Source organism: Actinokineospora spheciospongiae (assembly GCF_003182415.1).
Classification (GTDB): Bacteria; Actinomycetota; Actinomycetes; order Mycobacteriales; family Pseudonocardiaceae; genus Actinokineospora; species Actinokineospora spheciospongiae.
Genome location: NZ_QHCP01000004.1, coordinates 55,832 through 113,502 on the forward strand (window position 1 = coordinate 55,832; position 57,671 = coordinate 113,502).

The 57,671-nt window shown below is 74.4% G+C and carries 41 protein-coding genes, 1 pseudogene and 1 CRISPR repeat array (2 of these 43 running past the window's edge); of the genes and pseudogenes, 17 read left to right on the top strand and 25 right to left on the bottom strand.

Going from position 1 to position 57,671, the window contains the following annotated elements; translation table 11 throughout:
* The 4 genes from DFQ13_RS11450 to DFQ13_RS11465 form a co-directional block, all read left to right on the top strand.
* A protein-coding gene (locus DFQ13_RS11450; RefSeq protein ID WP_084176448.1) for a diacylglycerol/lipid kinase family protein crosses the window boundary here: on the top strand, window positions 1-74 show its final stretch. Its footprint begins 808 nt before the window's first position; 74 of the gene's 882 nt are visible here — the last part of the coding sequence; its start codon lies off the left edge, out of view; it ends in the stop codon at window positions 72-74.
* Window positions 75-260: 186 nt separating this feature from the next.
* Window positions 261-2,963 carry a DEAD/DEAH box helicase gene (locus DFQ13_RS11455; RefSeq protein WP_233438366.1) on the top strand — a complete coding sequence of 901 codons (2,703 nt, stop codon included), beginning with the start codon at window positions 261-263 and terminating at the stop codon, window positions 2,961-2,963.
* A gap of 568 nt (window positions 2,964-3,531) precedes the next feature.
* Window positions 3,532-4,236, top strand: a complete 705-nt coding sequence (locus tag DFQ13_RS11460; RefSeq protein WP_035288211.1) for a DUF4333 domain-containing protein — start codon at window positions 3,532-3,534, stop codon at window positions 4,234-4,236.
* A gap of 76 nt (window positions 4,237-4,312) precedes the next feature.
* On the top strand, window positions 4,313-5,509 hold the full coding sequence (locus DFQ13_RS11465) for a GNAT family N-acetyltransferase (protein ID WP_110079784.1): 1,197 nt from the start codon (window positions 4,313-4,315) through the stop codon (window positions 5,507-5,509).
* Window positions 5,510-6,064: 555 nt separating this feature from the next.
* On the opposite strand, the gene DFQ13_RS11470 is transcribed toward DFQ13_RS11465, so the two are convergent.
* Window positions 6,065-6,994 carry a 5'-3' exonuclease gene (locus DFQ13_RS11470; protein WP_110079785.1) on the bottom strand — a complete coding sequence of 310 codons (930 nt, stop codon included), beginning with the start codon at window positions 6,992-6,994 and terminating at the stop codon, window positions 6,065-6,067.
* A gap of 832 nt (window positions 6,995-7,826) precedes the next feature.
* Between DFQ13_RS11470 and DFQ13_RS11475 the strand changes: the two genes are divergently transcribed.
* Window positions 7,827-8,939: a M24 family metallopeptidase gene (locus DFQ13_RS11475; RefSeq protein WP_110079786.1), complete on the top strand. Its 1,113-nt coding sequence runs from the start codon at window positions 7,827-7,829 to the stop codon at window positions 8,937-8,939.
* Complete coding sequence (locus DFQ13_RS11480) at window positions 8,939-9,388, top strand: Lrp/AsnC family transcriptional regulator (protein WP_035286519.1); 450 nt, start codon at window positions 8,939-8,941, stop codon at window positions 9,386-9,388. The genes DFQ13_RS11475 and DFQ13_RS11480 overlap by 1 nt, the downstream gene beginning before the upstream one ends.
* Here the strand turns inward: DFQ13_RS11480 and DFQ13_RS11485 are convergent.
* Window positions 9,374-9,835: a GNAT family N-acetyltransferase gene (locus DFQ13_RS11485; protein WP_110079787.1), complete on the bottom strand. Its 462-nt coding sequence runs from the start codon at window positions 9,833-9,835 to the stop codon at window positions 9,374-9,376. The genes DFQ13_RS11480 and DFQ13_RS11485 overlap by 15 nt on opposite strands.
* Window positions 9,836-9,859: 24 nt before the next feature.
* Between DFQ13_RS11485 and DFQ13_RS11490 the strand changes: the two genes are divergently transcribed.
* Window positions 9,860-10,492, top strand: coding sequence for an AAA family ATPase (locus DFQ13_RS11490; protein WP_110080136.1), 633 nt, complete (start codon window positions 9,860-9,862; stop codon window positions 10,490-10,492).
* Window positions 10,493-10,639: 147 nt separating this feature from the next.
* The gene (locus tag DFQ13_RS11495) at window positions 10,640-11,278 is read left to right on the top strand and encodes a maleylpyruvate isomerase family mycothiol-dependent enzyme (protein ID WP_110079788.1); all 639 of its coding nucleotides are present in this window, start codon (window positions 10,640-10,642) and stop codon (window positions 11,276-11,278) included.
* On the opposite strand, the gene DFQ13_RS11500 is transcribed toward DFQ13_RS11495, so the two are convergent.
* The 12 genes from DFQ13_RS11500 to DFQ13_RS11555 all read right to left on the bottom strand — a co-directional run bounded on the left by DFQ13_RS11500 (window position 11,244) and on the right by DFQ13_RS11555 (window position 23,602).
* On the bottom strand, window positions 11,244-11,513 hold the full coding sequence (locus DFQ13_RS11500; RefSeq protein ID WP_110079789.1) for a hypothetical protein: 270 nt from the start codon (window positions 11,511-11,513) through the stop codon (window positions 11,244-11,246). The two genes, DFQ13_RS11495 and DFQ13_RS11500, sit on opposite strands and share 35 nt — an antisense overlap.
* 12 nt (window positions 11,514-11,525) lie before the next feature.
* Window positions 11,526-12,725: an MFS transporter gene (locus DFQ13_RS11505; protein WP_035286512.1), complete on the bottom strand. Its 1,200-nt coding sequence runs from the start codon at window positions 12,723-12,725 to the stop codon at window positions 11,526-11,528.
* Between the two features lie 198 nt (window positions 12,726-12,923).
* Entirely contained in the window at window positions 12,924-13,658 is a 735-nt protein-coding gene (locus DFQ13_RS11510) for a class I SAM-dependent methyltransferase (protein ID WP_110079790.1), read from the bottom strand.
* Between the two features lie 25 nt (window positions 13,659-13,683).
* The gene (locus DFQ13_RS11515) at window positions 13,684-14,733 is read right to left on the bottom strand and encodes a GDSL-type esterase/lipase family protein (RefSeq protein WP_110079791.1); all 1,050 of its coding nucleotides are present in this window, start codon (window positions 14,731-14,733) and stop codon (window positions 13,684-13,686) included.
* A 25-nt stretch (window positions 14,734-14,758) separates the two neighbouring features.
* Window positions 14,759-15,409 (bottom strand): ABC transporter ATP-binding protein, encoded by a 651-nt coding sequence (locus DFQ13_RS11520; protein ID WP_110079792.1) that lies wholly within the window; start codon window positions 15,407-15,409, stop codon window positions 14,759-14,761.
* The gene (locus DFQ13_RS11525) at window positions 15,406-16,065 is read right to left on the bottom strand and encodes an ABC transporter ATP-binding protein (protein WP_233438367.1); all 660 of its coding nucleotides are present in this window, start codon (window positions 16,063-16,065) and stop codon (window positions 15,406-15,408) included. The genes DFQ13_RS11520 and DFQ13_RS11525 overlap by 4 nt, the downstream gene beginning before the upstream one ends.
* The gene (locus tag DFQ13_RS11530) at window positions 16,058-18,583 is read right to left on the bottom strand and encodes an ABC transporter permease (protein ID WP_146241196.1); all 2,526 of its coding nucleotides are present in this window, start codon (window positions 18,581-18,583) and stop codon (window positions 16,058-16,060) included. The genes DFQ13_RS11525 and DFQ13_RS11530 overlap by 8 nt, the downstream gene beginning before the upstream one ends.
* 135 nt (window positions 18,584-18,718) lie before the next feature.
* On the bottom strand, window positions 18,719-20,104 hold the full coding sequence (locus DFQ13_RS11535; protein ID WP_110079794.1) for a S28 family serine protease: 1,386 nt from the start codon (window positions 20,102-20,104) through the stop codon (window positions 18,719-18,721).
* A gap of 188 nt (window positions 20,105-20,292) precedes the next feature.
* Window positions 20,293-20,910, bottom strand: a complete 618-nt coding sequence (locus tag DFQ13_RS11540; protein ID WP_035286497.1) for a DUF998 domain-containing protein — start codon at window positions 20,908-20,910, stop codon at window positions 20,293-20,295.
* A 91-nt stretch (window positions 20,911-21,001) separates the two neighbouring features.
* A complete protein-coding gene (locus DFQ13_RS11545; RefSeq protein ID WP_146241197.1) occupies window positions 21,002-21,391 on the bottom strand; it encodes a hypothetical protein in 390 nt (129 codons plus the stop codon).
* 42 nt (window positions 21,392-21,433) lie between these two features.
* The gene (locus tag DFQ13_RS11550) at window positions 21,434-21,955 is read right to left on the bottom strand and encodes an AAA family ATPase (protein ID WP_233438368.1); all 522 of its coding nucleotides are present in this window, start codon (window positions 21,953-21,955) and stop codon (window positions 21,434-21,436) included.
* A 125-nt stretch (window positions 21,956-22,080) separates the two neighbouring features.
* A CRISPR array of direct repeats spans window positions 22,081-22,779; the repeat unit is 28 nt; unit sequence GGAACAGCCCCGCTCGCGCGGGGAGGAC.
* A gap of 439 nt (window positions 22,780-23,218) precedes the next feature.
* Window positions 23,219-23,602 carry an ankyrin repeat domain-containing protein gene (locus DFQ13_RS11555; RefSeq protein WP_035286493.1) on the bottom strand — a complete coding sequence of 128 codons (384 nt, stop codon included), beginning with the start codon at window positions 23,600-23,602 and terminating at the stop codon, window positions 23,219-23,221.
* 145 nt (window positions 23,603-23,747) lie between these two features.
* On the opposite strand from DFQ13_RS11555, the gene DFQ13_RS11560 reads away from it, so the two are divergent.
* A complete protein-coding gene (locus DFQ13_RS11560) occupies window positions 23,748-25,409 on the top strand; it encodes a catalase (RefSeq protein WP_035286491.1) in 1,662 nt (553 codons plus the stop codon).
* A 38-nt stretch (window positions 25,410-25,447) separates the two neighbouring features.
* Here DFQ13_RS11560 and DFQ13_RS11565 read toward each other — a convergent pair.
* Window positions 25,448-25,854, bottom strand: a pseudogene (locus DFQ13_RS11565) (RidA family protein).
* A 67-nt stretch (window positions 25,855-25,921) separates the two neighbouring features.
* Here DFQ13_RS11565 and DFQ13_RS11570 point away from each other — a divergent pair.
* Window positions 25,922-26,533 carry a TetR/AcrR family transcriptional regulator gene (locus DFQ13_RS11570; protein ID WP_110079796.1) on the top strand — a complete coding sequence of 204 codons (612 nt, stop codon included), beginning with the start codon at window positions 25,922-25,924 and terminating at the stop codon, window positions 26,531-26,533.
* A gap of 12 nt (window positions 26,534-26,545) precedes the next feature.
* Here the strand turns inward: DFQ13_RS11570 and DFQ13_RS11575 are convergent, their stop codons facing one another.
* Together DFQ13_RS11575 and DFQ13_RS11580 are read right to left on the bottom strand one after the other, a co-directional pair.
* Window positions 26,546-27,013: a DUF2269 family protein gene (locus tag DFQ13_RS11575; protein ID WP_110080138.1), complete on the bottom strand. Its 468-nt coding sequence runs from the start codon at window positions 27,011-27,013 to the stop codon at window positions 26,546-26,548.
* Window positions 27,010-27,702 (bottom strand): DJ-1/PfpI family protein, encoded by a 693-nt coding sequence (locus tag DFQ13_RS11580; RefSeq protein ID WP_110079797.1) that lies wholly within the window; start codon window positions 27,700-27,702, stop codon window positions 27,010-27,012. The genes DFQ13_RS11575 and DFQ13_RS11580 overlap by 4 nt, the downstream gene beginning before the upstream one ends.
* A 101-nt stretch (window positions 27,703-27,803) precedes the next feature.
* Here DFQ13_RS11580 and DFQ13_RS11585 point away from each other — a divergent pair, with 101 nt between their 5' ends.
* Both DFQ13_RS11585 and DFQ13_RS11590 read left to right on the top strand, forming a co-directional pair.
* Window positions 27,804-28,745, top strand: a complete 942-nt coding sequence (locus tag DFQ13_RS11585; RefSeq protein WP_110079798.1) for a GlxA family transcriptional regulator — start codon at window positions 27,804-27,806, stop codon at window positions 28,743-28,745.
* Between the two features lie 319 nt (window positions 28,746-29,064).
* Complete coding sequence (locus DFQ13_RS11590; protein ID WP_110079799.1) at window positions 29,065-31,839, top strand: AfsR/SARP family transcriptional regulator; 2,775 nt, start codon at window positions 29,065-29,067, stop codon at window positions 31,837-31,839.
* A 66-nt stretch (window positions 31,840-31,905) separates the two neighbouring features.
* Here the strand turns inward: DFQ13_RS11590 and lexA are convergent, their stop codons facing one another.
* The 3 genes from lexA to DFQ13_RS33755 form a co-directional block, all read right to left on the bottom strand.
* A complete protein-coding gene (gene lexA / locus DFQ13_RS11595) occupies window positions 31,906-32,562 on the bottom strand; it encodes a transcriptional repressor LexA (RefSeq protein WP_110079800.1) in 657 nt (218 codons plus the stop codon).
* 237 nt (window positions 32,563-32,799) lie between these two features.
* Window positions 32,800-34,449, bottom strand: coding sequence for a hypothetical protein (locus DFQ13_RS11600; protein WP_110079801.1), 1,650 nt, complete (start codon window positions 34,447-34,449; stop codon window positions 32,800-32,802).
* A 14-nt stretch (window positions 34,450-34,463) separates the two neighbouring features.
* Window positions 34,464-38,279 carry a hypothetical protein gene (locus tag DFQ13_RS33755; protein ID WP_407643157.1) on the bottom strand — a complete coding sequence of 1,272 codons (3,816 nt, stop codon included), beginning with the start codon at window positions 38,277-38,279 and terminating at the stop codon, window positions 34,464-34,466.
* A gap of 256 nt (window positions 38,280-38,535) precedes the next feature.
* Between DFQ13_RS33755 and DFQ13_RS35935 the strand changes: the two genes are divergently transcribed.
* On the top strand, window positions 38,536-38,877 hold the full coding sequence (locus DFQ13_RS35935; protein ID WP_407643158.1) for a hypothetical protein: 342 nt from the start codon (window positions 38,536-38,538) through the stop codon (window positions 38,875-38,877).
* A 264-nt stretch (window positions 38,878-39,141) separates the two neighbouring features.
* On the opposite strand, the gene DFQ13_RS11610 is transcribed toward DFQ13_RS35935, so the two are convergent.
* From DFQ13_RS11610 to DFQ13_RS11625, 4 genes are all read right to left on the bottom strand, one after another.
* Window positions 39,142-44,415, bottom strand: coding sequence for a hypothetical protein (locus DFQ13_RS11610; protein ID WP_110079802.1), 5,274 nt, complete (start codon window positions 44,413-44,415; stop codon window positions 39,142-39,144).
* Complete coding sequence (locus tag DFQ13_RS11615; protein ID WP_110079803.1) at window positions 44,412-48,119, bottom strand: DUF6603 domain-containing protein; 3,708 nt, start codon at window positions 48,117-48,119, stop codon at window positions 44,412-44,414. The genes DFQ13_RS11610 and DFQ13_RS11615 overlap by 4 nt, the downstream gene beginning before the upstream one ends.
* The gene (locus tag DFQ13_RS11620) at window positions 48,116-52,705 is read right to left on the bottom strand and encodes a peptidoglycan-binding domain-containing protein (protein ID WP_110079804.1); all 4,590 of its coding nucleotides are present in this window, start codon (window positions 52,703-52,705) and stop codon (window positions 48,116-48,118) included. The genes DFQ13_RS11615 and DFQ13_RS11620 overlap by 4 nt, the downstream gene beginning before the upstream one ends.
* 294 nt (window positions 52,706-52,999) lie before the next feature.
* Window positions 53,000-53,641: a TetR/AcrR family transcriptional regulator gene (locus DFQ13_RS11625; RefSeq protein WP_110079805.1), complete on the bottom strand. Its 642-nt coding sequence runs from the start codon at window positions 53,639-53,641 to the stop codon at window positions 53,000-53,002.
* A 109-nt stretch (window positions 53,642-53,750) separates the two neighbouring features.
* Between DFQ13_RS11625 and DFQ13_RS11630 the strand changes: the two genes are divergently transcribed.
* The 4 genes from DFQ13_RS11630 (at window position 53,751) to DFQ13_RS11645 (ending at window position 56,862) form a co-directional block, all read left to right on the top strand.
* The gene (locus DFQ13_RS11630) at window positions 53,751-54,788 is read left to right on the top strand and encodes a medium chain dehydrogenase/reductase family protein (protein WP_110079806.1); all 1,038 of its coding nucleotides are present in this window, start codon (window positions 53,751-53,753) and stop codon (window positions 54,786-54,788) included.
* Window positions 54,789-54,879: 91 nt separating this feature from the next.
* Window positions 54,880-55,485 (top strand): ABC transporter permease, encoded by a 606-nt coding sequence (locus DFQ13_RS11635; RefSeq protein ID WP_110079807.1) that lies wholly within the window; start codon window positions 54,880-54,882, stop codon window positions 55,483-55,485.
* Window positions 55,486-55,564: 79 nt separating this feature from the next.
* Complete coding sequence (locus DFQ13_RS11640; protein WP_219994377.1) at window positions 55,565-56,446, top strand: AraC family transcriptional regulator; 882 nt, start codon at window positions 55,565-55,567, stop codon at window positions 56,444-56,446.
* A complete protein-coding gene (locus tag DFQ13_RS11645; protein WP_035286462.1) occupies window positions 56,443-56,862 on the top strand; it encodes a VOC family protein in 420 nt (139 codons plus the stop codon). Before DFQ13_RS11640 ends, DFQ13_RS11645 begins: the two co-directional genes overlap by 4 nt.
* 10 nt (window positions 56,863-56,872) lie before the next feature.
* Here DFQ13_RS11645 and DFQ13_RS11650 read toward each other — a convergent pair whose 3' ends face one another.
* Window positions 56,873-57,671: the 3' portion of a YncE family protein gene (locus DFQ13_RS11650; protein WP_110079809.1), read on the bottom strand. Its footprint extends 254 nt past the window's final position; the window shows 799 of its 1,053 coding nt (coding positions 255-1,053); the start codon falls outside the window, past its right edge — the gene reads right to left on this strand; its stop codon occupies window positions 56,873-56,875.

The window sequence follows — 57,671 nt, forward strand, 5'->3', positions numbered from 1 at the left end:
CGGACGGGGAGCGGTTGGGGCCGTTGCCGGTGGTGGTGGAGTGCGTGCCGGGGGCCCTGGAACTGGTGGGCTGAGCGCTTTCCCGTCGACGCGGGTGGCGGTCGCGGTGGCGGGGTGCGGAAGTTCGGGCGACGAGTGTCGGTGTGGTGTGGAAGTCTGGTGGGGTGTCTGAGAGTCCTCTTCCCGATTCCTCCCCTGGTGGGTCTGCGTCCCCGGCCGAGCGCTACGCGGCGGCGCGGCGACGGGCGGCCAACCCGCGGTTGACGGAGTTCGCGGCCGAGTTGGCGTTCGAGATGGACCCCTTCCAGGTGCGCGGGTGCGAAGCGCTGGAGGAGGGGCACGGTGTGCTGGTGTGCGCGCCGACGGGCGCGGGCAAGACCGTGGTCGGTGAGTTCGCGGTGCACCTGGCACTGGCGGAGGGGCGCAAGTGCTTCTACACCACGCCCATCAAGGCGTTGTCGAACCAGAAGTTCGCCGACCTGACCGCCCGGTACGGGGCGAAGTCGGTGGGGTTGCTGACCGGGGACACGTCGATCAACGGCAGCGCGCCGGTCGTGGTGATGACCACCGAGGTGCTGCGGAACATGCTCTACGCGGAGTCCCCGGCCCTGGAAGGGCTGGGCTACGTGGTGATGGACGAGGTGCACTACCTGGCCGACCGGTTCCGCGGGGCGGTGTGGGAGGAGGTGATCCTGCACCTGCCGGAGTGGGTGAACCTGGTGAGCCTGTCGGCGACGGTGTCCAACGCCGAGGAGTTCGGCGAGTGGCTGGTGGCCGTGCGCGGGGACACCACGGTCGTCGTCGACGAGCACCGGCCGGTGCCGCTGTGGCAGCACATGCTGGTGGGGTCGCGGATGATGGACCTGTTCGCCGGGGACGACGGCGGCGGCGAGTTGAAGATCAACCCGACGCTGGTGCGGCGCACCGAGGAGGTTGGGCGCGTCCACGCCCCGTGGCACAACCCGAAGGCGAAGGGCGGCCGGGCGGCGGGGGCGCGGGGGCCGAGGTTCAAGCCGCCGTCGCGCACCGAGGTCGTGGAGCGCCTGGGTGCGGCGGACCTGCTGCCCGCGATCGTGTTCGTGTTCTCCCGGGCGGGCTGCGAGGCGGCGGTGGCGCAGCTCGCGCGGTCGGGGCTGCGGCTGAACTCCGAGGACGAGGTCGCCGAGGTGCGGCGGATCGTGGAGTCGAAGACGCGGGACCTGCCGGACGCCGACCTGACCGTGCTGGGGTACTGGGAGTGGCGGGAGGCGCTGGAGCGCGGGTTCGCCGGGCACCACGCTGGGATGCTGCCCGCGTTCAAGGAGACGGTGGAGGAGCTGTTCGTCCGCGGCCTGGTGAAGGCAGTGTTCGCCACCGAGACGTTGGCGCTGGGGATCAACATGCCCGCGCGGACGGTCGTGCTGGAGCGGTTGGTGAAGTACAACGGCGAGGCGCACGTCGAGCTGACGCCGGGGGAGTACACGCAGCTCACCGGCCGGGCCGGGCGGCGCGGGATCGACGTCGAGGGCCACGCCGTGGTGGTGTGGCAGCCCGGGGTGGACCCGAAGTCGGTGGCCGGGCTGGCCTCGACGCGGACCTACCCGCTGCGGTCGTCGTTCCGGCCGGGCTACAACATGGCGGTGAACCTGGTCGACCGGTTGGGGGCGCGGCAGGCGCGGGAGATCCTGGAGCAGTCGTTCGCGCAGTTCCAGGCCGACCGGTCGGTGGTGGGGCTGTCGCGCAAGGTCGACCGCAACCGCGACGCGCTGGCCGGGTACACCGAGTCGATGACCTGCCACCTGGGCGACTTCACCGAGTACGCGTCGCTGCGCAGGCAGATCTCCGACCGGGAGAAGGCGCTGTCGCGGCAGACGGGGGCGGTGCGGCGGGCGGAGGCGGCGCATTCGCTGGAGCAACTGCGCAAGGGCGACGTGATCTCGGTGCCGACCGGCAGGCGGTCGGGGCTGGCGATCGTGATCGACCCCGGGCTCGACGCCTCGGGTGAGCCGCGACCGTTGGTGGTGACCGAGGACCGGTGGGCCGGTCGGCTGTCGGTGGCGGACTTCCCGGGGCCGGTGTCGGCGCTGGGGCGGGTGCGGTTGCCCAGGCAGGTGGACATCCGCTCGCCCAAGTCGCGGCGCGACCTGGCCGCGACCCTGCGGGCCAGCGGGATCGAGGCCCCGACCCGGGTCCGGCGGCGCGGGTCGGGTGCCGCGGACGACGCGGACCTGGCGGCGTTGCGCCGGGCGCTGCGGGCGCACCCGTGCCACGGCTGCCAGGACCGGGAGGCGCACGCGCGGTGGGCGGAGCGCTACCAGCGGCTGCTGTCGGAGACAGAGCAGGTGGAGCGCAAGGTCGCGGCCACGACGCACTCGCTGGCGCGGGCGTTCGACCGCATCCGGGGCCTGCTGGCGGACCGGGGCTACCTGGCGCCGGGTGAGGGCGAACTGGCCGGGGAACAGGTGGTCACCGAGGACGGGCGGCGGCTGGCGCGGCTGTACTCGGAGTCCGACCTGCTGGCCGCGGAGTGCCTGCGCAACGGCGTGTGGGAGGGACTGCCCGCGCCGGAACTGGCGGCGGTGGTGTCGTGCCTGGTGTACGAGGCCCGCCGCGACGGACCCGTGGAAGCCCGACTGCCCGGCGGCGCGGTGGCCGACGCGGTCGCGGAGACGGCGCGGCTGTGGGCCGAACTGGAGTCCGACGAGCGCCACCACCGGCTGGACCGGACCCGGCAGCCCGACCCCGGGTTCGCCTGGACGGTGCTGCGCTGGGCGCGCGGGGAGTCGCTGGAGAAGGTGATCACGGCGGCGGAATCGGCGGGGTTGGAGCTGTCCGCCGGGGACTTCGTGCGCTGGTGCAGGCAGGTCATCGACCTGCTGGACCAGATCGGCACGGTGGTCGGCCGGGGCGATCCGGTGGGGAAGGCGGCGGACGAGGCTGTGCGCGCGATCCGTCGTGGGGTGGTCGCTCTGGCGGCGACCTGAGTTTCGGCCGTTGTGTGGTGCGCCCGGGTGGGTGCGCTCGGCTTTCGAGCCCGGTCTGTTTGTCGTGGGTGCCCGGGTGGGTGGATGTGTTTGGCCGGGGCCCCTATGGCGATCATGTGCTCCAGTGCGTCAGGTGGGGCTGAAAAGATGCCCCACCGCCCAGGCAGGCTGTCACATGATCGCCACCCCCGGCCAAACACATCCACCCACCCGGGCAGTTCGCTCGCCGGGCCGCCGGTTTTCGGGGTGGTCGGCCGGTCAAGCACCTCCACCCACCCGGGCGGGGCGTAGCCGGGCTGGGTGAGTGGAGTGGCCGGGTCTGCGGTTCGTGGGGCGGCTGGTTGCCGCTGCGCCGGTGGGGTTCGGGGAGTGTGATCTTGGCGGCACGATCCGGTGCGGGTGTGTGACCTCGGTGTGAGGTTGTGCCGTGGCGGGTTCGGCCGATCGGTGGCCGTGTCGGGTGCGGGTGGGTGCGCGGGCGCGGGCTGTGGTTTGATCGCGCCCAGGTGTCCGGTGGAGTCGGGGCGAGGACCCGGCCGCGTGACCTCAGATCTGGCGGAGGCGAACGATGAGCAGCCCCTACGGGCCGTCCGGTGGGCAGGACCCCCAGCAGCAGTGGGGGCAGCAGCCCTACGGGGGCGGCAACCCGCCGGGCACCCCGTCCGGCGGATTCCCCCAGCAGGGCGGCGGGTACCCGCAGCAGCCGGGGCAGTCGCCGTACCCGCCTGAGCAGGGGCAGTACGGCTACCAGCAGCAGCCGCAGCAGCCCTACCAGCCCACGCAGCAGCAGCCCCAGACCGGGCAGCAGCCGGGTCAGCAGTACCCGGGGGCGCAGCAGTCGGGGTACGGGCCGCCGACGGGGCAGCAGCCGCAGTTCGGCGGGTACAACCCGAACCAGCCCCAGGGTGGGATGCCCCCGGGGTACCCGGGCGCGCCCGCGGAGAAGAAGGGCGGCGGGGCCGGGATCTGGATCGCGGTGGTGGCCGTCGTGCTGGTGGCCGGTGTGGTGGCGGTGCTGGCGTTCGTCACCCCCGGGTTCGCCAACACCAAGGTGTTCGACCAGAACGCGGTGCAGGACGGGGTGAAGTCGATCCTGACCGGCAAGTACTCCGTGGAGAACGTCGAGTCGGTGTCGTGCCCGGCCGACCAGGAGGTCAAGAAGGACGCCCGGTTCACCTGCGACGTGACCATCGGCGGCGAGCAGAAGAAGGTCAACATCACCGTGCGCTCCGACGAGGGCGAATACGAGGTCGCCCCGCCGTCCGACGGCTGAGCGGTTCTCCCCGCCGAGGGCGCGCGACCGGAATTCCGGTCGCGCGCCCTCGGCGCGTCCGGGCAGGATCGGGGGTGTGACTGACGTGGAGATCCGCACCCTGGCCGACGACGAGCTGCGCACGGCGCAAACCCTGTTCATGCGGTCGCTGCACCGGCCGCCGGTGACCGACGAGCAGTGGGAGCTGGTGGGTCGGTCGTTCGAACCGGGGCGCACGTGGGGGGCGTTCGCGGGCGACGTGCTGGCCGGGACGGCGCTGTCGTGGGCCTCGAAGCTGCGGGTGCCCGGCGGGCAGGTGCGCGGGTTGGCCGCGGTGACCAGGGTCGGGGTGCGGGCGGACCACCGGCGGCGCGGGGTGCTGACCGGGTTGATGCGCGCGCAGCTCGCGGAGGTGGCCGCGCGGGGCGAGGTGTTCGCGGGCCTGCGCGCCACCGAGCCGGTGATCTACGGGCGGTTCGGGTACGGGGTGGCCACCCGGTTCCACACGGTGACCGTCGCCCGCGACCGGGCGGTGTTCCACCCGGGCCTGCCCGCGACCGGCGAGGTGCGGCTGCTCGACACCGACCGGGCGCTGGAGGTCCTGCCCGACCTCTACGAGCGGATCGTTCGAGCGCGGGTGGGATCGATGGCCCGCCCGGACGCGCTGTGGCGCACCAGCTTCGGGTGGCCCATCGGAACCGGGCACGACCCCCGGATCGCGGTCCACACCGGGCCGGACGGGGACGAGGGGTACGCGGTGTTCGCCGCCCGCCGCCCCGACGCGGGCAACGCCACCCTGGAGGTCGACGACCTGCAGGGGTCGAGCCCGGCGGCGGTGGCGGCCCTGTGGCGCTTCCTGCTCTCGATCGACCTGGTCGACGAGGTCAAGGTCCTGTCCCGCCCGGTGGACGAGCCGGTGGAGGCCATGTTCGTCGACCAGCGGGCGGTGAGCAAGGTCGTCCCCATGAACGACCTGTGGCTGCGCGTGGTCGACGTCCCGGAGGCCCTGGCCGCCCGCTCGTGGGGAGGCCCCCTGACCCTGGAAGTCCGCGACGCGCTCCTGCCCGGCAACACCGGGGTCTACCGGGTGTCGGAGTCCGGTGTGGACCGGGTGGACGCCGAACCGGAGTTGTCGGTGGACGTGGACGTGTTGGCGCAGCTCTACTTCGGCCGGTGGACCGTGTCCGCCCTGGCCGGTGTCAACCGCCTCCGAGTCGCCGACCCAGAGGCGGCGGCCCGCGCCGATGCCGCGTTCGCCCTGCCCGCGACGGCCTGGACCGGCACGTTCTTCTGAGGCGCGCCGGCCTCCCGGGAACCGGGAGGCCAGCACTGTCCGTGGCGTAGGCCGCCCCGATGGCGACGGCCCGCGCGTTGACGCCGAACGTCGCGGGTATCGACCGGATCGCGGTGGTCGAGACGTCCCACACGAAGGCGTGACCGTCCGCGGACATGGCGATGTGGGACGTCCACCCGGCCGCGACGGGCACGGTGACTTCGCTCCCCGTGTTGTTATCCCAGGCGATCATCCCGCCGTTCTCGAGCGCCAAACTGTGTCCGAAGCCTGCGGCTACCTTGGTTACCCCGGTGCACGACACCCGGTGCGAGCAGCGCGGAGGCCAGCACCGCGCCGGTCGCGGTCAGCACGGCGCGGCGGGTCAGTCGGGTGAAGCGGGTTCTGGGCAGGCCGAAGCCGCCCGCAGTTCTCGACATATGATGCCCCAGGGTGGATGCGCGCCCAATTCCCAGCGATGGGGGCTTGCCCGACCCGATCCAGCCATCCACCGAACCCGCGCACTCCACCGAACCGGTGAGCTTCGGGCGAAGCCGACCGGTCGCCGAAACCCGATGTCTACTGTGGAGTGATCGCTTTCAGCAGGCGGTCCACCGCGCTGCCCAGGCCCCAGCGCTCCTGCAACGCCCGGACCCGGTCCACGTCCGCCACCGCGTGCGGCAGGACCGGGTCGCCGGTGTGGGCGCACTCGGCGTCGGTGGCGACCGCGACCACCACGGGGGCCTTGGCCAGGTAGTCGGCGTCGTGTTCGAAGGCGGTGCGGACTCGGGGTGGCACGTCCTTCGAGCCTGCGGCGGCGGCGTCGACCAGGGCCTGGAGGCTGCCGAACCTGGTGATCAGCTTGGCGGCGGTCTTCTCGCCGATGCCGGTGATGCCGGGCAGGCCGTCGGACGGGTCGCCGCGCAGGACGGCCATGTCGGCGTAGGCGGGGCCGTGGGCGGGCAGGCCGTAGCGGGCGGCGAGTTCGGCCGGGCCGATGACCTCGGCCTTCGACCAGCCTCGGCCGACGTAGACCACCCGGACCGGGGTGGGGGTGTCGCGGACGCACTGGAACAGGTCGCGGTCGCCGGTGATGATCTCCACCGGGGCCTCGGCCTCGGCGTGGGCGAGGGTGCCGATGACGTCGTCGGCCTCGTACCCGGCGGCCTCGGCGGTGGCGATGCCCAGGGCGTCGAGCAGGTCCAGGATGATCGGGACCTGCGGGGTCAGCGTGTCGGGCACCTCTTCGGCGTTCACGGCCGGGTCGGCCACCCGCTGCGCCTTGTAGCTGGGGATCGCCGCCACCCGGAAGGCCGGGCGCCAGTCCGCGTCCAGGCACGCCACCAGCCGCGACGGTCGCCGCTCGGTCACGACCTGGGCGATCATCCCGGCGAAGCCGCGCACCGCGTTGACCGGCACACCGTCGGGGGAGGTCATCGACTCCGGCAGGGCGTAGAACGACCGGAAGTACAGGCTCGCCGAGTCCAGCAGCACAAGGGGTCCACTCACGCGGCGAGCCTCCCACATCGGACCGACAACCGGCGTGGGCGGATCTCGGGGCTGCTCGCGCGGTTCCGCGTTCGGCTTTGTTTCGAGAGCCGGGACTTGCTAGAGGGTGCTGTGGGGGATTCGCTTGCTGTTCTTTTCAAGCCCGGGGCTTTGGTGCGCCCGGCTGGGTGGATGTGTTTGGCCGGGGCCCCTATGGCGATCATGTGCTCCAGTGCGTCAGGTGGGGCTGAAAAGATGCCCCACCGCCCAGGCAGGCTGTCACATGATCGCCACCCCCGGCCAAACACATCCACCCACCCGGGCAGTTGCTTGGTCGGGCCGCCGGTTCTCGGGGTGGCCGGCCTGCGCTGAGGACATCCACCCACCCGGGCCTCTGCGTAGCCGGGGCGGCGGTTCTCGGGGTGGTCGGCTGGCCGAGCACATTCGCCCACCCGGGCATGTGGCTCGCCGGGCCGGCGGTTGCAGGGGTGGCTGGTTGTTGCTGCGCCGGGTGGGGTTCTGGGTGGCTGGTAGCCGGGCAGGTGGGTTTCGGGGTGGTCGGCTGGGCAAACACATCCACCCACCTGGCAGCCGTGTAGCCGGGCTGGCGGTTTGTTGGGTGGGTGGCTGGTTGTTGCTGCGCCGGGGGGCTTCCGGGTGGCTGGCCGCCAGCCGGTGGTTTGTGGGGTGGTCGGTGGCTGCGCCTGCGGTGTTCGGAGTACCTGGTGGTCGGGCTGGTGGGTTCCGGGTGGCTGGCGGTTGGGTGGTGGGCTGGGGGGGTGGGGGTGGGGTGTCAGCGCGGCGGGTTCGGGGTGGTGGGCCGGGGGCGTGGGTAAGCCCTAGGCTTGGTGGCATGTCGAGTGCCGAGCTGTTGCGGGGCCGCCTAGACCGGGCCCGGGTTGCTGCCGCCGAGGCCGGGGTGGGGGCGTTGGTGATCGCCCCGGGGTCGGACCTGCGGTACCTGCTCGGCGGGACCGTGGTGTCCCACGAGCGCTTCACCGGTCTGGTCCTGCCCGCCGAGGGGGAGCCGGTGCTGGTGGTGCCCAAGCTGGAGGCCGCCGGTTACGACCCCTACGACCTGCCCGGTCTCGGCGTCGACACCGCCACCTGGGTCGACGGGGAGGACCCGTACGGCCTCGTCGCCCGCTTGGTCGGGGGACCGGGTGTGGTGGCTGTGGGGGACATGTTGCCCGCTGTGCACGTGTTGGGGTTGCGTGGTGCCCTGCCCGGGGCCGAGCAGGCGTTGGCGGGGCCGGTGCTGCGCGGGCTGCGGATGCGCAAGGACGCGGCCGAGGTCGAGCAGTTGCGGTGGGCCGGGGCGGCCATCGACCGGGTGCACGCCCGGATGGGGGAGTGGCTGCGCGCCGGGCGCACCGAGGCCGAGGTGGCCGCCGACATCGGTGCGGCGATCGTCGCCGAGGGGCACGCGAGTGCGGAGTTCGTCATCGTCGGCTCCGGGCCCAACGGGGCCAGCCCGCACCACGAGGTGTCCGATCGGGTGATCACCGCTGGGGACGTGGTGGTCGTCGACATCGGTGGGCCGCTGCCCAGCGGTTACTGCTCCGACAGCACCCGCACCTACGCCGTCGGTGAGCCGCGTGATGCTGATGTGGTCGAGTCCTATGAGGTGCTGCGGCGGGCGCAGGCGGCTTCGGTGGCCTCGGTGCGGCCGGGGGTCAGTGCCGAGTCGGTCGACGCCGCCGGTCGTGGTGTGCTCGCCGATGCGGGGCTCGCGGAGTTCTTCATCCACCGCACGGGGCACGGCATCGGCCTCGACGTGCACGAGCACCCCTACATCGTGGCGGGCAACGAGTTGGTGCTGGAGCCGGGGATGGCGTTCAGCGTGGAGCCCGGGGTGTACCTGCCGGGGCGGTGGGGTGCGCGGATCGAGGACATCGTGGTCGTCACCGACACCGGCGTGGAACCGCTCAACACCCGTCCGCACGAGCTGGTGGTGCTGGGCTGATGGCCGAGCTGGAACCGCTGGACAAGGCGATCGCCCGCGAGTTGGCCGCCGACGGCCGGTGCAGCTTCACCGACCTCGCCGAGCGCGTGGGCCTGAGCGTGTCCGCGGTGCACCAGCGGGTCCGCAGGCTCGAGCAGCGCTCGGTCATCCGCGGCTACAGCGCCCGCCTGGACAGCCACGCCATCGGACTGCCGCTGACCGCCCTCATCTCCCTGACCCCGATCGACCCGGCCGCCCCCGACGACTACCCGCAGCGCCTGGAGCACATCCCGGAGATCGAGTCCTGCTACTCGGTGGCGGGCGACGAGTCCTACGTGCTGCTGGTGCGGGTGCCGACCCCGGCGGATCTGGAGGAGCTGCTCCGCAAGATCCGCGAATCGGCGAAGGTGTCGACCCGGACGACCGTCGTGCTGTCCACCCCGTACGAGGGGCGTTCACCCGCGCTGTAGGCGGAACGTGGCTATTGTCAGCCCCGCAACGGGTGACACGGTGCCCGTGTGGGTGAATCCTGCTCGTTCGTACAGGGTGATTGCCGGGGTGTTGGCTGCTCCGGTGGACACGACCACGTCGCCGGTGGTGCGTTCCAGCAGGGCGGTCAGCAGGGCGCGGGCCAACCCGCGGCGGAACCGGTCGGGGTCCACGCACAACCGGTCCACGTCGACCACGTCGTCGGTGGTGTAGGCCAGGAACGCCACCGGCTCCGGTGCCGCGACCCCCAGCCACCGCAGCGGCAGCGCCCGCATCCGCGCCATCGACTCACCCAGCGCCGGGATGCCGTCGAACCCGATCAGGTCCGCCTCCACCCGGTAGGCCCGCAACCCCACGGCGTGCACCCGCGCGGCGACCCGGTCGTCGCGCAGGTCCAGCTCGGTGACCTCCACACCGCTGTCCGCCATGCCGTTGTGTATACCGTGGACGGCGTGCTCGTGTGGATCAACGGCCCGTTCGGCGGCGGCAAGACCCAGACCGCGTACCACCTGCGCCGCCGCCTGCCCGGCGCGGTCGTGTGCGACCCGGAGGAGGTCGGCTTCGGCCTGCACCGGATGACCCCCCGCCGGTTGCGCGGCGACTTCCAGGACCACCCCGCCTGGCGCCAGGGCGTCGTCGAGGTCCTCGACCACGTCCTCACCCACCACGACGGCCCGGTCATCGCCCCCATGACCGTCGTCGACCGCGGCTACTTCGCCGAGACGGTCGGCCGCCTGCGCGCCCTCGGCCACCCGGTCCACCACGTCGCGCTCCTCGCCACCCGCGAGACGGTGCTGCGCCGCCTCAGCGAACGCGTCCACGGCCCGACCCTGGCCGCGCTGCTGGGCCGCGACCGGGCGCTGCGCCGCGAGTCCTTCGCCGTCGCCGCCCTCGACCGCTGCCTCGACGCCCTCGCCCACCCCGACTTCGCCGTCCACCTGCACACCGACGACCTCACCACCGCCCAGGTCGCCGAGCACACCGCGCACGGCGCGGGCCTGCGGTTGTCCCCCGACCCCGACGGCCCGCTGCGCGCCTGGGGCAGGCGCACCTGGACCGGCCTGCGCCACATCCGCCTGCGCTGACCCCCGGACCGCGCACACCCGACGTCCAGCACCCCGCGGACCCCGGATCGGCGCGACCGGGTCGGACCGCCATCACAGCGCGGCTCCCCCGGCGATGAATCCGCCGCGCCCCGGCAGTCCCACCGGGCAACGACACAAGGAGGACCCGTGACCGCCAACCCCCTCTGGGCGCTGATCCACGCCGAACGCGCCGCCCTCGCCGCCGACCTGGCCCACCTGGACGACGAGCAGTGGCGGACCCCGTCGCTGTGCACCGGCCTGACCGTGCGGGAAGTCCTCGCCCACCTCACCGCCGGGGCGAGCCTGAACGGACCCCGGTGGCTGGTGGGCGTCATCCGCTGCCGCTTCGACTTCGACCGCCAGGTGGCCCTGCGCCTGGCCGAACACCTCGGTGCCACGCCCACCGACACCCTCGCCCGCTTCCGCGCCGTCACCTCCAGCACCACCAAACCCCCGCTGCCGGTGCTCGCCATGCTCGGCGAGACCGTCGTCCACGGCGCGGACATCCGCCGCCCTCTCGGCCTGCGCCGCGCCCACCCGGTCGACACCCTCACCGCGGTCGCCGACCACTACGCCCGCTCAGACCAGGTGGTTCTCGCCAAGGGCCGCGTCACCGGCCTGCGCCTCACCGCCACCGACGGCCCGTTCACCACCGGCACCGGCCCCCGCGTCACCGGCCCCACCCTCGCCCTCGTCATGGCCATGACCGGCCGCGCCGCGTTCTGCGACGACCTCGACGGCGACGGCGTCCTCACTCTCCGGGAACGCTGCTCCGCCACCGGCTGAGCTGACCCGACACCGCCACGCCCAGCGCCGACGTGGCCCGCTCGGTGAGCTGCGCCAGGCTCTCCCCACCCGACCGGATCGGCCCAGCCGCCGCCCCGGTCAGCGCCAACTCACCGACGAGCCGCTCGGCCCGCGCCGACCCCGCCGCGGTCAACGGCCGCCGGAACTCGTCCAGTCCACCCGCGCGCGGCACCACCGACTCCGCGTGCCGGACCAACACCACCTCGCACCGCACGACCCCACCACATCACACCGAGACCCGGCTCCGCCGCTCCACCGCCACCGACACGGCGGCCACCGCCAGGCCCGCCACGCTCAGCGCCACCCCCACCCACGCGGTCGAGGCGTACCCCCACCCGGCCGCGATCGCCAGACCGCCCAGCCACGCCCCCGCGCCGTTGGCCACGTTGAGCGCCGAGTGGTTCGACGACGACGCCAGCGACGGCGCGTCCGGGGAGGCGTCCATCAGCCGCACCTGCAACGCTGAGGCCAGCAGTTGCGAGACGAACCCGAGCAGGAACACCGCCGCGAACTCCAGCACCGGCACCGACGCCGTCAGGCCCAACAGCACCAGCACCGCGGTCGTCGCCACGAGCGAGCCGAACACCGCGCCCATCACCGACCGGTCGACGAAGCGACCGCCGGTGGTGGCGCCCAGGGTCATGCCCAGGCCGAACACCGCCAGCACCCACGGCACCGCCCCCGCCGACAGCCCGGCCACCTCGGTGGTCAGCGGGGAGACGTAGGAGTACACCGCGAACATGCCACCGAAGCCGACCATGCCGGTGACCAGGGCGAACCACACCTGCGGGCGGCGGAACGCCCGCAGCTCCGCGGCCACCCCGGCATCGCGCGGGGCGGGGGTGTGCGGCAGCTTGCGCCACAGCGCCACCGCCGTGGCGACCGCGATCACCGCCACCGCCAGGTACACCGCCCGCCACCCGATCCGCTGCCCGGCCGCGGTGGCGACCGGGACACCGATCAGGTTGGCCACGGTCAAGCCGATCATGATCCGGGCGACCGCCGTCCCCCGCCGCTGCGGGGGCACCAGGGAACTGGCCACCACCGCGGCGATCCCGAAGTAGGCACCGTGCGGCAGACCGGCGAGGAACCGCGCCGCCAGCAGCGAGGTGGGGTCCCAGGCGATCGCGGAGAGCCCGTTGCCCACGGCGAGCCCCAGCACCAACACGATCAACAGGCCCTTGCGCGGCAGCTTGGCCCCCAAGCCCGCGATGAGCGGCGCCCCGACCACCACCCCCAACGCGTAGAGGCTGATCGCGTGCCCGGCGGAGGGGATGGAGATGCCGAACGTGTCGGCCATCTGCGGCAGCAGGCCCATGGTGGCGAACTCGGTCGTCCCGATCCCGAACCCGCCCAGACCCAACGCCACCATCGCCGCCGCGACACCCCGCCTGCTCAACGCGGGCTCCTCGACCACCACCGCCATGCACCGCTCCTCAACCGGTCCGCACCTCAACTGAACCGATCCTAGCTGCGGTTTTCCCGAAATCCCGGTGCCGCTGCTCACAGCCCACCCCCCGGCCTCAGGGACCGAGGTCACCCAGCCGGGCACTCATGCCGAACTCCCGGGCGGAACAAAAAACTCAGCGGCGCCCAGCACGCAGCCCAACCGCAAGCCCCCAGGTCAGGACGCCACCACCAGCCGGTAGCCCACGTCAAGCTGCTCCCGACCGAGCAAACCCCCATGCCTGCGGTGCCAGGCACCAGACCGGAGGTCCCCGGCCAACCGGGCCACCCCAGCCGCCGCCACCTCCGGCGGCAACCGCGCGATCCCCGACATCCCCGCCCGCACCCGCTCGTCCAGGTACGCCTCCGGCCGCCGCCAGTACGCCGCGAGGAACCCGTCCGAGCAGTCCCACGGCACCTCGACCGGCCGCACCTCCGCCGCACCCCCGAACCCGGCGACGACCGCGTTCAGCGTCGCCAGTCCGCGTTCGCGCTCGGCGACCTGCGGGAAGTACTCCGCGATCATCCACTGCCGGGCCATCACCTCGACGTCCCAGGTCAGCACCACCTGCCGCCGCGACACCCGGCGCAGCTCGGCCAGTCCGGCCGCCAGGTCCCGCCAGTGGTGCACGGTCAGCAGCGCCATCGCCGCGTCGAACCCGCCCCGCACCGGCAGCGCCTCCGCCGCCCCGCGCACGACCGGCGCCGCCCCGCTTCCCCGCTGCCGCACCATGACCGCCGACGGTTCCACGGCCAGCACCGCCCGGTCCGCGGGCTCGTAGGAACCGGCGCCCGCGCCGACGTTCAGCACGCTCCGCGCGTCTCCCAGCGCCGCCCACACCGCCCGCGCGATCCTCGGGTCCGGTCGCCGCACGGTCGAGTAGCCCACGCCCAGTTCGCGGTAGGGGTCCATGCGTTCGAGACTAGCCACTGACTGGTCAGAACCTGGTGGGCGCCGGGTGCAAGCGGCCGTCCGCGCCGGACAGGCAGGCCGCGGCCCGGTCGGTGGTGCGCAGGAACTCGCCCAGGCAGCGGCCGAACTCGGCGTGCCCGGCGGCGTTGGGGTGGAACGACTCCTGCAACGCGTGCCCGGCGCGGTCGTCGTCCTGCAGGTCCGACCAGCGCACGGCCAGGCGGGCGAACCACTCCTGCCCCGGGTCGGTGCGCGAGCACGCCTCGCGGCCCACCCCCGCCCGGGACAGGTCCAGGAAGCGGGCGTCGGCCTCCCCGGCCACCCGGCGCACGCCCTCGGTGATCACCGGCACCGCTGTCTCGCTGACCCACCGCAGGTCCTCGGCGCGCAGCGGGCACCCGTTGAGGTTGAGCAGTTCCGGTCGGGCCCCGGGGGCCACCGGGGCGGCGTAGGACTGGAGCACGAGCGCGTAGTCGGTGGGTTGGTAACCGGCGTCGAGCATGACCGAGCGGATGTCGGCGAGGGCGCGGGTGGCCTTGGTGACCATCTTGTCCACTTTGGATTGCCAGTCGTCGTTCGTGGTGGCGCAGCCGGGTTTGCCCCGGTCGAACCAGGCCTGCACGCAGCCGTCGAGGACGTGGGAGAAGCCGGGGTCGTCGTTGGCGCCGACCGCGACCTGGATGGCCACGACCCGCTTGTCCCTGGCGACGGCGCGCAGCCGCTGCGCCTGCGACCCCTCGGTGTACTGCTCGGTGTCGCCCAGGCCCACCTGCGCCGACGGCGCCCCGGAGCAGGCCAGGTTGACCGCCTCCACCACGTCGGTCAGGCCGGTGTGGTGGATCGAGGCGTTCGCCGAGCGGTGGCACCAGTCGCCGTCCTCGCCGTCGGTGCCCTCCTCGTAGTCCCCGGCGCCCTCGCCGGAAACCGTGCTGTCGCCCATCGCCACCACCACCCGGGGGGCGCCGTCGGGCGGGCGGGGCGCGGGTGGGTCGTCGGGACCGCCGATCACCAGGAACGAGCCCACGAGCAGGACAACCAGCAGCAGCACGGAGATGTGCCATCGGTACCGTCGCATCGCCGACGATCCTACGGGCAGGGGCTCACCCGGTCGTGGTGAGCCGACCGTCGACGAGGGCCAGGCGGCGGTCGGCGATCGCGTGCACCAGGTCGTGGTGGGTGGCGATCAGGACGGCCGTGCCCTCCGACGCCGCACGGCGCAACAGGCCCAGGACCGCCGGGACGCTGCCGTGGTCGAGGTGCGCGGTGGGTTCGTCGGCCAGCAGGACCCGGGGGCGGATCGCCACCGCGCGGGCCAGCGCCGCCCGCTGCTGCTGGCCGTAGGAGACCTCCGGCGGGTGGCGGTCGGCCAGCTCGCCGATCCCCAGTTCCGCCAGCAGCTCCGCCACCCGGTCGTCCACACCGGTCCGGCGGGCCAACCGCAGCGGCAGCGCCACGTTCTCCGCCAGCGTCAGCTCGTGCGCCAGCCCCATCGCCTGCGGCAGCACCGCGCAGTCGCCCCACGCGGGGACCGCGGGCAGCGGGGCGCCGCCCACCGCCACCGTGCCCGCGTCCGGCCGGTCGAAGCCGCACAGCAGCGCGAACAGGGCGCTCTTGCCCGAACCGGAGCGCCCCGAGACCGTCACGACCTCACCCGCGGCCACGTCCAGGTCCACCCCGCGCAGCACCTCGACGGCGCCCTCGGGGTGGTCGTAGGAGCGGGTCACCCCGCGGGCGGACAGGACCGGGCTCATCCGACGACCTCCCCCTCGCGCAGCCGGACCACCCGGTCGGCGCGGTCGACCAGCTCGCTGTCGTGCGAGGCCGCCACCACCGGCACACCCCGTTCGGCCAAGCCGGTCAGCACGTCCAGCACCAGCAGCGCCGACGCGGAGTCCAACTGCGACGTCGGCTCGTCGGCGAGCACCACCGACGGTGAGCGGGCCAGTGCGCAGCCGAACGCCAACCGCTGCTGTTGTCCCCCCGACAACGCCTCCACCCGCCACGACCGCGTGCCCGGGATGCCCAGCCACTCCAGCACCCCCAGGTCGGTCTCCCGCCCCGCCGACTCGGCTGCGGCGCGCAGGTTGCCGCCCACGCTCAGGTGGCCGATGAGGTTGTCCGGTGGGGCCTGGAACACCATGGCGATCCGGTCGCGCCGCAGCGCGCGCCGCCGCTTGTGGGACAGGCCGCCCACGTCCGCGCCGTCGAGGACCACCGTGCCCGCGGTCGGCCGGTCGATCAGGCCCAGCACCCGCAGCAGCGTCGACTTGCCCGACCCCGACGGCCCCGCCAGCACGGTGATCCCCGAGGCGGGCACGTCGAGGTCCACCCCGCGCACGGCCGAGACCACCCCCGCCGGGGTGCGGTAGTCCACGCCCACCCCGCGCACCTCGTACAGCTCAGCCACGGATCAGCTCCCCGACTCGGGCGGTGGTCACCGACCGCACCGCCGACAGGCAGATCAACCCCACCACCGCCGCCGCGGCCCCCGCCGTCAGCCCGACCAGCCCCAGCAGGTCCGGCGCCGACGCGATCGGCCGCAGCCACGGCGACGGGTCCAGCAGCGGCGCCGCGACCGCCGCGCACACCCAGCCCGCCGCGCTGCCCGCGAGCACCGACACCCCCGCCAGCGACCCCAGCTCCACCAGGTGGCTCAGCACCAGCGCGCCGCGGCGCAGCCCCATCCGCGTGGCCAGCGCCCCGGCCAGCGCGTTCTGCCGCCTGCGCACCTCCACCGCCAGCACCAGTGCTGCTGCCGCCACCACGGCCAGCACGAACCCCAGGGCGGTGACGAAGTCGAACGTCCAGGTCACGGTGAGGAACGGCAGCCCGTCGAGCGCCCCGGCCCGGCCGCGCGGGCTGAAGAAGTCGATCCCGGCCGCACCCAGCCCGGCGGTCAGCCGCTGCACCGGCTCGGCCGACCACGCCTGCCACACCGCGACGTCGCGCGGGTCGGGCACCGAGGTCACCACGTAGCCCGCCCCGGAGCCGATCAGCGGGAACGACGCGGCCTCGGCCACGGTCCGCACCCGGCCCACCCACGGCAGCTCCACCGACCCGCCCGGCGCGGCGCCCACCCGCAGGGCCTGCCCCGGCCGCAGTTCCGCCAGCGCCGCGGCGACCTGCCCGGCGTCGCGGTCGCCCAGCCAGGCGCCCCGGGTGAACGTCGCCGGGTCCACCAGCAGCACCGTCGCCTGCTTCGCCTTGACCACCCCGACCACGGTCGCGTGCTCGGCCAGGTCGGCGGGCAGCCCCGCCTCAGCCACCCGGCGCGGGACCTGCGCCACCGACTCCGCGCCCACGAACAGGCCCGACTTGGTCCGCAACGCCTCGTCCTGCGCGTCGGCGACCCCCACACCGACGGTCAGCGTGCCGACCGCGAGCACCCCCACCAGCAGGATGCCCACCGCCGACCCGGCCGCGGCGGCCAACCGGCGCACCGCCAACTGCGCCGCGGGCACCCGCCACCACCGCACCCGGTGCGCCGCGGCCAGCCCCCAGCGCGCCAGCCGCACCGCCACCAGCGCCACCGTCAGCACCACCAGCAGCGGGAACGCCAACCCCGCCGCCTCCGCCGTCTTGGGCAGCGGCTGCGCGAACGCCAGCTCCACCGGCTGCGACCGCACCCGCGCCCAGGTCAGGTACGCCGCCACGGCGGCCAGCAGCTCCCACGGCACCCACCGCGGCACCCGCGCCCGGTTCCGCCCGCCCGGGGCCTGCAACGTCCGGTGCACCCGCACCCCGGTCACCACCGCCACCACGGCCAGCGACGCCAGGAACACGCCCGCCACCAGCAGCAGCGCGGTCCCCACCGTCCCGCCGTTGAGCAGCGGCGACGGCGCGTACGCCGACAGCGCCACCCTGGCCAGGGTGAACCCGGCCACCGCGCCCACCAGCAGCGGCGCCGCCAGCTCCAGCACCGCCCGACCGCCCAGCGCGGCCGGTCCCGCGCCGCGCGCCCACAGCAGCCGCAGCTCCGCCTGCCTGCGCTGGCACCACTGCCCGGTCACCGCCGCCACCCCGGCCAACCCCACCAGCAGCGAGATCACCGTCAGCGGCAGCACGGCCGACCACACCGTCGACGACGCCTTCCCGGCCACCTCCACCGGCTTGGCGAGGTAGTTCGACCCGGTCACGGTCTGCCCGACTCCCTCGGCATCGAGCGCGCCCCTGACCCGGGAGATCAGGTCCGCGCCCACCGCGACCACGGACGCGGCGTCGTCGACCGTCCCCGGCACCGGGCGGGGGAACCGCACCGACAGCGCCGCGCCCCCACCCGCCTGCTCCCGGTCGAGGTAGGTGGCGAACCGGGCGCGGTCGGGGAACCAGATCGGCGCCGCCGTCGCCCCCTCGGCGGCCAGCGGGTTCGGCACGATCCGCTGCCGCTCCGTGCACCAGTAGTCCGACACCGGGTCGGCCACGTCGGCGTAGATGGCCGTGACCGGCGGCAACGTGCCGCCCAGGCCGCGCGAGCCGAGGGTGATCCCCCCGTCGCGGGCCACGCTCTGCGGCACCCACAGCCCGTCGCGGGACCCGCCCTCCAGCACGGTCACGTTGTCCATGGCACCGTCCCGGTAGCCGAACCGCGACCACGGGTGCTTGCCGTCGAAGTCGTTCTGCCGCACCGAGGAGTACAGCGCCACCAGCGGCGTGCCCGCCCCGGCCGCCCGCGCCTGCTCGCCGACCACGTCGACGACCCGTTCGGCCTCCGCGGCGGTCAGCCCGCCGCCGTCGAACACCGCCGACACGCTCTGCGGGCACAGCCTGCCGGCCTGGTAGTCGATCGCCGCGTTGCCCGCCGAGTCCGCGTGCAGCACCGCGGCCGCGCCCACGAAGCTCAGCAGCAGCCCGGCCACCACGGCCACCAGCACGGTCAGCGGGCTCGACCCGGCCGCCCTGGGCGCCGCCCTCCACGGTGACTGCATGGTCGGACGCTATCGGCTCCCCGCGGGCTGGTTCAGCGCAACAGCAGTTCCCGCAACGCCTTCGTGACCTCGACCGGCGGACCACCGAGTCCCCGGGGTGGGCGCTCGCCGTCGCGGAGAAGGCGGGCTCACCCCCTACAGCGGGCGGCGCTCCATGCGCGGCTCGGCCAGGTCCAGGGCCCCGACCGGCAGCTCCGCCGCCCGCGCGATCGGCGCTGACACCCCCGCCCAGCGCAGCAGCGCCGCGGTGGAGGCGTCGCGGTCGGCGGGGGACAGGGCGGCGATGTTGGCACCGTGGTTGGCGCCCGGCGCGGTGTAGGAGTACGAATCGCGGCGGCTGGGGTGGAACGGCTCCGCGCCCCACGGGTCGTTCGCGCCGTAGACGAACAGCATCTCACTGGCCCGCGTGCGCACCCAGGCGTCCACGTCGAGCATCGGCAGCGGGTTGTGCCGGGAGCGCAGCGACGGCGGCAGGTTCGAGTTGGCCTGGTAGAAGTCCCGGTAGTGGGTAAGCCCGCGCAGGTGCTCGAACCGCAGCGACGGCCAGCCCAACTGGGTCGCGGCCTGGTAGTAGTACGGCGAGTACGGGGTGACGCCCTGGTCGGTGTAGAAGGAGAACCCGGCCACGCCGTCGATGAACGCGTACAACTCGTCCGTGGTGGCGGTCCTGGCGGGCACCGAGGCGCAGTCGGCGACGGTGGAGTACTGCCAGAACGCCCACACCGTGTCGAGCACGGTCATCTCGTAGGCCTTGTCGATCGAACCCAGGACCTGGTCAAAGGTCCAGCCACCGGCGTCGGCCGCGGCCCGGTACCGGGCCAGCATCTCCGGCCTGCGCAGCAGCGCCTCGCGCTGCACGTCGTCCAGCTTCGCCCGGCACTCGGGGGTGCCGACGGTGTCGAAGAACCGGTCGTAGGCGGAGTCCAGGTCGTTCAACCGGTCGTTGGGGGCGACGTAGGCGACCACGCCGTCCACGTCGGAGGGGTAGAAGCGGCGGTGGTAGACCGAGGTCATGCCGCCCTTGCTGGCCCCCGTGGAGATCCACTTCGCCGAGTAGACGGGCTCCAGCGCCGCCACGATCCGGTGGTGGTCGGTGGCGGCCTGCCAGATGTCCAGGTCGTCCCAGTCGGCGGGGGAGGGGCGCGAGGGGCTGAAGAACCGCTGCTCCACCGAGATCTGGTTGCCGTCGACCAGCCGGGTCGGCTCCGAGCGGAACGCCGTCGCGGGCATGTTGTAGCCGGTGGTGTGCAGCACCATCGGCCGCGCGGTGTCGCGGTGCAGCAACTGGAACCGCTGCTCGAACGTCGCCCCGCGCGGCACCCGGTGGTCCACCGGCTGCGTGATCGTCAACAGGAAGAACCGGTACCCGGCGGGCGGCGTCGGCGACTCCACCACCGTCAACCCCGGCACCGCCCGCAACCGATCGGCGATGTCCACCGCCGGAGCCGCCACCGCGGGCACCGACACCAACCCGAACACCGCCAGAACCCCGGCGACCAGCGCCACCAACCGACCGCGCACGAGCGCCCCCTCGTCCTCGGAGCCGCCGGACAGCGACCACCGCGGCGATCCTCACCCGTTCACAGGCATTAACAACAGCCCCCATTCCGCCCAATCCGCCCGGCCCGCATTGACCAGGTCGCTCTCCACCAGGCACGTGTTCCGCAGGTCGATCGGCTCGTTCCCGCGACGACGGCCCGCCTGCCGGGTCAGCGGTCGAGGTCGGCCAGTATTGCCTCGCCCTTGGTCAACCAGGCGAGGCCGAAGGCGAAGATGGCGGCGGTCTCCAGCCACAGGGCAGGGTGGAGGGAACCGGGGATGCCCAGGGGCCCGGAGAGCACGATCAGCAGCAGGCTCCCGACGATCACCAGGCCGCAGGTGAGGTACACGCGGTTGCGGGCGAGCTTGCGGCGCGAGGGGGCGGGGTCGTCGGACTTGCGGAACAGGACGAGGCAGAAGCAGGCCAGGGCGAGGAAGAAGACACCCGCGAACACCAGGTGCGCGACACCGACGAAACGATCGGACCCGACCGGGTCCGACGGGGTGGTGGGGAACAGCGCGACACCGACGGCGGCCACGGCGGCGACGTTGCTCACCAGGTCGTCGACGCGCCCGTAACCGCGGTAGGAGAGCAGGAAGACACCCACCGCGCACATGCTCCCGACCCAGACGTCCCGGAGGGAACCGTGGTAGTAGCCGCTGATGGAGCTGAGCAGACCACCGTCGACGACCACGCCCCCGACGATGAGCACCAGGGGCAGCGCCAAGCCGATGACGCCGATCGCGCGGCGCAGGAACAGGTAGGAGTGTGTGAGGGTGTCCCGCATGGCCGCCTCCTGGGTCCGCGGAGTGGGTGCGGTCAAGAGCAAACCACGGCGGGCCACCGGACCACACCGCCGGACGGTTCGGTTGTGCGGATCAGCGGAAAGACACCCGGCTGCCGAGCTGCGCGGGGAGTGCCCCCGACAGGATCGCGAAAGCCGGATCTCGGACCAACCACAGGAGCTTGTGCCGCTCACCGCCCACCATGACCACCTTGAGCCCGTGGGCGGTCCGCCCCCGGAACAGGGTCGCGCTGCCCACGTCCCCGAACGCGATGACCTTGTTCGTCCGGTGCTCGGCGAGCACCCGCCCGCGGTCGAGGTCAGCCGCGGGCACAACGGGCAGCGGGTCCGACACCGACGGCCCGTACCCGTTGGCCCTGCTGGCGTTGAAGCTCAAGCGCCGCCGGACCAGCGCGGTGGGCGAAAGCCACAGCTCACCGTGAATCCAGTCGGCCCACCCCGTCGTGCAGCTCCGACTGATCAACTGCGAAGAACCACCCATGGCCGCAGCTCAACCCCACCGCGACTACTCGCCGTCCCGTGCGGACACCACACCCGCAACCCGCACCGCCGTCTCCCGAGGCGAAAGCACGGTGGTGTCAACAACCGTCGCCGCCCCACACAACCACCCCAACGCCTCAAAGTACGGTCCGACGTGGTCCAACCGCCACCGCACCGCCCCCACCTCAACCTCATCCCGGGTGATCCGCCGAACCAACTCCCCCAGTTCGACGTGCAACACCACGTGCACAACGGGAATCCCGCGCCCGCGAAGCCCCGCGAAGATCTCCTCGGCGTAGCCCCGGTCCAACACCGCCTGCGGCACGACCAGCGTGCCACCCACCTGGGAAAGCACCTCGGCGGCGGTGTGCACCACCAGCGCCCGCCACGCGGGCCAGTCCTGGAAGTCGGCTACCGGCTCGGTCAACACGTGCCGCAACATGAACCCGACCTCCTCGGAATCGAAGACCCGCGCTCGCGGCAGCAACCCGGTCAACTCACGGGCCGCACTCGTCTTGCCCGCCCCGAAGGGTCCGTTCAACCACACGATCACACTTCACGGTACCGCCGTGGCCCACCTGTAACGGGTGGGCGCGGTGGTCAGGGGCAGTCGTGGGAATGGTCCGCCTGTGCGGGTAGGACGGCAATCGCGGTGCGGCAGGCGGCGTCCCAGGAACAGCCCCGCTCGCGCGGGGAGGACCGCGCCCATGCCCGGACGGCCTGGAGTCGTTTCGGAACAGCCCCGCTCGCGCGGGGAGGACGACACCCAGGCCGTGTCCCTGGCGCTGGGCCGGGGAACAGCCCCGCTCGCGCGGGGAGGACGTCGACCGGTCCGCCGCCGTCGCCGAGGACCGGGGAACAGCCCCGCTCGCGCGGGGAGGACTTTACGGCCTCGATCAGGTGCTCCCGGTAGACCGGAACAGCCCCGCTTGCGCGGGGAGGACGACTCCCGGCTCGCCGCGGACCGTCGCGGCGACGGAACAGCCCCGCTCGCGCGGGGAGGACCCGCCGATCTGGAACTTGTTCCAGGGCAGCGTCGGAGCAGCCCCGCTCGCGCGGGGAGGACGACCACAGCCGCGAACCGGACGTGAGCGCCGCGGGAACAGCCCCGCTCGCGCGGGGAGGACCTCACCGACCCCGCCTTGCGGCGCCGCGTCCGGGGAACAGCCCCGCTCGCGCGGGGAGGACGTCACCGGCGGCGCCGCGGACGACGCGGTGGAGGGAACAGCCCCGCTCGCGCGGGGAGGACCCAAGAACGTGCCGCCGGACCGGGGCACTGCAAGGAACAGCCCCGCTCGCGCGGGGAGGACTGCCGCTCATGCCGAGACCTCCGTGAGCTTGAGGGAACAGCCCCGCTCGCGCGGGGAGGACACTTCTTGACCTGCGGGTTTAGGTGAGCGAGGGCGGTTTTCGCATCACTTTTCGACTGGATTGAGTGCAGTGTAACGAAATGATCACTCTCTGTGTTGGGTTCGGTGCATGCTGGGGTGATCACAGCTTGCGGTCATATGCGTCAAGTGGGCGTTGCTTGCGCGCCCGGGCTGGCCAGTTGGTCGTGGTTCATCACACTGGATGCGGCCGAGTCGATTTGAAAGTGGTGTGCAACGCGCGAGCGGTGTCTGGCACCGGTTCACCAGTTCGGCCTCACTGTGCGACTGGAGGATGCGACTTTGCGCGCTGTTGTGTGTCGGCTCGGGCATCGGGTGTATTTCCGCCGCCACTTGGCGTCCGCTGGCGTGACCACGAGGTCGGGTTTGCGGAGAGAAGTTGGCGAGGGATTGGTGGGGGCTTGGGTGCGCGAGTGTGGGGGTCAGGAGGGGAGTAGGGCGAGCATTTCCGGGAGTTCGAAGAATTGGGCGATGTCGCGGGCTGATCGTCCTCCCTGGTCGGGGTCGGCGCCTGCGGCCACGAGCAGGTCGACGCTGGTGGGGTTGCGGCGGAAGACTGCGGCGCCGAGGGCTGTTTGGCCTCGGTCGTTGACCCTGGAGACGTCTGCTCCTCGTTCGAGCAGGACGCGGACGGTTTCGGGGTGGTTGTGGTAGGCGGCGAGGATGAGCAGTGAGTCGCCCGCGCCGCTGGTGAGGTTGGCGGGGACTCCGGAGTCGATGGCGGTTGCCAGGGCTTCGGCTTCGCCCTGGCGGGCGAGGTCGAGGATCGACTGGAGGAAGTGGAGTTCTTCTTCGGTCAGGTCCATGGGGGGAGGTTAGCCACCGGGGCGGGTTGTCGCAGGGTTGGCCGGGGGACATGGTCGGCGGGGCGGGGTGGCCGTGCGCGGTCGCCGTGGTAGGTGTCGGGGGACGGGTCAGACCGCAGAAGACGATCAGTGTGAAGGGAACACCATGACGTCCGCGTCCTCCCAGCAGCAGCCGTCCGATTCCGGGCGGCCGGTGCTGACCAACCGCCAAGGACACGTGGTCTACGACAACCAGAACCAGCGGAGCGTCGGCGCCCGTGGGCCCGCCACGCTGGAGAACTACCAGTTCCTGGAGAAGATCAGCCACTTCGACCGGGAGCGCATCCCCGAGCGGGTGGTGCACGCGCGGGGGGCCACCGCCTTCGGGTACTTCGAGGCGTACGGCACCGTGGGGGACGAGCCCGTGGCGAAGTTCACCCGGGCGAAGTTGTTCCAGGAGAAGGGGAAGCGCACCGACGTGGCGGTTCGGTTCTCGACCGTGGCGGGTGGTCGTGACTCCTCGGAGGTGGCGCGGGACCCCCGGGGGTTCGCCGTGAAGTTCTACACCGAGGACGGCAACTGGGACCTGGTGGGCAACAACCTCGGTGTCTTCTTCATCCGGGACGCGATCAAGTTCCCGGACCTGATCCACTCGCAGAAGCCGGACCCGGTGACCTTCGAGCGTCAGGACCCCAACCGGGTGTTCGACTTCATCAGCCAGACGCCTGAGGCGTTGCACATGGTGACTCTGGTGTTCAGTCCGCGGGGGATTCCGGCCAGTTACCGAACGCAGCAGGGATTCGGGGTGAACACCTACAAGTGGGTGAACCAGGCTGGTGACACCGTGTTGGTGAAGTACCACTGGTCACCGAAGTCGGGGGTGCGGTCCCACACCGCCGCCGACGCGGCGAACGTGCAGGCGAACGACCTCGGTTCGCACACCCGGGACCTCTACCAGGCCATCGAGCGCGGTGAGTACCCCGAGTGGGAGTTGAAGGTCCAGTTGATGGACGACCACGACCACCCGGAACTCGACTTCGACCCGCTCGACGACACCAAGGCGTGGCCGGAGGAGCTGTTCCCGCTGCGCGCCGTGGGGCGGATGGTCCTCGACCGCGCGCCGGAGAACTTCTTCCTGGAGAACGAGCAGATCGCGTTCGGCACCGGCGTGCTCGTCGACGGACTGGACTTCTCCGACGACAAGATGCTGGTGGGTCGCACCTTCAGCTACAGCGACACCCAGCGCTACCGCGTCGGGCCCAACTACCTCCAGTTGCCGGTCAACGCGCCCAGGACCCGCGTGGCCACCAATCAGCGCGACGGTCAGATGGCCTACGGTGTCGACCTCGGCGAGGGGCAGAACCCGCACGTCAACTACGAACCGTCGATCCTCGGTGGCCTCCGCGAGGGCGAGTACCCCGCGCACGACGAGCAGGGGCCGGAGCTGACCGGCAGGCTGACCCGCAAGCGCATCCCGCGCACCAACGACTACGCCCAGCCCGGTGAGCGCTTCCGCCTCTCGCAGGAGTGGGAGCGGGACGACCTGGTCGCCAACCTCGTCGACGCCCTGGGCCAGTGCGACCGCCCCGTCCAGGAGCGCATGGTGTGGCACCTGCTGATGGCCGAGGACGAGCTGGGCCTGCGCGTCGGCGAGGGGCTGGGCATCAGCCCCGACGACGTCCGCCACCTGGAGCCGCTGCCCACCCAGCGGCTGTCCGATGAGGAGAAGGCCAGGGCCGCCAACCTGGGCAAGAACGGTCCGCGCGACGTCGAGGGGCACACCATGACCCACTGCGTGCCCAACGAGCGCGTTCCCGTCGAGCGCTGACGTCCTCGGGGCGGGACCGGCCGGTCCCGCCCCGGTGCTCAGTCGAGGACGGCGGTGGCCTCGACCTCCACCAGCAGGTCGGGCTCGGCCAGCGCGGCGACGCCCACACCGGTGAGCGGGGCCGCCGGGGTGACGCCCAGCTTCTCGGCCGCCGGGCGACCCCCGCCGCGAACAGGGGCATCTTGTCGGGGGTCCAGTCGACCAGGTAGACGGTCAGCTTCACCACGTCGTCGAAGGTGGCGCCCGCCGCCGCCAAGGCCGTGCCGACGTTGAGGTAGCACTGCTCGACCTGGGCGGCGAAGTCGCCCTCGCCGACCTTGTTCCCGTCGGCATCCCGGGCGATCTGACCGGCGGTGAACACCAGTTTCGAGCCGGTGGCGACCGACACCTGCCGGTAGAGGTCGACCTCCGGCAGCCCGTCGGGGTTCACCAGGGTGATGGGCATGCTGTCTCCTCGCGTCGGGTCGGGTTCACCTGAAACATAGCATTGCAATGCCATGTACTGTGCGGGCATGGCGAGGACGAAGGACCCCGCGGTGCGCGTCCTGCTCATCGAGCGGGCTGCGCACATGCTGCGCACCCGCGAGCCGATCACCCTGCGCTCGCTGGTGGCGGGCACCGGGGTGTCCACGATGGCCGTCTACACCCACTTCGGCGGCATGGACGGCGTGTGGATGGCCCTGCGCCAGGAGGGCTTCACCCGACTGGCGGCCGAGTTCGCCGCGGTGGCCACGACCCGGGACCCGGTCGCGGACCTGACCGCGCTGGTCGCCGCCTACCTCGGCAACGCCCTGCGCCACCCCGACCTGTACCGGGTCATGTTCGACGCGAACTTCGACCTCGAGGACCTCGCCGCCGCCGACGCGACCCTGGAACACCTGGTCCGGGCCGCCGACCGGGCCAGGGGGGTCGGGCGCTTCCACGCCGACACCGTTCCGCTGGACGTGGCGACCCGGAGCTGGACCATCGCGCACGGGTTGGTTTCCCTGGTGGCCAACGGCCCGCTGCCCCGCCCGGCGCTCGACAACGGCGTCCCGCTGCTGACCGCCCTGTTCGTCCACACCGGAGACGACCCGGACCGGTGCCGCCGCTCGATCCAGCGGGGCTGGCGGCTGCCGGGGTGAGCGGGCCGGGGCTCAGGCGCCCGTCGTGGAGCCGGGGCGGACGACCATCAGGACCGTGACCGTCGCCCACAGCAGGTTGAACACACCGGTGTGCATGGCCAGCCGCGCGGGCAGTCGGGCGGGCACCGGGTGGTCGGCGGCGGTCACGGCGTCCAGGACCTCGGCTTGGCGCGGCAGGATCAGCAGCACCAGCGTGGCGGCGGCCAGCGCGGTGAGCGCCATGGACACGACCAGCCAGGGGTCGCCGAGCACGCCGAGGCTGCTCCCGGTCGCCAGGCCGAACGCGGGCACCGCGATGCCGATCGCGGCGTACACCCGGCACACGCGGTGCAGGGTGCGCAGCACGGCCACCTCCCGCTCCCGACCGGGTGCGGCCAGGGCGCGGCGGGTGGCGGCCGGGAACATGCTGGCGGCCACGGCGACCGGGCCGACCGCGATGATCGCGGCGAGCACATGCACGGACAGCAGGAACTTCGTCATGCCGAGGCCACCCGGTGGCCGCCGACCCCCGCGGCCGGTCCACGGCCGGTGGTGGCGCGCCACACCGTGCCCCGGCGCTCGTGGGCGATCAGCCCCTCCACCGCGATCGCCACCTCGGGGCCGAGTTCGCGCTCCAGCAGGTACAGCCCCAGGTCCAGCCCGGAGGTGACCGATGAGGAGGTGACCAGGTCGCCGTCGTCGACCACGCGCACGTCGAGTGCCCGCACGCCCGCGGCGGTCAACATGCCCAGGCCCATCCGGTGCGTGGTCGCCGGGCGGCCCCCGATCAGCCCGGCCATGGCTAGCACCAGCGACCCGCCGCACACCGTCGCCACGGTGACACCCTCGCGGTCCAAGGCCTCCTGGAGCAGCGCGGGCAGGCCGGTGGTCAGCGTGCGCCCGAGCAGCACCGGGATGCTGTCCTCGGCGGGCTCGCCACCGCCTGGGTCCGCCAAGCTGCCGAGCGCGCCGGGCACGACGACGAGGTCCGCCCGCCGCGGGTCCAGGGCGGCGGTGGCGCGCAGGGTCAGCGGGACCAGGCCGCTGGGCACCTCGCGCGGTCCCCCGGCGGCGACCAGTTCCACCTCGAAACCCCGGTCGGCGACGAGGGCGGCGGCGGCCAGGACCTCGTAGGGGGCGATGACGTCGAGCGGGTCGAACCCGTCGAACAACACGATCTGAGCGAGCATGGCGCCACGCTAACCACGGTGGGAGCCGGGTGGCAGTGGCTGGAATGCCAGCCTTCAACGGGTTCTCGCCAACGCCCGGTTCCGGCCCCTAGGCTGGGGCCATGCACACCGTGGCCGTCCTGGCGCTGGACGGGGTCATCTCCTTCGACCTGGCCACCCCGATCGAGGTGTTCACCCGCACCCGGCTGCCGGACGGCCGCGCGCCGTACCGCGTCCGCGTCTGCGGTGCCAACCCGACCGTGGACGCGGGCGCGTTCTCCCTCGCCCCGCCCTGGGGCCTCGACGCGCTGGCGGAGGCGGACACGATCGTCCTGCCCGGCCGCGGTGAAATCCTGCCCACCCCGGAGGACGTCCTGGACGCGTTGCGCGCGGCCGCGGGTGCGGGCACCCGCATCGCCACGATCTGCACCGGCGCGTTCACCCTGGCCGAGACCGGCCTGCTGGACGGGCTGCGGGCGACCACGCACTGGGTGGCGGCGGGCGCGCTGGCCGCCCGGCACCCCGGGATCGACGTGGACCCGGACGTGCTCTACGTGGACAACGGCCAGTTCCTCACCTCGGCGGGCGCGGCGGCGGGCCTGGACCTGTGCCTGCACCTGATCCGGCGCGACCACGGCTCGGCGGTGGCCGCCGACGCCGCGCGGCTGTCGGTGATGCCGCTGGAGCGGGAGGGCGGGCAGGCGCAGTTCATCGTGCACGACCAGCCGCCCACGCCCCGGGGTTCGGAGTTGGAGCCGGTGCTGCGGTGGCTGGAGGAGAACTGCGCGCGCGAGCTGTCCGTGGAGGGCATCGCCGCGCACGCGGGGATGAGCGTGCGCACGCTCAACCGCCGCTTCCGCGAGCAGACCGGGACCACGCCGTTGCAGTGGCTGCTGCGCGCCCGCGTGCGCACGGCGCAGCACCTGCTGGAGGTCACCGGGCACCCGGTGGACCGGATCGCCGCGCAGGTCGGTTTCGGTTCCCCCACGGCGTTCCGCGACCGGTTCCGCCGGGTGGTCGGCACCACGCCGCAGTCCTACCGGCACAGCTTCACGAGCCGCTGAGCTGGTCTTGGCCGGAGGCTGCCGCTGATGCGCATTCCTGCCACACCAGGTTTCCCGCCCCCGACGGAGAACCGGTGATCGGGGTGGCGCCGGACCTGATCCCGGCGCCGGGCGGCGGGGTCGCACCGCGGGGGTTCCCCGGCGTTCGGCGCGGGACCGGCGGGGCGGTTGTCCGCCGACCTGCTCGGCGCCGGCATCATGGGCGGCGCAGCGGCCGCTGCGTGTCACCGCTCGCCGTGCGAGGCACCCCACCCGTGGGAGGTGCCGAGGGGATCGCCCGGTGTCGGTGGGTCTGGGCTCCGATCCACTCGGGGGGAGTATGGCGGTGCGGATCGGCCTGCTCGGCGAGGTCGGGGCGAGCGCGCACGGGCGCCCGGTCGACATCGGCGCCGCCAAGCAGCGCTGCGTCTTGGCCGCCCTCGCCGTCGACCTGGGCCGGGTGGTGTCCGACGAGCAACTGGTGGACCGGGTGTGGGGGGTCGACCCGCCGTCCACCTCGCGCAAGACCCTCGCCAGCTACGTGTCGCGGCTGCGCACCGCGTTCGCCGGGACCGGGGCGGACATCAAGCGGCGCTCCGGCGGGTTCGTGCTGCTCGACGAGCACGTCACGGTGGACCTGCGGCGCTTCAACGACCTGTGCGCGCGGGCGGCCTCCGGTGACGCCGAGGAGGCCGCCGAGCTGCTGACCTCGGCGTTGGAGCTGTGGCGCGGGGAAGCCCTGACCGGCCTGGACGGCGAGTGGGCCGCCGAGGAGCGCGACCGCCTGCACCGGGTGCGCTTCGGCGCCGAGTGCGACCTGACCGACGCCCGGCTGCGGCTCGACGGGCGCGACGACGCGCTGGTCGCCGAGCTGTCCGCGCGGGTCGTCGAGCACCCGCTGGACGAGCGCGTCGCCGGGCAGTTCATGCGGGCGCTGCACCGCGACGGCCGCACCGCCGACGCGCTCAACCACTACCGGCGGTTCCGGGTGCGGCTGGTCGAGGAGCTGGGTGTCGACCCCGGCGCCGCGCTCACCGCCCTGCACCAGCGCATCCTCACCGACGGGTCCGAGCAGCCCGAGGCGCGGACCGCGCCTGCGGTCCCCCGGCAGCTCCCCGCCCGGCCCGCGCCGTTCGCGGGCCGCGCGGACGCCCTCGCCGCCCTGGACGCCGCCGTGGGCGGGGCCGAGGACGGCGGGGTCGTCGTGGTCGCCGGGACCGGGGGCATCGGCAAGACCTGGCTGGCGCTGCACTGGGCCCACCGCGCCCTGGACCGGTTCCCGGACGGGCAGTTGTTCGTGGACCTGCGCGGGTTCAGCCCCGACCAGGACCCCATGGCCCCGCAGGTGGCGCTGCGCGGGTTCCTGGAGGCGCTCGGCACCCGCGCCGACCGCGTCCCCACCGACCCGCACGGGCGGACGGCGCTGTTCCGCAGCCTGGTCGCGGACAAGCGGATGCTGCTGGTGCTGGACAACGCCGTCGACAGCGCGCAGGTCGTCCCGCTGCTGCCCGGCGGGGAGACGTGCACGGTCGTGGTCACCAGCCGCGGTTCGCTGCCGGGCCTGCTCACCGCCCACCGCGCCCACCACCTGCCGCTCGACGCCCTCCCCGACGGGGAGGCGCGCAGGCTGCTGACCGCCCGGCTCGGCGCCGCGCGCACCGCGGCGGCCCCCGAGGCGGTGGACGAGATCGTGGCCCGGTGCGGCGGGCTCCCGCTGGCCCTGGGCATCATCGCCGGGCGCTGCCGCATCCGCCCGCTGGTCCCGCTGGCCGACCTCGCCACCGAACTGCGCGAGGCGGGCCTCGACGCCCTCGACGACGACGACCCCACCGCCAGCCTGCCCGCCGTGCTGTCCTGGTCGCACCGCGCCCTGACCGCCGAGCAGGCCGAGTCCTTCGAGCTGCTCGGCACCGCGCCGGGGGCCGACATCGGCGTCCCGGCCGCGGCGGGCCTGCTCGGGGTCACCCCCGCCGAGGCGACCGCGGTGCTGCGCGGCCTGGCGCAGGCGTCGCTGATCGGGGTGTCGGCCCCCGGCCGGTACCGGATGCACGACCTGCTGCGCCAGTACGCGGGCGAACGGGTGCGGGCCACCTCCGCCGCCGACACGGCCGCGGCCGTGGACCGGCTGCTCGACCACTACCTGCACAGCGCCTGCGCCGCGGAGTCGGTGCTCGCCACGCACCGCCACCCGGTGGACCCCGGCCCGCCCGACCCGCGCAGCGGGCCGACGACCCCGGCCGACGACGAGGCGGCGATGCGCTGGTTCGCCGCCGAGCACCCGAACCTGCTGGCCATCCAGCGGTGGGCGGTCGAGCGGGGCAGGCACGACGCGGTCTGGCAACTGGCCTGGGCGCTGGACACCTTCCACTTCCGGCACGGGCGGATGCACGACGTGCTGACCTGCTGGACCCTCGGCCTGCGCGCGGCAGAGCAGGCGGGGACGACCGCGGCGCAGGCCATGGCCCACCGCTACCTGGGGCAGGCGCACTCGCGCCTGGCCGCCCACGAGGACGCCTCGCGCCACCTCGAGACCAGCCTCGCCCTGGCCGAGCGGGAGCAGGACCCCCGGGGCCAGGCCGACACCCGCCGGGTCCTGGTGTGGACGCTCGGCGAACTCGGCCACACCCGGGAGGCCCTGGAGCACCTGGACCGGCTCCGCCACACCTACCGCGACCTCGGTGAACCCGTGCTGGAGGCCGACATCCTCAACGGGATGGGCTGGTTCCACGCCCAACTCGGCGAGTACGCCGAGGCCGAGACCGCGGCCGACGCCGCGCTGGCGCTGTTCCGCGCGCACGACCACCGGCACGGCATCGCCGACGTCAGCGCGACCCTGGGGCGCATCGCCCACCACACCGGCCGGTACGAGGAGGCCCTGGACCACTACCGGGCGGCGATCGACGCCTTCCGCTCGCTGGGGGACGACTACCAGGTCACCGAGCCGCTGGAGGGCTTGGGCGACACCTACGCGGCGCTGCACCGCACCGACCTGGCGAACGCCGCGTGGCGGGAGGCGCTGGTGGCGTACCGGGAGCAGGGGCGCACCGCCGAGGCCGAGCACCTGAGGCGGACCCGCCTGCCCACCGAGGCGCCGCGCGCGCCGCAGGCGATCTGACCCGCGGCGGCCTGGTTTGTCCTCTGTGGACCGTTGACTGGTCGGGGTCCGCCCGGACGCGGTGGGTCAGACGCTGCGCAGCACCGTGACGACGGGGCCCAGCACCACGGCCCGGTCGCCGTCGAGGACGTCATAGGCGGGGTTGCGCGGCTCCAGGAAGACGTGGCCGCCGCTGCGCCGGTACACCTTGACGGTGGCCTCGTCGTCGATCATCGCCGCGACGATCTGCCCCGAGTGCGCTTCGGACTGCTGCCGCACCAGCACGACGTCGCCGTCGCAGATGGCCGCGTCGACCATGGAGTCCCCGCGCACCCGCAGTCCGAAGACGGTCCCGCGCCCGGTGAGCCCGCGCGGCAGGTGCAGCACGTCGTCCACGTGCTCGTCGGCGGTGATCGGCGCGCCCGCGGCGATGTGCCCGACCACCGGCACCGGCACCGACTCCTCGGCCCGCTCGGCCCGCGGTTCCCGCAGGAACCCCCGCACGTCGATCGGCCGCGACACCGAGCCGCCGCGGCGCAGGAACCCGCGCTCCTCCAGGCTGGCCAGGTGCCTCGAGACCGAGGACGACGACCGCAGGCCGACGGCGTCGCCGATCTCGCGGGTGCTGGGGGAGTGGCCGTGGCGGACCGCCCAGTCCTGGATGGTGGCGAGGATCTGCTGCTGGCGCAGCGGCAGCGCGGAGGCGTCCAGGTGCTCGAACGGGTCGACGTCGTAGGCGGTCACCCGGGAATCCTAGGGGGCGCCGCCGCGCCGATCCCGGCCCGGGGCGGGCCACGCCCTCGATCAGGTGATTCGCCCCGGCGGGCGCTCCTCGTCCGCCGGGGTCGGGTGGGCCACCCGTTCCAGATCTGTCCACATGCGAGACCCGGGTTCGCGCGGGGTGAGTCGCGCGAAACCGGGATTCGCGGGCGGTTCGGGCGGTCGGAGTCGCCCGACCGCGCCGTTCGTGCCCCGCCCGGTTCAGTCCAGCAGCGAGTCGAACCGCAGCCCGCTGGCGGACTCGCCGGTGCCGGGCCGCTTGCGGCGGCCGGTCCACAGGTGGTGCCTGCCGTCGGCGCCGCGGGTGTACTGGGTGGCGCGGGTGACCTGGGCGCCCTCGCGCGGGATCTCCTCCTCCCGGACGTTGTGCGTGGCGGACAGCAGTTCGCCCAGTGGCGCGACCTCCTCCTGCGTGCCGTCCGGGTGGTGGCGGACGAGGTGGGCCCTGCGCAGCACGACCGCGCCCGGGCGGGTCTCCACCGGCAGCATCGGAATCCAGTTGTCCGGGACCGCGGTGGCCAGCCGGTAGCGCAGCGCCCCGGCCTCGGTGGCCCCGGGGACGTGCGGGGTGAACGGTTCCCCGGTCCGGTCGAGCGCGCCGCCGATGGCGTCGGTGACCTTCTTCTCCACCGCCCACGCCTGGTTGGCGTCCTCGTCGCGGGCGAACAGGACCTCCTCGACCGGTTCGCCGTCGAGGCCGCGGCCGGTGGACGGGGGCAGGAACAGCGCCCGCAGCCTGCCGCCGGAGGTGGTGCTGAGGGTGAACAGCGACCAGTGGGCGTCGCCCTTGCCCGTGCCGGGCAGCGGGGCCAGGGTGGGGCCGCCGAGGACGGAGCTGAAGGTGTCCGCGACGACGACCGAGGTCAGCCTGGTCAGCGACCCGACCGGCACGTCCAGGGGCACGGCGTACCAGTCGGAGCTGTAGACGGTGGCGAACTCGGCCAGCAGCATCCTGGCCAGGTCCTCCGGGGCCGCCTCCACGCCGCCGATGGTGGTCCTGGCGTCCTCGAACTCCCAGTACCGGCGGGCGGGCATCCCGGGGAAGGAGGCGGGCGCGGCGAAGGTGGTGGAGACGACCTTCTCCTGCCTGGCCGCCGGGGCCAGCCCGTCCGCGCCCGCCGCGGTGAAGTCGGGCCAGTCCAGCCGCCCGCCGGGGTACTCCGGGGCGCGCAGGGCGACCTCGGCCCCGTCGACCCGGGCGGCGACGGTGAAGCGGTGCTCCAGCCGGGTCGGGTCCCACGACTCCGGGCCGTGCAGCCGCCTGCCGTAGTGCCAGGCCAACCACTCCTCGACGACCGGGACGGCGGCGGCCGTGGCGGTCGGGTCCAGGCCGAGCCGGGGCGGGAGGGCTCCGGCCGGGACCAGGTGCAGCGACTCGGCGGCGAACGCGTCGCCGTGCACGGCCCGCCCGGCCAGCACGGCCAGGTACCGGCGCGCGGACTCCGGCTCGTGCGGACCCGGCGCGGGCATCGGGAACTCGCGCAGGACGGCGGCGGCGACCGCGGGCAGGCCAGCCGCGGTGAGCACCCGGGACAGCCGCTGCCCGGACTCGGCGGCGGCGCGCAGGTCGGTGCGGTGGGTCTGCTCCCGTTCGGCGACCGCCTCCAGCGGCACGTCCGGGTCGTAGTCCTCGCGCGGGGCGGAATCCGCCCTGAACGCGGTCACCGTGCTCGCCGTGCCGCGCACGCGCACCCACACCGGCGAACCGGCGTCGTCGCCGAGGAATTCGCCGAACTGCCACTGCCTGCCCAGCGACCACAGCGGGTCGTGCAGTTGCGCCTCGGTGGCCGGGCGCAGGTCGCCGGAGCGGGCGCGGGGTTCGAGCCGGGTCCAGGTGGTGATGGAGGCCATCGGTCGTCCTTTGCTCAGCGCGGCAGCGCGCGGGTGAAGTCGGTGGACACCGCGTCCCGGGGAGCGGTGTTGGCGGCCAGCACGGCGGCCGGGAGGAGTTGGCCGATGTCGGTCAGCGCGTCCGGGTTCGCCGGGTGCAGGGCCTCCAGGTCGACCATGCGCAGCCGGGCCAGCTCCAGCGCCTCCAGGACGGTCTCGGCCAGCAGCGCCGGGTCCCACACCGCCCGCCGGTCCGGGGACACGGCCAGCAGGATCGCCTGCGGTGGCGCGGAATCCGGGCTCTCGGCGTGCAGCGCGACCGCCGTGGTCTCCCGCCGCCGGGGCACGACCTCCGTCCACTCCTCCACCATCAGCCCGCACACCGGCGTGGTCGCGGTGGGCGCGCCGAAGGGCAGGTGCAGGGTGAACGCCAGCCTGGTGCCGGGGTTGGTCGACGGCAGGCCCGCCCACCGCTCCGCGGACTCCTTGCCCGCGGGCGGTTTCGGTAGCTGCGCGACGTCCGCGCTGAGCGAGTCGCCCGCGCCCAGCGCCTCGGCGTAGCCCAGCGAGGTGACGAACCGGTCGACACCGGGCCGCACCTCGGCGACGTCGAGCAGCCGGGTCGCCGCGACCGTGGGGTCCCCGCCTTGCAGCGCCGTACTGGTGCCGAGCGAGGCGAGCAGGTCGGTGGCGGTGGCGGGGGTGTCGCCCGCGAGGGTGAAGACCCCGAGGACGTCGACGCCGGTCAGGACGCCGAGCTTGCGAACGGGGTCGGGTTCCAGGGCCGCGGCGTCCCGGCGCCGGGTGACCTCCGGCAGCGCCGCCGCGGCCAGGGCGCTGAGCACGCCCCGGTCGGTGTCGCCGGGGGCGGCGGGGGGCGGGACGACGCCGGGGACGCCGAGCAGGTTGGCCGCGAGCAGGCCGTCCCGGAGCTGGCCGAGGTCGGTACCCGCGAGCTGGGCGGCGACGCGGTCGACCAGGGCGGTCACGGCGGCGGCGCGGTCGGCCGCGCTCGCTGGGGCGAGGGCGGCGGAGGCGGCCGGGGTGTTCGTGCGGAGCAGGCTGGTTTCGCCGCCGCCGGGTGGGGGTGGGGTGTGGCCGGGCTTGTGGGTTCCCGGTGTGCCGGTGTCGTCGTTCGGGGTGCTCGTGTGGAGCAGGCTGGTTTCTCCGCCGCCGGGTGGGTGCGGGTTGTAGGGCGGGGTTTCGCCGGGGTTCTGGCCGGGCTTGCCGCCGCCCGTGCCCGGAGTGCCGGTGTCACCGCCGGGTGTGCCCGGGTCCGGCGTGCCTGTTCCCGGGGTTCCGGTGCCCGGCGTGCCGCCGCCCGGTGTTCCCGTGCCGGGGTCCGGCGTCCCGGTGCCTGGCGTCCCGGTGCCCGGGGTGCCGGTGGCGGGTGGGGTGTCGGCGTGTTCGGGGAGGGTCAGGTCGGCCGGGCGCAGTGGGCGGGCGCCCGCGACCAGGTCCTTGGCGGCGCGGGCGGCCTCCAACATGGCGGGCAGGTCGGGGCAGGTCACCGAGGTGACCCGGACCCCGCCGGAAACCGTCGCGGCGGCGCGCAGCAGGTGCGCGTCGAGGTCGGTCCCGGCCAGCGGGGCCGACGGGTCCGGCGGGACGAGCGCCAGCCAGTCCAAGGGGGACAGTGCGGCGGCGGCGAGGGTGAACGGCCTGGTCGTGCCGTCGGCGAGGGCGGCCTCGGCGGTCAGCGTGCCCGGGGCGGGCAGCAGCTCCGCGATCCAGCCCGCCAGCGCCGGGTCGGCGACCGCGCGGCTCTGCGCCGCGCCGGTCGGCCACTTCGCCGGGTCGGGGGCGGTGCCGTCGAGCAGGACGGCGACCCGGTGGGTCACCGCGTCACCGGTGCGCGGGGTGCGCAGCGACTCCGGCTCCGGCGGGGGCGCCTCGCCGGTGGACATGGCGGCGATGGTGGCGCCCGCCCGCAGCGGGTTGCCCTGCACGGCCTGGTGCACGCCCTCGACCAGGAGCGTGTCGGCCACGGCGTCGACCAGGTCGGCCAGCTTCGCGAACACCTGGGCGAGCGCGGTGGCGTCGGCGGAGCCCGCGGTGGCGCCGACGTCGCGGACCGGGTCGAGCCTGCCCGCGCTCGCGCGGCGGTGCAGGGCCAGGCCGTCGAGGGCGTCGCGGAACGCGACCACCTCGGTCGGCGTGCCCTCGGTGTCCACAGAGGACGAACGGAGCGGGGCGAGCGCGCGCAGCCGGTCGATCCAGGACGACAGCGCGGGCAGCGGGTGGTCGCGGACCCAGCGCTCCACCCTGGCCCCGAGCAGCGCGCCGAGCGGCTGGCCCTGGCGCACCCCGTCGAGGACCCACGCGGCGGCGCGGGCGCGCTCGGAGGTCAGGTCCACCGCGGTGGGCGCGTCCGGCCGGTCGCCGTGGGCGCGCTGGGCGGCGCGCAGCACGGCGGCGGTGACCGCGTGCGCGGGGGAGGGCGCGTGGATCGGTGACGGCACGTCGGACCCGGCGTTGACCAGCGGCCCCGCCTCGTCCGGCGGCAGCGCGGTGACCCGGCTCGGCGCGGTCGGGCGCGGCACGACGTCGGTGACCCAGCCGTAGCCGCCCAGGTGCACGCCGGTGGGCTTGGCGGCGCGCTGCCACTCCAGGCGGCGGGTGGCCAGCGAGGTCAGCCACGCGTCCAGGCGGTGGGAGGTGGTGTCGAGCTGCTGGGCGAGCATGCGTTCCAGGTCGGCGGGCGGCACGTCGGCCAGCGCGCGCACCGCGGTGGAAGCCTCGGTCACCTGGTGGGCGCGGGAGTCGGCGGCGCCGGGGCCGCGCACCCAGGCGCCGACGGAACCGGACCAGCCGGGCATCGGCGAGTCCAGGCGGGTGAACACCGTCTGCGTCGCGGCGCGGTCGTCGACGCCGACCAATTCGGGTTCGGCCAGCGGACCCAGGACGCGCTCGGCGGCCATGCCGAACTCGACCAGCAGCGCGTGCCGGACCAGCCGGTACAGCAGCGGGGTGAACGCGGCGGGCCCGAGGTCGACCGCGTCGCGCAGCTCGCTCGGGGTGCGGGCGGCGGAGCCGAGGGCGGCCAGGTAGTCGACCGGGCGCCCGCCCGCGACGGTCTCCGGGGCCAGCGTCCACGGCGCGTCGAGCGGGTAGGACTCCTTGGCGTGCACCAACTTCGCCAACCGCACGTCGAACGGGCCGAGGCCGAAGCGGGCGGCCAGGGCCGCCGCGGCGGCGCCGAGGTCGGTGCGCCACTGCTCGCTCAGCGCCAGCTCGGCGAAGCGCCACAGCGCGGTGATGTAGTCCACGCCCAGCGAGCTGCGGGCGAAGACCCGGCGCGCGGTGGGGGCCATCGCCAGCGCCCGGGCGACGACCTGGTCGTCCTGCGGGGCGCGGGTGATGCGCGGGACGGCGGCCGGGTCGTCGGCGGCGGGCCGCCAGATCCGGTCGCGCAGGGTCCGCAGGAACGGCACGACGTCCGGGTGCAGACCGGGCCACTCGTTCATCTCCGTGCTGACCCACCTGTCCACCGGCAGCACCGGCAGCACGCCGTAGGGCTGCTTGCCCACCCGCAGCATCGGCAGCGGGCCCGCCGGGCGGACGTAGCGGCGCAGGTGTTCGCGCACGCCGCGGACCTGCCCCTCGGTGAACCGGCCCGCGGTGAGCTGGGTCAGCGTGTACCCGCCGGTGACCGCCCACAGCGCGGTGGCCATGTCGCGGACGCGCTTGTCGTCGGCGCGGCCCGCGCCCCGCGCCCGGGCGAGCGCGCCGGGCGTGGCGGCGGCCGGGCCGCCCGCTCCGCCGGTCGAGGTCAGCGGCAGGCCGAGCGCGGTGGTCAGCACCCGGGCGGCGGCGTCGGGAGCCGCCGGGGCGGCGTCGCCGTGGCGCACGCGCAGCGCGGCCCGCGCCTCGGGGTCGTTGCGGCTGTGCGTGGACGCGGCGGTGGCGGTGTTGTTCGTGGCGGCGCCGGGGGCGACGAAACCCATGCCCCTGGTGTGGAACTGGGCCTCGAACAGGTCGGCCAGCTCGCGCGCGGTGGCCTCGGCCGGGACCTCGCCCGCCGCACCCGCCTGCTCGACGACGCCGTGCGCGATGAGCGTGCGGTAGCCGCTGACGCCGTTGACCGCGCGGGGCAGCCGCACGGCCATGCCGACCGCCTCGGCGGCGGTGAAGTCGACCAGCCAGGCGGTGTCGGCGTCGACCGGCGGCGCGGCCGGGTCCAGGTCGGCGGTCCGGTCCGGGCTGGGGCCGATGGGCAGCGGTCGCGGCACCGGCTTGCCGACCACGCGCTGCACGGCCGCGCCCGCGGCGATGGGGTGGCCGTGCACGTGCCAGCGCGTCGGCATGGCGCGGGCGACGGCCCGCTTGGTCCACGGGCCCTCGCGGAACGGCGCGGTGGCCGGGAACGCGGGGGTGCCGGACGGGCGGGCCTGCGGGTTGGTCGGTTCCAGCACGCGGGCGACCCAGGAGGCGCGCTCGGCGCCGTAGCGGCCCGCCAGCTCCTCCCAGGCGGCACGCTCCGCCGGGTCGGTCTCGACGCCGGGAAGGCCCGCGCGCCACACGGCCGTCCAGTACCGCTTGCCCCACTCGGCCTCGTCGGCGGTCAGCGGCGGCTCGTGGCTGTCGACGTGGATCTCGTCCGGGTAGACGCGGACGAGCAGCTCGGTGTCGGTGAACCGGGTCTCCAGCCGCACCGGGAGCAGCGCCACCGGGTGGTCGGCGGCCAGGGTCCACGGGACCTCGGTGGTGGTGTCAGGCATTCTCTCGGGCTCCAGCGGGTGCGGTGGGTGCGGCGGTGGCGTCGGCGAGCTGCGGCGGCAGACCCGCCCCGGCGGGGATGGGCGGCAGCTCGGACAGGTTGTCGCCCTCGGTGTCGTTGGCCTCGGTCCGCAGGTCGACCCGGTCGCCGGTGCGCACCGCGACCAGGTTCACCCGCACGCCCGGGGTGGTCTCGACGTAGTAGTTCTCGCGGCCGAGGATGCCCTCGACCACCTCGGCGGCCGTGGCGCGCCACCAGCCGCCGCCGGGCAGCGGCCCGGCCAGCTCGCGGACCCGGTCGCTGCCCGACCCGTGCTTGCGGACGTGGGTGACCCGCCAGCCCGCGCCGAACGACGGGAGCAGGTCGGTGGCGTGGAAGGCCACCCGCGCCGGTGGCTGGTAGGTCGCGTGGGCGACGTGGGCGCTGTTGTGCGCCCAGGTCGCCGTCGCCACCTGCTCCTGCGGGAACCTCGGGGCGCGCAGCGGCACCGGCGACGGGGTGTACGGCAACCGCCCGCGCAGGTGGCGCAGCCCGGCCAGCTCGGTGGCGGTGCCCGCCACCGACGCCCAGGTCAGGTCGCGCCACGTCGTCGGCGGGACGCCGTACTGCACGGTGCCGGTGGTGGGCACGGCGTCCAGGCCGAAGCGCGGCTCGGTGCCCTCCTCCTCGAACACGAAGAACCAGCCCGGGTCCGACCCGCCGGACTCCAGCGTGCCGCGCACCTCGGCGACCGACAGCGGGAAGCCGACGTAGAGCACGTCGGGGTGCAGCCTGCCCAGGAACAGCGGCTGCACGCGTTCAATCGGGCTCAGCAGGCACGGCCCACCCGGGGTGCGCGGCGGCAACGCCCGCCCGGCGACGACGGTCAGGCCGGGGAACCGGCGGACCAGCTCACCGCGCAGGAGCAGCACGACCTGCTCACCGTGCGCGCCCGCGACCTCGCCCAGGCCCGCGCGGCGCGGCCACTGCGCGATCGGCGGCACGTCGGCGGGTTCGTGGCCCGGCTCGGTGGTGCCGCGCTTGTCCCAGAACTGCCGGAAGGACGTGGCGCGGCGGTCGGTGGGGAACCCGCGCCACAGCAGCTCGCGGCCGAGCGCGTCGTTGGCCCCGACCAGGAACGACTCGACGAACTCGCTGTTGGTGCGCAGCAGCGTCAGCGTCTCGGCGGGGATGGACTCCACGCCGGGCAGCAGGTGGTCCTGGCCCAGCTCGGCCAGCAGCTCGGCCATCGGCTGCTCGAACACCGGCGGTGTCAGCAGCGGGCTCAGCGGGTCGGTCAGCCCGGCCCCGCCCAGGTCGACCCCGCCGACCCGGCCCAGGACCCGGCCGGTCACCGCGACCTCCGGGTCGAGCGCCCCGGTCACCGCGTCGGCGAGGCCCGCGAGCGGCAGCCGCGGTTCGTCCTCCAGCTCGGCCCGCGACTGCGCGGCCAGCAGCGCGGTCTGGTGCACCGCGGCGGCGGCGCGGAACCGGGTGGCGTGCGCGATCTTCGCCTCCAGCGTGCCGCCGGGCAGGTCCACGACGGCGAGCGAGCACACGGTGACCGCGTCGCCCCACGGGCCGGACGGGTCGGCGGTGATGGGGTCCGACCACGCCGTCGGCGTGCCGTTCACGACGTCGCGGCCGATGCGGTAGACGGCCCGGTTGGGACCGGTCGTCTTCGGCGCGACCAGGACGACCAGGTCGGCGAGCTGGCTGCCGGTGTAGTCGGCGACCGCCAGGGCCACGCCCGCCGTCCCGGTGGGGTGGACGCCGGGGACCTGGCGGACGTCGGACCAGCGCTCGCCCCAGGGGATGCCCGCGACGGTGCCCCGGGCGTTGAGGTTCCAGCCGATCCGGTAGGAGGCGGTGACGCCCGCCGCCGTCTTCTCGGTGAGCAGGACGACCAGCTCCGGGCGCAGGTCGCCGTTGAGGTCGGCCACGGCCACGGAGATGCCCGCGACGGCGGGGGCCGTGCTCGACGGCCTGCCCGGCCAGGGGATCTCCACCGAGTCCGACCAGCCGCCGAGCGCCGCCCCGGTGACCGGGTCGAGCTTCCAGCCGATGCGCAGGAACAGCCTGCGCATGGTCCGCGTGCCGCCCACGTAGACGAAGACGAGTTCCTGGCGGCCGTCGCCGTCGAGGTCGGCGAGGGTGGCGGTCGCGGCCTCGATGGTCCAGTGGTCGCTGAGGCCCCAATCGGCGTTGTAGGTCGTGCACAGCGCGTCGGGCAGGGTGCGCACCGCGCCCCAGCTCTGCGGCGCGCCTTGCGCGTTGAGCGCGCGGCCGACCCGGTAGCTGGCCCTGGTGCCGCTGGTGGTGCTCTGCACCCAGACGGCCACCAGGTCGGGGTCGGTCGTGGTCCCCTCGGCCACCCCGAGGTCGGCGGCGCACAGCGTCAACGACTGCGCGGTCGCCGGGACGTCCGGCACGGCGTTGCGCATCCAGCCCGCGGTGGCCGTCCCGTCGAAGTCGGTGTCGCGGCCGAAGCGGGTCAGCGGGCCGGAGCTGTCGCGGGTGGCCACGAGCAGGTTGGACCGGAAGCCGACCTGGTTGCGCCACCTGATGTTCGGCGTCGGCGTGGCGAACAGCGCGCCGCGCCCGCCCGGGTTCGGCCTGCCGTGGTCGTACCAGGCGCCGCTGTTCATGTCGAAGCGCAGCAGCCTGCCGTCGTTGTCGGTCAACCAGGCGTTGCCGTACGGGCTCAGCACGCCCTGCAGCGCCTGGTCGCCCGCGACGGGCCCGCGCGGGCCGCGCTCGACCCAGTTCGAGCCGTCGAACCAGGCGATCGTGGAGCGGGTCGTGCTGTAGACGCCCCGGTTGTTCCACTTGCCCAGCACCTGGCCGACGGGCGGGTGCGGCAGGCCGTGCTGGCGCCAGGCGAACCCGATCGGGAAGCTCGTGCGGAGGTAGCGCTCGTAGAGCATCGTCGTCGAACCGCCCTTGGCGCCCCAGCCGCCCATGCTCGACCCCAGCACGATCGGCGGGTCCACCGGGGACAGGCCCGTGACACCGGGCCGGTTCGTGTCGAACCAGCTCCAGGACCCGCTCTCCAGGCTGAACGTCCACAGCCTGCCGCCGTTGGCGACGACCGTGACGGTCCAGTCGGCCACGAAGGACACGCGGCCACCGGGGACGAGGGTGGCCCCCGGCGGGGTGCCGTGGTCGGAGTAGGACCACGTGCCGCCGTTCTTGCTGTCCAGCTCGACCAGCGTCCCGGACGTGGTGACCGCGAAGACGCTGTAGTAGGTGCCGGAGGTCACCGTGTCACCCGGTCCGGGCTTGCCGCTGCGCTTGGCCGCGCCGATGAACGGGGCCAAGGCGAGCAGCGGGGTCCCCGGCAGGCGCGCGTGCGCCTTCCACGCCCAGCGGTCGCCGTCCCAGGCCAGCCGGTGCAACTGGCCGTCCTCGCCGAGGACGACGACCTGCTCGGTGCCCAGCGCGGCGGGGGCGCTGACGGCGGCCGTGCCCTCCGGCCTGCCGTGGTCGGTCCAGGTGACCGCGCCGCCGCTGTACCGGGCGGACATGACCCGGCCGTCGTGCGTCGTGACGAACACGCGGTCGACGACGGTGCCGGTGGACTGGTCCGTCCACGCCGCGCCGACGTTGCGGATGCCCGGCACGTCCTCGGGGGTCAGGTCGGTCGGGCCGGACCTGTTCTCCCAGGGGCGGGCGGTGAGCCGGTCGATACCGAGGTCGTCGAAGCCGACCCGCTTGCCCGCGGCGACGTCCTCGACGTTGACCACGCCCGCGGGCTGCGGCAGGTCGGGGGTGGCGGTGGCGGTGCGCTTGCTCAGCGCGGCCGCGAGGCCCGCCGCGGTGGTGTCCGCGCCGCGCCCGGTGCCCTTGGCCAGCGGGCCGCCGGGCCGCAGCACCTTGCGGAACGCGGGGTCCAGGGCGGAATGCGCCTCCTGGTTGGCCGCGATGGCGCCCGCGGCCTGCTCGGCGGGGGCGGTGACCTGGAGCAGCCGGGCGCGGGCGGCGTCGTCGGTGGTGACCGCGTCGAGCCTGCGGTGCAGGCTGTCGGCGACGGTGCGGGCGAGCTGGCCCTGGCGCAGGGCCTCGTTGGCCCGGCGGACCTCGGCGGCCTGGTCCCACGCGGCGGCGACCAGCTCCTCCTGGTGCGCGCGCACCACCTCGGCCCCGAGGCCCGCCGCGGCGCGGTGGCGGGGGTCGCGGTTGAGGGTGCGCAGCCACTTCGGACCCGCCTGCGGCGACGGCATCCCCGTGGTGCCCGCGTGCGTGGACCCGTGGACCGGTGGGGTCAGGGCGGGGTCGTCGGGGTCGGGGCCCGCGTCGAGGACGCGTTCGAGGGCGTCGCCCACCTCGTCGGCGGTGTCGGCGTGCCAGGGGCGCGGGTCGGTGCCCGCGGTGCGCAGCGCGCCCGCCAGGTCGACGACGCCGTGGTCCGCCAGCTTCGGCAGGCCGCCGCCGGGGTCGGACACGTCGAGCCTGCGCGCCCCGGCGGTGCCGGGCAGCGCGCGGGGGGTGAGCCGGGTGACCAGGGACTCGAAGTCGCCGTCGAGGCCGGTCCCGAACCGCCAGTGGTGGTAGACCGGCAGCTCCCAGTCCTTCTCCTTGGCCGTGGGACCCGCTGCGGTCCAGGCGGGGCGCAGCCGCGCCTCGTCCTCCGTGGTCAGTTCGCGGCCGAGGCCGGTCAGCCGCCCGGCCTCGAACGCCGGGACGACGGCTGCGACGTATCGGGTCTGGGGCAGCAGCCTGCGCGGGCTCAGCAGCCGGGAGGTCGCCAGTTCGGGGTGGTTGGCCAGGACAGCTCCAACCGAGCCCGCACTGTCTGTGTTGTCCAGGCCTTGGGTCACGACTTGGGCGTGCGCCCACATCCAGGACTCGTCCAGGTCGGGCAGTTCGGTGGTGGCGCAGCGCAGCCGGGCCAACCCGCCCTGCCCGCCGGGCAGGACCTCGGCGTCGGCCTCGGGGACGACCACGAGCACCAGCCACGGCCGCAGCCGACCCTGGCCGTCCGCGGCGGCGGCGCTGAACGTCCACGGCAGGTCGGGCTGGTCGAACTCGACGGCGGCGAGCATGTTCGGCTGCGCGTCGCCGCTGTCCGGGGCGGGGGAGCAGCGCACGACCTGCTGCGGGTCGACGCCGGTCACGTCACCCGGCCCGTAGAGCCGGGTCGGGATCGACAGCTCCGGCCGGTCGTTGAGCCGGGGGTGCAGCGTGACGGTGGCGTGCGCGGGCAGCGGACCCGCCAGCGGGTCGGCGTCCCCGCCGTCGGCGGCGAGGCCCTCGCGCACCCAGGACAGGAAGGTCAGGCCGGTCATCGGGTTCCTCCGGAGGCGGCGGGGGCGACCGGGACGACGCGGACGCGTCCGGTGCGGCCCGCGGGGGCGGCGAAGCGGGCCGCGGCGCCCGCGTCGGCGGGCGGGGCGGCCTGGGTGGACAGAGCGGCCTGGGTGGGCGGGGCGGCCTGGGTGGTGAACGGCTGGGCCGGAGCGTCGGCGGCGCGGGCGAGCGCGGCCTCGCGGGCCTCGGTCCAGGTCGGGTGGTGCTCGGCGCGCAGCCCGGCGCCGACCACGGCGTAGTCGGGGTCGGCCACGACCAGCGGGGTCGGGGCCTGCGCGGCGAAGCGGGACTTCCCGGTGCGCCGGACCGCGGCGCGGGCGGCGGCCCTGGCGGCGGGCGACGGCGCGACGGCGCGGCGCGGGTCCCGCGCCGCGCCCCCTGGCACCGCGTCCACGGGCGCTGCGTTGACCGCCATTGTGTCCGCCTGCGTGGTGCCCACCGACACCACCTCCACCGACGCCGGGTCCACCGGGTTGGAGACCCGGCGGGCGGCCCGCAGCGCGGCCGGGGTGGCCGTGGCGGGGGCGTCGATGACGATCTCCTCGGGCTCGGTGTCGGTCTCGAAGCCGGTCTCGTCGAACGCGCGCCGGGGCGCGGCCACCGTGCGCCTGCCCGCCTGCAACTCCTCGAACGACGGGCGGGCCAGCTTCTCGCTGTCGTCGAGCGCGAAGAACTCGCCGGGGGCGAAGTACTCCCGCACCTCCTCCGTGGACAGCGCGGTGCCGGTCCCGCCCGCCTTGCCGCGCACGGTGATCGAGGTGAGGTCGAAGCGCTTGGCCCCGGCGATCGGCGCCCGGCCGTAGTTCTCCAGCGTGACCCCGAGCGGCGCCACCCGCTGGGTGACCGCCAGCGTGCCCGTGGGGTGGGCCAGCAGCGTGCCCTGCGCGGCCGGGACCTTGCGCACGGTGACCGCCGGGCGGCCGTTGTGCGGGAGCTGGGCGCTCCAGCTTCCGGGGTCGGCCAGCGCCTGTTCGACCCGCTCCAGCAGCGCGACCGCCGCGGGCTGCTCCGCGCCGGGCAGCGCCTTGCCGAACCAGCGGTCGAAGGAGATCTCCACGTCGAAGAACAGGATCTCGGCGCGGGCCAGACCCCGGGCGTGCCAGCGGTTCGGCCCGGACAGGCCCAGCTCGACGCGGACCAGCAGGAGCTGCTTGCTGCCCTTCTTCAGCGACAGCGACCCGGCGATGTCCACTTCGAACCGGAACGGCTCGAACTGCAACAGCGCGTCGAAGGACAGCATCCCGGCCACGCTGAAACCCAGGGCGGCGGCGTAGAGGTCGACCCGGGCGCCGATCTGGGCGGTGTTGGAGGTCAGGGCGAGGTAGGACTCCATGCGCAGCCGCGGGTTGTCCCCGCTGAGCAGCGCGATCTGCACGCGGTCGACCTTCGGGAACCCCGGCGGCGGGGTGAAGCGGGGGTGGAAACCGCCGACCGACAGCGCGAAGGCGGGCTTGCCCAGCCAGTTGGCGCGCATGGCCAGCCCGCCGGAGATGGGGAACGCGGCGATGCGCGAGTCGCGCAGTCGGGCGTCGACCGCGGCCGTGCCCTGCTCGAAGTCGACCACGCCGAGCAGGTCCACGTTGATGACGACGAGCGCCTTGTCCTCGCTGGGCAGCGCCATGTGCAGCTTGCCGAGGATCGCCAGCCGCAGCGGGGTCGGCAGTTCCAGCAGCAGCGCGACGTCCAGGGTGACCAGCGTCGGCGTGCCCCAGCCGATCTTGACCATGGGCCCGACGACGTGCCTGCCCTTGGCGACCGGGAACACCGCGCCGAGGCTCGCGACCAGCTCCCCGGCCTTGCCCAGCGGGTCCTTCGGGAACAGGATCGAGTCCAGCGCCCCGCTGGTGAGCCCGGCGCGCAGCGCGTCGGTGTCCACGCGCCGGTTGACGCCGATGAGGCCGCCGACCCCGTTGAGGGTGAACCCGAAGCCGAGCTGGATGGGCGTGAACTCGGCGGAGACGATGAGCAGCAGGGAGAACCCGTCGGACCCGTCGGGCATCCTGGTGGTCAGGATGCCCACGGCGCGCAGCGCGAGGGCTTGCAGCTTGAGCGCCACCGCGCCCGCGTACTCGCCCTTGGCGTGGTCGGCGAACAGGTAGCCGCCGCCGGTGACGGGACCGGCGTTGACCTCGATGGCGATGCCCTTGGGCGGCTCGAACGCCGCGCCCGCCGCGATCGGGCCGAGGTTGCCGTCACGGCCGGGGGCGGGGGCCAGCGTGCCCGCGATGCCCATCTTCTCCACGGTGGCCTTGACCGGGCCGAGTTCGACGCGGGCGGTGCCGGTCGCGGTGGCGCGCAGGCCGTCGGTGCCCGCGACGAGGGCCACGGTGATGTCGCGGACCTCCAGCGGACCGAGGCGGACGTGCACCGGCAGCGCGGCCTCCAGGCCCGCCGACCCGGCGAAGCGCAGCCCGCCGCGACGGGACCACACCAGGCCCAGTTCGAACTCGGCGCGCAGGCCGTCGGCGGGCAGGACGCTGCCGAGGAACCCGTCGCCGTCGCCCCCGGCGATGACGACGGCGGCCTTGCGGGCCACCACGCCGACCTCCACGTCGGCTTGGGCGGCCGGGTCCAGCGGCTGGTCGGCGGGCGGGTCCAGCTCTGCGGCGACCCACACGCGCGGGTCGCCGATCTCCAGGCGGGTGCCGGTGGCGCTGCCCAGGGCCAGCGGCGGGGCGCCGTCGGCGCGGCGCAACTCCACCGCGAGGCCGATGTGCGGCGGGGCACCCCCGGACACGGTGACGCCCTGCGGGCCGATGGCGACGCCGGGCCCCGCGGCGGACAGGTCCGCGTGCAGGCTCCAGCCGCCGAAGACCTGTTCGACGGCGACCGCGCCGCTGGGCACGAGGACGACGCCGAGGCCGCCGGTCTCCCCGGACGCGATCGCCGCGGTGAGCCCGAGCACGGCGCTCACCCGGTCGTCACCGACCTCTTTGGACAGCGTCAGCATCCGGTTGCCGATGGCGATGCCGTCGCCCGCCAGACCGCTGCCGTCCGGGTCGCCGAGGCCGACCAGCGATTCCACGCCGAGCGAGCGCAGCAGCTCCCCGAGGCGGGGCAGCAGCTTGGCCGCGACCGCCTCCGCGCTCGCCTCGGTGGCCAGGCTCAGCCCGCCGTACTCGGCGGTGAGCGTGCCGACCGGGTCGGTGACCAGCGCGAGCAGCTTCTCCGGCCGCACCGCCGAGCGGGAGCGGGGCAGCCGCACCGGCACGCCGTCGACGACGGTGGCCTGCTGGGCGGGGGCGTCCGCGGCGGGCACGACCACGCCCAGCAGCACCAGGCAGTGGTAGAGCGTCTGGTGGTGCTTGACCAGGTAGGAGACCATGAGGTGGTCGACCAGGTCGCGCACGACCGCCTGCGGGTCGACCGCCTTGATCCCCGTCGGGATCGACCGCACGGCCTGGAACGCCGTCGCGGCGGTCTGGAGCACCCGGACCAGGTCCTCCAGGGACTGCGGCGGGTCCTCGACCAGGTCGGTGATGCCCTGCGCCGCCGTGGTGACGTCCTTGAGCCAGCCGGTGAGGTCGGCGCCGCCCGGCAGCGCCGACAGGTCCCACCCCAGCGCCTCCAGGAGGGCGTCGAGGTGCCACTGCCCGCCCGCGGCGAGCAGCAGCGGCTCCAGGACCAGCTCGACCTCGCGGACGAGCTGCTGCTGGGCGTTGCGTGGCACGGGGGTGCTCATCGGTGGTCCTCCACGAGCGGGGTCGGGGCGGGGGCGGGCGGGGCGGGGGGCAGCGGCAGCCCGGCCACGTCGACGGCGAAGTCGCGGTCCCGGCGCAGGGTCTGCTCGGCGGCGGGCAGGGTGGCGACGGGAAGCGTGTAGTGGCGCGGGTTCGCCCCCCACTGCGGCCAGTTGTGCACCGGCTGCAACGAGTGGTTCGGGTCCGGGCCGGTGTTGTGGCCCGCCGTGCCGTGGCCGGGGCAGGCGTAGTGGGCCATGAACGCGGCGATGAGCGCCTCTTCGTGGTCGGGGCCCCAGGTGGACGGGACGAACGGGACCGCGGGGGAGCCGGGGTTCCCCGGGGACGGCGGGACGGCCGGGGTGCCCCACTGCAACACCCCCGCGGTGGCCGCCCTGGCCGCCACGACGATGTTCTGCAGGGTGTTCGACGCGTGCGTGGCGCCGTTGACGTTGCGGACGACCGCGCCGGGGGAGAACACGTGCAGCCGGTGCAGCAGCCCGGCCATGTGCTCGGAGGCGAAAACCTGGCCGATGGTGGTCCCCGTGGGCATCGGCGCGGGGTTGTTCACCGCCGTCGTCCCCGTCCGCTTGTTCCACGTCGTGGACAGCACGTCGCGCACGCGCATCCTGGCCACGTCGTACATCGCCCGCCGCAGCTCGGCGTCGGTGCGCGTGGCCATCGCGAGGCGGTGGTACCAGTGCCAGGAGCGGAAGTACTCCAGCTCGCCGTACTCGCCGTAGGGGGCGAACCCCGGGTGGGCCGCCCCGGTGAGCGCGACCATCGACCCGTCGCGGATCGAGCGCATCCCCTCGGCGACGTACTTGCGCTCCCGCCAGGTCCACGGGATGGCGCCGTCCACACCCTGCTTGCCGTCGTCGGTCCAGGCCCGGTCGGCCTCGATGCCCGCCTCGCCGAAGACGCGGTCGAACGAGGCGCGGTAGTTGGTCTTCAGGTAGGCGACGAACGCCCAGAACTCGCCGGGGTCGGCGCCCCACATCTCCCGGGGGTTCGCGTCCTCGTCGCGCTTGCCCATCGTCCAGTGGCACAGGCCCCACGAGGCGAACGCGTGGTCGTAGGTGTTGAGCGCGTCGAAGTAGCCGAGCATCTCCACCTCGGCGACCGCGCGCACGACCTTGAACGTCGACAGCGTGGCGCCCGCGAGCGCGGTCAGCGGCTGCCCGAGCACCGACTCCGAGGTCATCTCCGCCTCGGCCCAGCTGTGGCCGTACTGCGGATCACCCGCGCCACCGTGGTAGGGGCCGCCGGTGGCGATGGTGAACTCGTTGACGTACCCCAGTTTGGTGCGCCGCTCGCGGGCTGTGGTGTCGACGGGGTGTGCCGCCGGGCGGGGCCACTTGTCGCTGAAGTCGCGGGAGAACACGGTGCGGCCGTAGCCCCACTTGCCCTCGAACCAGTACCACATGTTGTCGGCCAGCCGCGCCGGGCGGGTCGCCCGCAGCGGGGTCTGGGCGAACGCGTCGAGCGCGACGAGCTTGGCGTCGGCGCTGTCGCGCGGGGTCCACATTTCCACCACGACCGGGCACCGCCAGCGGTACTCCTTCCACCGCGACAGCGCCTTGCGCGTCGGGCCGTCGACGTCGCCGCTGACGGTCCCGGTGTAGCGCTGCCGCGGTGGCACGTCGACGGATTCCAGCGCGGACGCCCAGCCGTACCACTGGTGGGCGGCGTCGGCGGAGGTGTCGTGGGGCAGCAGCGTCACGCCGTCCGCCGCGCCCGCCCTGGCCGCGCCGGTGCCGTCCTTGCCGCGCCCGACCGTCCACTTCGTACCGGTGACTGCGGTGACCTCGACGTTCTCGAAACCGAGGCGGACCCGGAACGGGGCGGCGGGGAAGCCCGAGGTGGACTCGACGGTCAGCTCGGTGGCGGCCGCGGTGACGTCGGCGGCCAGCCGGGTGAAGGCGCTGCCGATCCGGGCGACCCGGCCGCGCTTGGCGTAGGTCTGGAAGTCGCGGACGGCCCAGCGGGTGAACCGGTCGAACCTGCCGGTGCAGTCGTGCATGAGGAAGCCCAGCTCCCGCAGGTCCTCTTGCAGCGCCAGGACGTGCGCGGAGCCGGCGGTGTCCTGGGCGCCCTCCTCCAGGAGCGTGTCGCCGTAGAGCGGTGGCAGGTTCTCCGGCGGGTAGTTCGAGGCCTGGCCGACGTCCAGCGGGACGGCGAGGCGGGTCAGCGGCGCGCCGCGGTTGGGTTTGTCCTCCGGGGTCTTCTCCAGCCGCCACCACAGGGTCTGCACGACGGACTTGGCGTCGCCGTCCTCCCAGGCGAAGCCGATCTCGCCGATGTTGTTGCGGCCCACGAGCTGCTTGCCGTCGCCGTAGGTATCCTTGTAGGCGGCGTGCTTCTGCGCCACGCGCACGTACCACTTGAGGGCGTCGGCGCGGGGGACCGGCTCCTCCGGGTAGGTGATCACGTTGGGCGGGTTGCCCTCGCGCGGCACGAGGCGGTCGGGGTCCTCGTGGCGGTAGAAGTCGACGCGGTAGCGCCACTCCGGGGCCTTCGACAGCACGTGCGCCGGGGTGGTCTCCGCGACGGCGGGGAAGCCGCCGACCCGCCACGGCAGGAACCGGCCGGGGTTCGCCGGGTCGGGCATCTCGCCCGCGGTGATCGGGGCCAGCTCGTCGTTGGCCCACCCGACCCGCTCGACCGACGGGACGGCCCGCGAGCGCACCACGGTCCCGTTCTGGTGCAGGAACAGCGAGTTCGGCGTCTCGCCCTTGGCCGAGCCCGCGGTGAGCTGGGCGACGACACCGCGCACGGCCCCGGTGCCCGGCCGCAGGAACGCCGCCGTGCCCTCGTAGCCCATCCGCGCGGCGTAGCCGTAGCCGACGTCACCGGAGAGCACGACGACGCGGCGCCTGCGCGCGGCCGGGGTCCCGGCGGCGTCGGGCTTGGTCAGCAGCCGGGCGATCAGCGCCTCGAACGCCAGGCCGGTCTGCCCCCAGCCGTCGGAGTCGTCGGCGAGGTCGGCGGCGTCGGCGCGGATGCCGCGCACCTCCGGGCGGGCGAACCTCGCCAGGAAGGGGTGCCCGACCACCGGGGCCGACGACACGACCAGCGTCACCTTGTCCAGGCCGGTGTCGGCGGCGATATCGACCATCGCCTGCATCGGTGAGTCCCCGTGGAACAGCAGGCCGGGGTCCTTGCCGCCCCACGGGTAGAACCGGCGCGTGCGGGTGTCGAGGACGACGGCCTGGTGGGCGGCCCACTCGATCCGGTAGTGCCAGGGAAGTTCGCCGTCCTCCCGGTCGACCGTGCCCGCCACGAGCCCGGTGGGCACGCCGACGCGGCGGGCGATCTCGGCGGCGGGCTGCGCCGCGGTCGGGTCGGGCGCGGCGAGCGCGGCCAGCAACCTGCCGCCCGGCCGGTCGGCCGCGAACTCGTCGGGGGTGTTGCCCCAGGCCTGGAAGACGGCGAACGCCGACAGCGCGTTCGACAGCAGCCGCCTGCCCAGCGGCGCGCCGATCATCCCGGTGAGCAACTGCTGGGATGCGAACCAGTCGTCGGAGACCTCGTGGTCGTCGAGGACCATGTAGGTGGCGGTGTTGGCCAGCGCCCGGCGCACGCCGATCAGCCCGTCGCGGAACGCGCCGAGCTTCTCGGCGGTGTCGGTGAACTCCTTGCCCGCCGCGTCGACCGCACCCCAGTCGCGGTGGCCGGTGGTGGGCGTGCTCGGGCGTTCGCCCGGCCGCACGGCCAGGGCGGTGGCCAGCGCGGGGTGGACGTCGGCGAGCAGGGTGGCCAGGTCGCCCGCGGGCCACAGCACCTCCGACCAGGCCAGCAGGTGCGCCACCGCGAACTCCGAGGCGCGCAGCAGGTGGTTCGGGCACGAGCGCGCGGACGCCCCGGCCTTCTGCCGCGCGGTGTCCTGCCGGGCCCCGACCGCCAGCTCCGCGTCGGTGACGCCGGGCAGCACCTCGGTCCGCCCGAACAGCGCCCGGCCCTGCTGGTCGCACAGGTGCAGCACGACGTCGGCGACGTCGTCGGCGTAGATCTGGTCACCGGTCAGGAACAACTGCTGGGGCCGCCGCTCGGCCCGGCCCGCGTCGGCGGCGAGGACGTCGTCGAGCAGGACCATGGCGTCCTGCCCGTCGCCGTGCGGCTTGCGGCAGCCCGTGTGGAACAGGCGCAGTCCGGCCACCTCGGCGGGCGGGGTCATGAAGCTGGGCAGCGCCGGGCCGGAGGTGTAGACCAACCGCTTGCGCGCCTCGGCGCCGGTGGCCGCCACGACGTTGTCGGTGAACAGGTTCGGCGCGTCGGCCGGGACCTCCGCCGCCGCGTGGTCACCGAAGCGCAGTTGGTAGCGGAAGATCTTCCCGGCCTCGAACGCCCCGGTCACCTTGACCGCGACCACGTGCAGGTTCGCGCCGATCCGCGCGGTCGGGGCGGTGGCGGTGGCGATCCGGGACGTCGCGGTGTCCCCGGTCTCGGGGTAGACGTCGAGCGCGACCGACCGCGCCGCCTTGAGCGCGATCCACACCGTCGCGCCGGTGGCCTCGACCCGCCGCACGATCGGACCGGCGAGCACGAGCGGAAGGGCGGTGATGTCCGAAGTGGGCAGTGCGGGCAACGAGGGTCTCCCAGCCGGTCCGTCTTTCTCGACTATTCCGGCTGGAGGTCGGATGATCGCCCGACACCGTTACGCCCGCGCCCCCCGATGGTTTCACCCGCGAACGCCCCGGAGTCCGTGGGCGATTCGCCCACCCGACACGGTGCGTCACAACAGGACGGTGGGCTGCGCTCATCCGGGCTGGTCGCCCGCTCGGCGGTCACCCGCACCGGTTCGCCCAGCGTGTCCACTTTCACCACACCGGCTCGCGGCGACGGCACCCGCTTGTCGCATTTCCGCCAGTCGGGTGTCCCGTCAGGCGGGTTGCAGGTGTGCCAGGGCGGTGATGACGCGGTCGGCGATGTCCGGTGGCCAGGGGAAGGCGACGGTCACGGCCCGCTGGTGGGCCAGGCCGTGCAGACCCAGCCACAGCGCGATGGTGTCGGCCGCCGGGTCGGTGCTGGTGGCGTTCCCCGCGGCGACGCAGTCGTCCAGGGCCTCGCGGAGCAACCCCAGGCACCCGTCGCCCAGTGCGGCGAGGTCGGCGGGCGTCACGGCGGTCTCCTCCAGCGCGGGCATCCACAGCCCGCCGAACATGGTCCGGTAGCGCTCGGGGTGCTCGTGGGCGAAGTCCAGGTAGCCGTGGCAGACGGCGAGGAGGCGCCGCCGGTCGCCGCCGGTCGCGGCGTCCAGCGCGGTGCGCAGCGTCGCCTCCAGTTCGGCGAAGGCCTGCTGCACCACGGCCAGCATGATGGTCGGCTGGTCGGGGAAGTGGCGGTAGATCGAGGGCGCCGCGATCCCCACCCGGCGGGCGACCGACCGCAGGGTGATGGCGCTCTCGTCGCCGGTCTCGTCGAGCAGTTCCACCGCCGCGGCCACGATCTCGTCGCGCAGGCGCGAGCCCTCGCCCCGGCGGTTGCGGGTGCGGGGAGGAGCCGCGTTCGGGGTGCTTGTCATGGTGTCAGCTTACACCTGAAAACTTATGGCCGTAACTCCTTGCGCGTTGTTCACTTACAGCCGTAGCCTTACGCCCGTAAATCTCAACGAGTCGCAACGGAGAACCCCCATGGACAGCCTCACCACCACCCACGCCACCGAGGTCGTGCTGCCCGGCCTGGTCGAGCCCGACGGCCTGCGGGTCACCGCCCGCGACCTCCCCGCGCCCGCCGCGGGCCAGGTCGTCCTGCGGATGGAGGCGACCGGGGTGAGCTTCGCCGAGCAGCAGATGCGGCGCGGCAAGTACTACGACCAGCCCGCGTTCCCGTTCGTGCCCGGGTACGACGTGGTCGGCGCGGTGACCGCCGTCGGCCCGGGGGTGGACGCCGCGATGGTCGGTCGCCGGTACGCCGCGGTCACCAAGGTCGGCGCCTGGGCCAGTTCGCTGCTGCTCGACGCGGCGGACCTGGTGGCCGTGCCGGACGGGGTCGCTTCGGCCGCGGCGGAGACCGTGGTGGTCAACGGGGTCACGGCCTGGCAGATGCTGCACCGCACCGCCGCGGTGCCCGCGGGTGCGACGATCGTCGTGCTCGGCGCCAACGGCGGCGTCGGCTCCACCCTGGTGCAACTGGCCCGGCACGCCGGGATCGAGGTCATCGGCACCGCGTCGCCGCGGCACCACGAGCTGGTGCGCGCGCTCGGCGCCACCCCGGTCGACTACCGCGACCCGGACCTGTACGGCAAGATCCGCGACCTCGCGCCGGACGGTGTGCACGCGGTCTTCGACCACGTCGGCGGCGCCGGGCTGGCCGAGTCGTGGCGGTTGCTGCGCCGCGGCGGGACGCTGGTGTCCTACGGCACCGCGGCCACGAAGGACGAGGACGGCAACTCGCGGCTCCCGGTGCTCAAGTCGATCGCCCGGCTGGCGGCGTGGAACCTCCTGCCAAACGGCAGGAGCGCGCACTTCTACAACTTCTGGGCGGGCAAGCGCCGCCCGGAGGTCTTCCGGGCCCGGCTGGCCGAAGACCTCACCCGGGTGCTGGGCCTGCTGGCCGACGGCGTGCTCACCGCTCAGATCGCCGCGGAGTTCCCCCTGGCCGAAGCCCACGCGGCACTGGCACTCGCCGAGTCGCGCACCACCGCGGGCAAGGTCGTCATCGTCCCGTGAACGCGCGGCCCGTGTCCCCGGGGCACCGGTGACCACGACCCCGCACCCCGTCCTAGTCCCACCACGACGACCTGCCCCGGAGGCACCCGCCATGACCGCCATCGCGCTCCCCGCCCCGATCCCCGCCACCCCGCCGACCACCCGCGTCGGCGAGGTCGACAACCGCGCCGCCTACACCGGCTTCGGCCTGGCCTACGCCCTCGGGCACGGCTCCACCGCGATCGCCACCGGCCCCGACCCGCTGGTCACCCTCCCCGGCTGGCTGCCCACGGCCCTGCTCGGCGCGGGCCTCGCCGCGGGCACCGCCTTCGCCACGCTCGCCGCAACCCGCGCCCAGCGCGGCGCCGGCAGGTCCGACGTGCTGTCCGGCAGGCTGCTCGGCCTGGCCTGGATCAGCGGCTTCGCCGCGCTCTTCCTCGCCATCACCGGCCTGGCGGGCGCCCTGGACGCCCCCGGGTTGCCGACCATGCTGTGGCCCGCGGGCTCCGGATTCGTCGTCGGCATGGTCTACCTCGCCGAGGGCGCGGCCCGCCGCAACGTCCTGCACTACGCCCTCGGCACGTGGCTGGCGCTGGTCTCGACCGCCGCACTGCTCCTGGGCACCCCGGGCCTGTTCTGGGTGCTCGCCGTCGCGGGCGGTGGCGGCTACGCGGTCGCCACCGTCCTCGAACACCACCGGATCGCCCGCACCCGGTGACCCGTCCCACCCGCCCGCCGGAGACCGCAGTGCCGAACCCCGAACCCCCTCGGGATTTCCGAAGCGGGTCGGGGTGTCGGTGGCTTCTGCGAGGATGGGCTCGATCGTCGGGGAGGCGGTGGGTGTGGACGAGGTGAGCGAGTACGTGCGCGGGCGGCCCGCCGCCGCGCTGCGGCCCTACGCGGCCTTCTACAGCGGCTACCGGGACAGCGGCGGCGACCTGGCCGTGCATCGGGGGCTGCCGTCGCCGTACCTGACGCTGATCTTCACCCTGGACGACCCGCTGGTCATGGCCGACCCGGCGCGGGCTCCCCGCAGCTACCGCTCCCTGCTCGGCGGGTTGGACCCCACGCCCGCGTTCATCGCCTACGGCGGCAGGCAGTCCGGGGTGCAGGTGTCGCTGCACCCGCTTGGCGCCCGGGTCCTGTTCGGGTGTCCGGCCGGTGAGCTGGCGGGTCTGGAACTCGACGCGGCCGACGTGCTCGGGCCGCTGGCCGGGGAGGTCCGCGAGCGGATGTTGCACGCGGACACCTGGTCGCAGCGGTTCGCCGTGCTCGACCGGGCGCTGCTGTCGCGGGTGGACGACCGCCGGGAGGTCGACCCGAGGGTGCGGTACGCCTGGGGGCGGCTGCTGCGCTCGGGTGGGAACGTGTCGGTGGCGGGGCTGGCCGACGAGCTCGGGTGGAGCGCCCGGCACCTGTCCGGCCGGTTCGCCACGGAGCTGGGCCTGTCGCCGAAGACGGCCGCGCGGGTGGTGCGGTTCGACCGGGCCCGCCGGGCGCTGGCGGGGGCGCCGCACAGCGCCGCCGCGGTCGCGGCGGCGCACGGCTACTACGACCAGTCGCACTTCGTGCGGGACTTCCGCGAGTTCGCCGGGTGCTCGCCGACGACCTGGCTGGCCGAGGAGTTCCGAATCGTCCAAGCCATGGGCCCGCTGGAGGCGGCAGACTCCCCGGCATGAGCACAACAACCGGCAATCCCCCGGCACCGCAGGTGTGGCCCACCTTCCGCGCCAAGGACGCCGACGCGCTGATCCGCTTCCTGGTCGACGTGGTCGGCTTCGAGGAGACGATGGCCCACCGCGACGACGACGGGGTCGTGCAGCACGCCGAACTGGCCTGGCCCGAGGGCGGCGGGGTCATGCTCGGCCAGGAGCGCGAATCGGGCGCCTGCGTCACCCGACCCGGGTCGTTCAGCGCCTACGTCGTGACGGCCGACCCCGACGCCCTGCACGACCGGGTGGCCGCGGCGGGCGCGGAGGTCACCACGCCGCCGTTCGACACCGACTACGGCTCCCGGGACTTCGCGCTGCGCGACCCCGAGGGCAACGCGTGGAACTTCGGCACCTACCCCGGCCACCCGCGCGGGGGGAGCTGACCGGGCGCCGTCAGGAGGTGACGGCGATGCCCTCGGGCTGACTGCCCACGGGCACGGTGGCGGTCACCGTGTCGGTGGCGGGGTCGATGACGGTCAGCACGTCGTCGGCGGCGTTGGTGATGTAGACGAAGGTGCCGTCGTGGGCGGCGCCCTCGGGTTGCCGCCGGACCGGGACGGGGGAGCCGACGAGGGCGTCGTCCGCCTCGTGGACGGTGACGGTGTCCGAGCCCGCGTTGGCCACGTAGACCCGCCCGGTGGGGGCCGCCGCCACCCCCATGGGGGAGCGGTCGGTGGCGGTGGTGGCCACGGGGCGGTCGTTGCCGGTGTCGATGGTGGTGATGGTGTCGTCGCCGGTGTTGGCGACGTAGAGGCGGCGGCCGTCCGGGCTGGTGGTGATGCCCGCCGGGTAGTGGCCGACCGGGATGGTGCGCACCACGCTCTGGGTGCTGGTGTCGATGACGGTGACCGTGGCGGAACCGTTGTCGGTGACGTACACGCGCGTGCCGTCCCGGTTGGTGGTGACGCTGTGCGGGAACCGGCCGACGCCGATGGTGCGCACGCCGGTGTTGGTGGCGGTGGCGACCACGGTGACGGTGTCGGCGCCGAAGTTCGCGACGTAGGCGTGGGTGCGGGTGGCGGCGACCCCGAAGGGGTGGGCGCCGACGGGCACGGTGGCCAGCACGGTGTAGGCGCGCGGGTCGATCACCGACAGGGTGTCGTCCTGCTCGTTGGTGACGTAGACGCGGTCCCCGTCCGGGCCCGCGCCGACGCCCACGGGGGTGTCGCCCACCGCGATGGTGGCCGCGACC

Excerpts from the sequence above, each read along its gene's own strand:
- DFQ13_RS11460 (WP_035288211.1), top strand. The coding sequence starts at position 3,532 with ATGAGCAGCCCCTACGGGCCGTCCGGTGGGCAGGACCCCCAGCAGCAG.
- DFQ13_RS11475 (WP_110079786.1), top strand. The coding sequence starts at position 7,827 with ATGTCGAGTGCCGAGCTGTTGCGGGGCCGCCTAGACCGGGCCCGGGTT.
- DFQ13_RS11480 (WP_035286519.1), top strand. The coding sequence starts at position 8,939 with ATGGCCGAGCTGGAACCGCTGGACAAGGCGATCGCCCGCGAGTTGGCC.
- DFQ13_RS11485 (WP_110079787.1), bottom strand. The coding sequence starts at position 9,835 with ATGGCGGACAGCGGTGTGGAGGTCACCGAGCTGGACCTGCGCGACGAC.
- DFQ13_RS11505 (WP_035286512.1), bottom strand. The coding sequence starts at position 12,725 with ATGGCGGTGGTGGTCGAGGAGCCCGCGTTGAGCAGGCGGGGTGTCGCG.
- DFQ13_RS11510 (WP_110079790.1), bottom strand. The coding sequence starts at position 13,658 with ATGGACCCCTACCGCGAACTGGGCGTGGGCTACTCGACCGTGCGGCGA.
- DFQ13_RS11515 (WP_110079791.1), bottom strand. The coding sequence starts at position 14,733 with ATGCGACGGTACCGATGGCACATCTCCGTGCTGCTGCTGGTTGTCCTG.
- DFQ13_RS11520 (WP_110079792.1), bottom strand. The coding sequence starts at position 15,409 with ATGAGCCCGGTCCTGTCCGCCCGCGGGGTGACCCGCTCCTACGACCAC.
- DFQ13_RS11530 (WP_146241196.1), bottom strand. The coding sequence starts at position 18,583 with ATGCAGTCACCGTGGAGGGCGGCGCCCAGGGCGGCCGGGTCGAGCCCG.
- DFQ13_RS11540 (WP_035286497.1), bottom strand. The coding sequence starts at position 20,910 with ATGCGGGACACCCTCACACACTCCTACCTGTTCCTGCGCCGCGCGATC.
- DFQ13_RS11555 (WP_035286493.1), bottom strand. The coding sequence starts at position 23,602 with ATGGACCTGACCGAAGAAGAACTCCACTTCCTCCAGTCGATCCTCGAC.
- DFQ13_RS11560 (WP_035286491.1), top strand. The coding sequence starts at position 23,748 with ATGACGTCCGCGTCCTCCCAGCAGCAGCCGTCCGATTCCGGGCGGCCG.
- DFQ13_RS11570 (WP_110079796.1), top strand. The coding sequence starts at position 25,922 with ATGGCGAGGACGAAGGACCCCGCGGTGCGCGTCCTGCTCATCGAGCGG.
- DFQ13_RS11575 (WP_110080138.1), bottom strand. The coding sequence starts at position 27,013 with ATGACGAAGTTCCTGCTGTCCGTGCATGTGCTCGCCGCGATCATCGCG.
- DFQ13_RS11580 (WP_110079797.1), bottom strand. The coding sequence starts at position 27,702 with ATGCTCGCTCAGATCGTGTTGTTCGACGGGTTCGACCCGCTCGACGTC.
- DFQ13_RS11585 (WP_110079798.1), top strand. The coding sequence starts at position 27,804 with ATGCACACCGTGGCCGTCCTGGCGCTGGACGGGGTCATCTCCTTCGAC.
- DFQ13_RS11590 (WP_110079799.1), top strand. The coding sequence starts at position 29,065 with ATGGCGGTGCGGATCGGCCTGCTCGGCGAGGTCGGGGCGAGCGCGCAC.
- DFQ13_RS11600 (WP_110079801.1), bottom strand. The coding sequence starts at position 34,449 with ATGGCCTCCATCACCACCTGGACCCGGCTCGAACCCCGCGCCCGCTCC.
- DFQ13_RS35935 (WP_407643158.1), top strand. The coding sequence starts at position 38,536 with ATGCCGACCGCCTCGGCGGCGGTGAAGTCGACCAGCCAGGCGGTGTCG.
- DFQ13_RS11610 (WP_110079802.1), bottom strand. The coding sequence starts at position 44,415 with ATGACCGGCCTGACCTTCCTGTCCTGGGTGCGCGAGGGCCTCGCCGCC.
- DFQ13_RS11615 (WP_110079803.1), bottom strand. The coding sequence starts at position 48,119 with ATGAGCACCCCCGTGCCACGCAACGCCCAGCAGCAGCTCGTCCGCGAG.
- DFQ13_RS11625 (WP_110079805.1), bottom strand. The coding sequence starts at position 53,641 with ATGACAAGCACCCCGAACGCGGCTCCTCCCCGCACCCGCAACCGCCGG.
- DFQ13_RS11630 (WP_110079806.1), top strand. The coding sequence starts at position 53,751 with ATGGACAGCCTCACCACCACCCACGCCACCGAGGTCGTGCTGCCCGGC.
- DFQ13_RS11635 (WP_110079807.1), top strand. The coding sequence starts at position 54,880 with ATGACCGCCATCGCGCTCCCCGCCCCGATCCCCGCCACCCCGCCGACC.
- DFQ13_RS11645 (WP_035286462.1), top strand. The coding sequence starts at position 56,443 with ATGAGCACAACAACCGGCAATCCCCCGGCACCGCAGGTGTGGCCCACC.